Origin of the sequence: Paludisphaera rhizosphaerae, from assembly GCF_011065895.1 — a bacterium.
GTDB lineage: Bacteria > Planctomycetota > Planctomycetia > Isosphaerales > Isosphaeraceae > Paludisphaera > Paludisphaera rhizosphaerae.
On sequence record NZ_JAALCR010000041.1, the window covers coordinates 1 to 43,926 of the forward strand.

The window sequence follows — 43,926 nt, forward strand, 5'->3', positions numbered from 1 at the left end:
TTTACCGCTCCCAGCGACTCCAGAGAGCAGCCGAACGCCCGGACCCGACGTCAGCCATCGGACGACCTCTTTCTGCTCAGGGTCGAGCGTCCTGGGCGTTTCTCGAAGGGCTCTCTCGACTCGCTCGGAGGAAACCGAGCTGTCGGGGCCTTGGACGATTCGCTCGACGTCCTGGAGCATCGCCTCCTCGAGCCGCAGGATTTCCGGCGTCGTGTACCGCATCTCCGTCCGGTCGATGTACCGCGTCCCGCCCTTGGCGTCGGTCACGAGCGTCCCGATGGCGACGAGCTCGTCGCTCCCGAGCTTCTCCTTGACGAGGCCGAGGGCCTCGTCGGCGGCGATGAGGCCCACCGCACGCTCGACGACCGCCTTCGTGAGCTCGGCCTCGTTCCAGTGCGAGAGCTGCTCGGAGAGGGTCTTGACGGCGTCCTGGAAAATCACCTCCTTGCGTTCGGCGACCTGCTCGGGCGTCAGCCGCTCGACCGGTACTCGCAGGTCGTAGAACGCCTCGAGGTCGAAGCCGAACTCACGCCCGACAGCCTGCCACTCCCTGAGGAGCTCGGCCCGCGGCACCTCGGTGTCCTTGGTCCTCCGGGTCTCCAACGCGATGAGGGCCGCGTATTTGGCCGATGCGGCGTCGAGGCTGCCGGCTCGAAGGGTGATGAGCTCGTCCATCTCCGCCTTGCGTTTGCTGAACTCCTCGATGAGCGGCTGAGGGACGCCTTTGATTTCAAACCCGATGCTCGAACCGATTCGCCGCTGCACGACCTCGAAGCCGAGCTCCTGAATCAAGGGGGCGAACACGGCCCGGTAGACGGCACCGCCCGCCATCTTCCAGTGGTAGAGGTGCGTCGAGTCGATGGCGGTGGTCCTCCCGTCCTCGTGCACGGTGAGGTTCACGCACAGGGCGTGCGTATGGAGTTGCGGGTCTTTGGCTCGGCTCGTGCCGTGTTCGAACAAGCAGAAGAGAAGGGGGGCCTTGACGAGCGTCTCGCCGTCCTTGCCGACGCGAGCAAACCCGGCCCTCTGCTCGATGAAGTCCAGGGCCGCTTTGACGGCCTGCTCGTGCTTGATTTCGATGGCCTTCCTCAACGCCGGGTCGGCCATCGCCCAGAGCACGGAGACCGATTTAGGGGCCGAGAACGTCAGGTCGTGGCCGGGGTTCCGGGTGTCCTTCCCGGCGTTCCTGACGAGGGATTTGTTCGTCTCGTGATGGAACCCGGCACACAGGCGTTCGACGTGCTCACGCTGGGCTAGGCCGGAAAGGCCGAGCTCCTTGGCCGCGGTGCCGTACCACGTCGGAGGCGGCTCGCCGCCCGCGGCGTAGTAGTTGATGTTTGCGAGGTCCAGGTAGTAGCCGGGTCCCTGGGCCAGAGGTGCGGCGGACAGCACGTGAGGGCCCCCAAGATTCAAACAAGGTTGAACAATCTGGTATAACCGGACCTCATGGGACGCGAAAGGCCACAAACTGTCGATTATAGACGAACGCCGGATAAGCTCGCTTGCATCATAGTAGATTAGTACTATGGTATTTTGATATGACAAAATCGTGGAAAGACGACTGACCCCGGAACAGGCCGCACATCTGAGCACGACCGTGCGGAGCATCATGGGCTACCTTCGCCGATTCGAAGAGCGGCTCAGATACAAGCAGCACGACACGAGCAGTCGGCTGTACGAGCTTGTCGTGGACGCCCACAAGGCGGTTTACTCGCTGAGCGTGGAGCTCTACTGCCAGATTCACCGACGGGACGCGAGGAAGCCGCGGAAGGACGAATGAACAGACCGGACGACCTAGTCTCAGCATCCGAAATCGCTTCATGGGCCTGGTGCCCCGAGTCGTGGCGACTCGGGAAGCTCGGGGCCGAGCCCTCGAATCGGGCCGAGATGGTCCGCGGCGAGACGCTCCACGCGGATAAGGCCGACGTCGAGCAGAGCTCACGCTCCGCCCTGGCGTTCGGACGGCTCCTCCTCTTCTGGGCGGTGCTGCTCGCCGCCGCGGCGTTCGGCCTGGCGGTGCTCCAGTGACTGAGAAGCTCTTCCTCGTCGCCGCCCTCCTCGGGCTCCTGGGCCTCGTCGTGGTCGTCATCGCGTGGGCGAGGCGACGCGTCCAGGGCTTCGGGTCCGGCCGAACCGTCGCTCTCGACGACGTGACGCTCTACTCGAAGCGTTACGGCCTGGTGGGGCGTCCCGACCGAATCGTGAAGGAAGGGGACGACGTCGTCCCAGAAGAGTGGAAGTCGTCGAGGCAGGTGAGCCACGGGCATCGGCTCCAGCTCGCGACCTATTTCATCCTCATCGAGGAGAACTACGGCCGCAGGCCGCCCTACGGCTTCGTGGTGCTCGGCGACGGCTCGCGTGTGCGTGTCGAGAACACGGAAGAGCTTTGCTCGGAGGTGGTCGAGATAGCGGAGCGGATTCGCGAGCACCGGGCCAGGATGGCTGAAGAGATTCCGGTGCAGCAGCCGGCGTGGAAGTGTGAGCGGTGCGGGCAGCGGGAGAACTGCGGGCAGGCGTCGGGGTAACGGGAAACTCCAAACAAAAACCCCCAGCGGATGCCGGGGGTCCTTCAAGGAGTCGTCAAGAGCATCGATAGTATGCCCTTAATGGCAGCAATGAGGTCGGTTGACGGGAGGGCCGCACAGCGGCGGGAGCGGATGATTCAGGTCGTACGTGCATCCGCTGGTCTGCTCCCCGAACCAAACACCACACCGCCGGCATCGATGGCACCAGCTACCCTTGGAAGGCGTGTAACTCATGTGAAGCTCCCGTTGGTTCGATTCGCCTTGGAAGAACTGGGCGAGCCACGGACATGTCCGTGGCTCGCCCAAGGGGCCATCGGGGTCACTTCGCGTTCGAGTTGGCCTGGCTCACGTGCTGGCCGTTCTGCGAGCCACCCACGATGAACCCGTTGGCGGTCACGTAGTTAGAGGCACCGCCGAATCCGTTTGCGTTTTGAACATGGCCGTAGGTCATCGAAAGCTCCAGTTGGGAGGGACTTGAAAACCCCCCGGCACAGCGGTCTCCCAAACCACTGGCCGGCAATCGGTAAGGAAAGCCTCACCGATGCCCTATAGTATTGGAAGCGGCTTCCAATTTCAAGACTCAAATGGGAAGCCGCTTCCAATATTCGGGTTGTGTCCCTAACCGATTTGTTGGTTGGCAGTTATGTCTGTCAGAAACTCTTTGACGTCTTTCTTGGATATCACTTGGAAACGAGGCCAAGATGGAAGTGAAGCGATATACACAGCCGCTTTGTCAGCGGTTCGCAGTTTGAAGCTACTCACGCCTTCATGCTCACAACGTATGGTGCATGGCTGATTGGAGTAGTGTCTTCCTTTTCGTCCTTCGCCGGTGAACAGAAGGACGGCCTCGGCTTCCTCGACTAGACTAGTGATTTGAACGGCATCGACTCTGTTCCCGGTGTAATTTCCCTTGGAGGTCCCTTCCAAGGCGATTAGCAGCTGTTCCAATTCTTCGAGCTGGAGCCGTCGAATCTCAGCGAAACGCTGCTCGGCCTGTTTGATTCGAACGTCTACCTCTTCAGGCGTGAGCTTCGGCCTATCCGGTAAGCTTGGGAAACCATCGTCAATCGCTTTTCGCAAATCCTTCTCGACTCTCTCTCGCATACCATCGTTAATATCATAGTCCGTACATATAATGAATTGTCGAACTGAGTAAGGTGCGATGTCGATGGGAACCAGGTAGGCGGAAGCGACATCGTTCGACCGGAAGGTGATAGCTCGCTGTTCACGTTCTGGAGCTTTACCGGCGAACGATGCGGCGCCGCTCAAGACTTCTTCTAGGTCGCCCGCCCAGGAGGCTGCCTTCGTTGGGTCGACCGCCACGACCAGGATTCGAGCCCCCGGACCGAAAGAATTCGACAATCCAAGTTTATATTGAATTATTAAATCATTGATTATTTCGTCCGCACTGATGCGGTATTTGGCCGTGCCGCGAGGAACTAGCTTGGAAAAAGCATCGCTCGCGGGAACATCGGAACCACCACGACCCGGAAGTCGTACAAGCCACATCAAAGGGTTCACGATGCCAAAGCTCCGTTGACCGCTTTCTCGACAGCACAGCGAAGCACCTGGTTCAACTCCAAGTACGTGGGCACGTAACGTTCGGTGGCGTCGATGTCGAGGAGCGTGCCTTCGGGACTCAACGCCATGTGGAGGTGGTACCCCCAGACACGCCTGAGCTGGGTATCGTACGCCGTAAAGAGCCAGGCATCGATGGCCGCGTTCTTCGTGTAGAGCGTCGAACCCGTGGGGCTCAACACGGTCCAATCAGCCTGTTTCCCATGTTGACCGTACTTGTGCCAGTGACCATTTCTCAGGATTTCCCGCTCGTCGGGAGCAAACCCCAACGCATCAGTCTCGAGGCCGTGTCGGAGATTGAAGGGCCGGGGCACGGAGAGCGTCCGCTTGACGCGGAACAACGGAGCGTGACCGTCCAACCCCAGGGGCTCGAATCTGTCGAGGACGCTGGGGTTCTTGCGGTCGCCCAGCGAAATCGGCAGGTTCATCTCGATGCTCGGGAACCGAAGGCTCAACTGCTTGGGAGAAGGGTTCATTTTAAGGGCTTCGGCACGCTGAAGCCCTATTGTCCGCTCGACCCCTTCGAGTTCTGGCGATGAGTCGATGGAAACGTGTCCTGAGGTGGTCATAATCAACGCGGGGCAGTCCTGGATGTTAAGCGGCTTCCGAACCGCATCGGCAAGTTCGAGGAAGTTGCTCAGGTCCATGACCGAGGCGTAGTGTTGAGCCGGGAACTTCTTCCTCCAGAATTCGCCTCGCATCCGCTCGGTCAACGTCGCGACCACGCTTCCGAGTGCCCGGTAAAGCTCTTTCGACATCCCCAGGGCGACGACCCCGTGAATATCTGCTTCGGAGTGCGGGCCAAGTGCGGGAACCCTGGTTGCGATTTCATCCGGCTCGATGGATTTGACCACGTAGCCCGCTGCTTGCGTCTTCGCGAAGAGCTTTGGAAGCAGGATATGCACGGGGTCGCCCTTGCCGAACCAGGGACCGGCGTTTTCGCTGAAGGCGAATGACGAGGCGGCTGAACTCACGGCAAGCCTCATGAAATCGCGTCTACGCACGGAATGGCTACCCCTTCAGGCTCCCCGACTTCGGCTGGGATTCCTTCGCTTTGGCATTGTATCCCTTGTCATCCCGACCGCCATCGTGAGCACCGACAGGAACTCGCACGACCTCGTCGAGAAGCGGGCGAATCCGCCTCAGGCGTCGGTTCCGCGAGGCTGCAACCCGTGCAAGAGGTCCGCCGCCTTCTCGGCCAGGGCGGCGGCGACGAATATCGCCCGCTTGTCGTCCTGGAGCACCTTGAGCCAGTGGGCGACGTAGGCCGCGTGGTCCTCGCGGACGACCGGCTCCAGGTCGAGTTCCGCACACAGGAAGGAGGCCCCGATTTCGGCCACGAGCTCCTCGCGGGCGTACCCCTCGTCGCCGAACCGCTTGCGGCCGAAGTCCCGGTCGAGGCGGGCCTCGTGCTTCGTCCAGTGCGTCAGCTCGTGGAGCAGGGTGGCATAGTAGCTCTCGGCGTCCTGGAACGCCTCAAACGGCGGCATCTGGATGCGGTCCTCGTGCTGGTTGTAGTGGGCCGAGGTGCCGCCGTGTCGAACCTCGGCCCTCGTGTTCCGGCAGAACGCCTCGGCGTGCTCGATTCGCTGCACGGGGTCGAGGCGGGGGGCGGCCAGGGCGTAGAACCGCTCGGGGAGCCCCGCCACCTGCTCGGCGTTGAAGACGGTGTACTGCTTCATGAAGAAGACATCTCGCTCCTCCTCCGTGCCGTCGTCGTGCTTCTCGGTCTTCGTGAACCGGTCGGCGTAGACGACGGGCGTCCCCTTCGAGCCCGCCTTGACGTGCCCGCCCATGTCCCTGGCCTGGTTGAAGGTCATCCAGAGCGGGGCCGCGTACCCGTTCGCCACGGCCGACGACCAGAGCAGGAGCACGTTCATGCCGCGGTAGGGCTGGCCGTTGGCCCGCAGCGGCCGGGTGATGCGGCCGGCGGCGTGCTCGGCGTCCCAGGGCTTCGTCCAGGGCCGGACGCCCTTCTCGAGGTCGGCGAGTATCTGATTCGTGACCCGGGCGTAGAGGTCCTCGCGACCGGTCGTCGGCCTCTGGGGCGGGGTCAGGTCGCGGAACGGGTCTGCGTCCTCTCGTGGGGGCTGCAAGCCCTCCGGATTGGGTTCGGGTCGTCGACTCGGCATAGGGCCGAACCCATGCCACGACCGGCCGCGGATTTCAAGCGGGGCAGGGGCCTTCAGGGGCCGGTCACGGGAGCAGGTCGCCGAAGCTCAAGAGCTTCGGCTTCTTGAACTGGTGGTTGTCGTGCCAATCCAGCTTGATGGCGTCCGCTTCCGCGACGGTCAGGAGCCCCGCACGTATCGCCTCGACCACGAGGCCGACGGTGTCGAGGAGCTTGATTGTGGGATATTGGGCGGCCGTCTTCTTCCGTGCCGTGCCGTCGTCCATCGCGAGGGGGAGCCCGCGAGCCTGGGCGGCGGCGATGGCCGAGCATTCGCCGTCGCCGAGCACGCGAAGGGCCTGCATCGCGGCGAAGGCCGCGAGCTCGGCCGGGTCGACGAGCGAGACGACGTGCAATTGGCCGGCCTTCAATGCCAGGTCGAGATTGGCGTACTGGACCGGGTACGAGGAGAGAATCTCGGCCCGCACGTCGTCGGTGACGACGAACCGATACGCGGCGAGCCCCGCGAGCAGGTCGACCCGGCCGATGCGGAGGAAGTTAATCAGCGTGGACGTGTCGATGACGACTTCGTCGGCCATCCGTGGCCACCCCCCTCAGGAATCCTTTCGGGCCCTCTCGGGCTGGTTAATCGTAGGCCGCCGTCTGGGCCAGCTCGACGAGTTTTGCACCGGAGATGCCGAGCTTCTCGCCGAGGTCGCGGAGGTAGCCGGCCGAGACTTCCTCGCGTTGGAACGCCTCGATGGCCAGGTTCGCCACCTCCATGACGAGCTCCCGGTCGGGCTCCGATTTCTTCGGCGGATAGAACAGCTCGATGAACTCTCTGGCCGCCGCCCTCTGGGCCTCGTCGAGGAGGGACTCACGCTCCGCGGGCCGGATGACCCGCAGGTCCCGAAGCCGGTAGACGGCCGACTCGTAGCTGGTCCCGAAATGATGGGCCAGCATGGCGGCGTCCTTGAACGAGATGCGTTGCGACTTCGGGGCCGCCCGACGCTCGGCGTCCACCTCCTCCTCTCGGGCCACGTCGTAGACGTGCTGGTGACGCCGGCTCGCCCCCCCCTTGTCGAGGAGGCTCAGGAGCCAGTGCACGCCCGCCTGCGGCATGAGGAACGCCGCGGCGAAGGCGTTCGCCCGCTTCTCGACGAGGTCGTGCGAGTTCCTGTCGGTGCTCACGATGGCGGTCATGCCCCGGTCGAGGATGGCGTGGCCGTACTCGTGGGCGTAGGAGAACCGCTTGCGGGTCCTCGGGTGGTCCAGCTTGACGATGATGATGGACCGCACGGAGGAGTAGCGGAGGAAGAGCCCGGACATCTCGGGCGGCAGGTCGAAGCCCGAGGCCCAAATCCCCTGGGTGTTGATGAGGTCGGACACGTCGGCGATGGGGGCGAACCCGAGCCCGAGCCTGCGACGTTCCTCCTCGGCGACGAGGATGCCCTGCTCGATGGCCTCCTCGGCCCGCTTGGGGGCGGGGAGGTTGTAGGTCGGCATGGCGATTCGCGGACGCCTGTCGAGCAGGGTCTCGAGCTCGATGGCGATTTGGCAAATCTCCGAGCACCGGGCGACGGCGTCCTTGACGAGCTGGTTGTCCTCGTAGCCCGGGAGCTGGCGGGCCAGGATGAGGTCGGCCGGCTCGACGACGCTGGCGGGCTCCTCCTCGAAGAAGTGGGCCACGGGGCGATGGTAGAGCTTCGCGAACTGCGAGAGCTCGAGGGTCGAGAGCGAGCGTTTGCCCGCCTCGACGGCGACGACGGCGGTCCGAGGGATGCCGACCGCCTCCGCGGCGGCTTCCTGGGTCAATCCGCAGTTGGTGCGAGCCTCCTTGAGTCGCCTCCCGATGGTGGTTTGGTCGAAGGCCATGTCATCCTCGCGTCTTCGTAGTCCCGGTGGGGCTCGGGGCGGTCCCTCGTCATCCGCCTCGCACGCACGGTGCGAGCCTGAAGCGTCGAGCTTGCCGGGAAGGTGGCGGAACGCCTTATGGTGCGTGGCTTTATGTCCATATAAAGCCCGCAGGGGAGGAGTCTGTCAGGGTATGCGGACCCGACATCTCCGTCAAGGCGTCCCAATTTTGTCGCATTACTGGACAAGAGTATTCTGGGTCAATCGGACGTCGGAGTCAAAGAATTTGTCAAAAATCGGACATAGAGTCCGAAAATCGAACTTTCACGTCTGGTCAGGTCGTCCGAGTCTTTGGAAGGGGTATAATAGATTGGGTGGAGCCTCTACGCGTCCTCGGCGGGTTGCCCGGGGAGCGGAAGATGCGGCCCGAACGGAGTAAAGCCCGATGCAGTTCCTCCATGCTGATTCCTTCCTCGCCCAGGGCGAGGCCGCCGTCGTCTCGCTCGACAGCCAGGCCAACGTGATGTTGATGGACGACTTCAACTACTCGGCCTATCGCTCGGGCCGCTCGTTCAGCTGCTTCGGCGGCCTCGCCGAGCGGTCGCCGGTGCGGCTGTTCGCACCGCACTTCGGGCATTGGAACGTGGTCGTCGACCTCGGCGGATACGCGGGGAGCGTCCGAGCGGGCGTCGCCTTCGAACGCAACTGACGGCGATTCCGGGTTCACACGGCGTGGCCCGGGGGGAATTCTCCGGGCCACGACCCTTCAAGCGATTCCAAGCCTTGCGAGGTGTCACGTGAGCGACCAGACGACGATATCGATTCCGACCGACGACGACGGCTTCATCAGCCAGAAGTGCCCGACGTGTTCGGGGCTCTTCAAGGTCAAGCACGGGGAGGGGAGCGACAAGCCGCTGGCCCACTGCCCCTACTGCGGTGCCGCAGGCGACGACTGGTTCACCGACGAGCAGAGGGCCTACATCGAGGCGGCGGGCAGGAACTTCGCCCTCGACCTCGTGAGCAGCGAGCTCGAGGAGATGACCCGAGACTTCAACCGGGAGATGCCCCGCGGAGGCTTCATCACGGCCGAGATGAGCTTCACCCCGTCGCCCGAGGAGCCGCTGCCCCCGGTGCCGGCCGAATCGAACGAGCCGATGCCGGTCGCCTTGTTCGAGTGCTGCAACGAGCGAATCAAGCACGACGGCTCGAGCGAAGTTCTGCACTGCGTCATCTGCGGCACGGCATCGAAGGCGTGAGGCGTGGCAGCGAATTCAACTCAGGGTCGGGCCGCCGCTGAGGGTCGGTCTGTGTTGTGCTAATGGGGTAGAGAATGGAGAGGTCGAACGGCGATTGCAACGGGCCGCCTGAAGAGCAAATCCGGCTCGAAGAGGAGCCCCGGGGCGGGGGGACGATATACTGTACGTCGGTTCCCAGATTAAGCATCCGATGACTCCTGCGACCGAGAGGAGGTGCTGCGTGGCCTTCCGTTTCCATAACCTCGACGGGACGACGCGGGCTTTCATGGTGTCGGAGGTCGATAGGGACGCCTCGCAAGGCGTCCTCTACCTAAGCCCCCGGCTGACGGAGCGAGGCCGCATCGATTGGCCGAACCTGCTGCGAGCCGCGGTCCAAAGGGGCGACGAGGCACGGCTCGCCGAGTCCCTCCGCGGGACCGGGCGGCTCCGCGAGCTCGAACCTCGTCGAAATCCACGGGGCAGGGGGCGGCCGCTCATGGTCCGGGTCCCGGTAACGGCCCCCACGACCCTCGCCGACGGGGAGTTCAACCGGTTCTACATCCGCGGCCTCTGCCTCCGGGCCCTGGACGAAGGCGTCGCCGAGCTGGAAGTCTATCGGGCGAAGGAAGTCGGTATGCCACGGCCCGAGTCGATTGATTTGGTCGGGCGGAGGGTCCCGGTCGGGCGGCTGCTCGACGATTTGAGGTTCCACTCGGGCGAGGAGGAGCCGGAGATGAGGGTCCCCGGGGGGCCCAATTCGGGACTGAGCGTCAGGCTGGCGTAGCAGTCGGCGGGCACATACTGAATGACCGGCCGCCGTGTCGGGACGGCGTCTCACGATTGCCATGAACCCAAGTCTTTGTGCCGCGGATGACAACGATGTCGGAAGAACCAAAGAAGCCAAAGCCTGTAGAACCACCTTTTAGAATCTCACCGCCTTTGGCTGCGGCTAGTTCGCCGTCTCTTACTCGCCTCCTCACGGACCTGGAGAAGGCGTCGCGACTTCGCGAGGAGCTGGAACGTTCGACGTACGTATTCAGAGCGATGCAGACACCATCGTTCTTTACGGACCTGGAGAAGGCGTCGCGACTTCGCGAGGAGCTGGAGCGTTCGGCTAACGTATTCAAGGCGATGCACGCTTCAACGGCCTTGCCGAGGAGCTTGAACTCGGTTTCCGACCTCGCAAAATCCATCGGAGCAGTCGCGGGTCCGGGGAAGCTTAGGTGGTTCGACTCGACGGTCTTCAAGTCGCTCGAAGCCGAGTCGACGACGCTGCGAGCGTTGGAAGCCCAGGCGGCTCAGTGGAGGTCGCTGACGGGGAACATCGGGAGCGTTGCTCCAAGACTCACGCCACCTGCATCTTTAACCGACCAAGTGAACCGGTCAGCGTTGGCTTGGCGGACGGGCGTGTCCGAGTCACTCAAGTTCATCGGCGAAATCGGCAATCTGAGGTCCAGCGTCGAACTCTCGAATTCCCTCCTGAGGCCCTCATTGCTCCATGGGAAATTCGCCGAACAGACCCTGTCGCTTATCAAAGAGGCCTCGGACCCCAAGGCCATTAAGGCCCTGAACGCATCCTTAAAACTCGTCGACGCTCAGCACGTCGCCAACATGGAGCTGCTCACGACCCTGGTGCCATCGGTGGACGATGTCGGCTTAGGCTCACCGTCATGGGGATTGAACGCTCCGTTCGTTCAGCGAGAAGAGCTGCTGTCCGAGTCGGAGCTCGAGAACGACGAAGACCTCGGGCTCGTCGTCGCACTCTCGCCCGCCGCACAGCGGGTGGAGCAGACGAGGTTGGTTCTCCAGTTGACGACGGATTGCAACAAAGCGAGTCGCACCAAGGGAGGGGTGGAAATCTTCACTCCCACGACTCGGGTCCTCGAGACGTTCGCGAACCTTCCTTGGATTACGCCTCGCGACGAGAAATCATTCGGCGATTTCGTCGACGGGTTGTATTTCATCGCGTATGAAGGTGCGGGCAAGGACAAGCTCCGCTTCCTTCGGGAGTACGGCGGCCCACTCCTGAAGGAGGATTGCGACGTCATCTGGAGCGTCAAGACGCTTCGGAACAAATGGCTGAGGCATGACCCCGACCACGGAAAAGAATCCGACATCAAAAAGTCCTGGAGTTCGCTCGAGGAGTGTCTCCGTCGACTTGGCATCCAAGGATACCCGCGGGCGGAAGCCGATTATCAGCTTCTGCATGGTCGAATCCTCACCGACATGGCGGACTTCCTCGGCAGGCTGCTCAGGGCCATCTAACTCAGAGACGAAGGCGGTACGGTTGTAGATGGTCAAGCCCTCTGAACGGCGAAGGCACGCACGCCGTTCATGCAAAATCCTATATTGAATCGAACGCGACAGTCCTTCGCGACGCTGTCCCACTCCGCCCGGCTCAAATCGTCCCGGCTGCAATAAATCCTGGCGGAATCGCCAGAACGCGAAATAATGAAGTAATGAGAATCCATATATATGACTTGGCCGATGAATGACTCCGAGGTTTTGAATCGGAGCCTCGTGCGACTCTCCGGGGACATCCGGTGATTCCTCAAGTCATGAAACACTTCATCGCTCTCTTCAAGCTTGCCCATCAGGAAAAGCTGTCGGCCGTAAAGGAGTCGCGGTTCTAGCTTCCGGTCGCCAGGACCGAAGCTCTTTTTGAGATAGTGGCTTATCTCCTCGGGTTGCCCCAAACCGTGGTCGCTCAGTAGCTTCGCGTAGAGGTAGTGCAGACGTTGGTCGCTTGCTTTCGCGGCGATGCCCTTCCGGAAAATGTCCACGGCCTTGTCGAGATTCTGCAGCGATTCATAGTGGGCGGCCAATCTAACCGCGATGTGTGATGCACGATTATTGATTTCAAAAGAACGTTCCATCGCCCCGATAGCTCGAGAATGCTCCGACAATACAGTGGCGAGGTCAGCCTCTGCCTTCAAGAGGAAGGCATTGTCCGAATGCCGTGACATCCCTTCGCGAAGGGTTTTCTCGGCCGCTCTCACGAGATGGTCGACCGATTCGTCGTTCGCGTCGTCCGAGTTGAGTTCATCCCTGATTTGGACGGTCTTGATTTTGAGGAGCGTGTAGTAGGGGAAGGGGTCGTCTCTCCGGGACTTGAGCTGTTCGCAAATCTTGATGGCTTCTTCCAGATGATATCGCTTGTCGAGCGGCTGGGTCGCCGCCTCTGCCCGACGTACGTGCAGTTCGGCGTGCGTGTGGTGTAGGGCGTTCGACGGTCTCGGCGAGCTCAGAGCTTTCTGGATATACGAATCGGCGAGAGACAGGTTGCCATTCTGCCGCTTCATTTCATAAATACATTTTTGTTGGAGCAGGTGGGCATTTTCCCCGGTCACCTCCTCTGCGGCTTCGAAGAGTTGGGAAACCATCTGATGGTCCGGGAAGGTCGTCACGAGCGTCGTGCCGTTCAGGAGCCGCCTGAAGGCCGCATTATCGCTGTTATAGCTCGGGTTGAGGAACCTGATTGCCTTGAGAACTTCGTGGAAGAGGTCTTCTTTATTCTGAAGCACGGTGCTGACGACCAGTTCGGCGATGTGAGGATGGCGGGCCTTATAGACCATGTCGCCAGAGCCGGTGTCCTTGGTGGCCGAGATGATTTGTTCCAAGGGCTTGAAAAACGATTTCTCGAACTCCGAGAACGGAAGATTGTAGAGGCGAGAGATGAGTCCCGCCCTCACCGGAGAGCCGAACTGGTAGAGGAGGCACACGGTCAGGTACATCAACTGGGCCCGATGCGGCGAAATCTGATTGTATTCATCAAGTATGATGTCCTCAAACGGCTTGCCGAGTGTAGCCTCGTGGAGAGCGACGAGCAGCTGCCGGTCTGCAAGCTCGAGGAAAGCCGCCTGCCTCGCGGAATGCGGGAGCTTTTCGAGCGTACCTAGCGATTTGTGCGTCTCAAGCTTGGCGAGTAGCCCATCAATCTCGTCCCTTGACAGGTACTTGAGGTCGTAGACGTTGGTAGCCAGGGTAGTCAGCGAGTCTGGGGCGAGGTTCCATTCGTTCGTTCTGGCCGCTCCCACGACCGTGATTCGGCCTGCCAGCGTGCCGCGTTCATCAAACAGCGAGACGATGTCGCGTCGGTACTCGACGATGTTGTCGACGAACAAGAAAATGCGTTCGTTGACCTGGTCGGCCAAATTGGAAAGGGCGGCCAGGTTGATGTTGCCGCCGGGTCGTATTTTGAGGCAAAGCTTGTCGTACTCTCGTGACGCATCCCATGCGAGACGCTGGAGGAAGACCGACTTGCCCGAGCCGGCGTGAGACTTGACCACGATGAAACACGAGGCCGACTTCGAGCTGGCCGAACCAGGCAAGATATGTTCAAGCAAAATTGAATCGGTCAAATGCCGTCGGACGTCGAGCTCCTGTTCGACGGCTGACCATTCGGAGCTCGTCCCCATGTAGAACTGCTTGGGCTCGATTTTCGCGGCGGGGACGACGGATTTCACATAATCGGCGTCCCTTTCGAGGAACTGGGTCGTGGCGAAGGGAAGTGTGACGTCCCGCTTGATGAACCGGTCGCTGATAGCCAAATTTCCGATTTCCGACGTCTGTCTGAGACCTCGGAATAATCCGCTAATCTGCGTGTCCAGCGTGTCTGCCAGGTCCTCGAACGTGCCGTTGAACGCAGATATGCGAAAGTGCTCCCAATGGGTTTTCTGAATCTCATCGATTCCAAGCGTCACGAGGAAGGAGCGAGGCGGCGAGGGGATGGCCGCGTGTATTCGCTGAATGAGGCCGAGTAGGTTCGCATCTTGAAGGCTGTATCCAGCGTAGAGGACGGGGCGAGTGGCGGCCCAGTTGAATAGGCGGTCGAAGATGAGCTTCCGCCCCTTCTCGTGGGTGTTGTACTGCTCGGTCGTAAGGATGAGCGGGACGGCCGTATTCGCAACGCGGGTTACACAGCCATGCAGCTTCAGGCATAAGACCGAATTCACGGTCTTCAACTGGTCGTCTGGTCGGTCCGAATCATCTATGGCAGTGACCAGCTTTTGGGCTGCCGGTTTGTTCTCGTCGTCGTAGGCATCCTCAAGGAGCGTGTCGTAGTTGGTGGTCGCGATTCCGCTCCAACGGAATGCCTTGAGCCTGTGGTGCGAGGGGCCCGGCTTGAAACCTACTACCGTCTCGGCGACAAATTTTTGAAATGTATATATATCTGATTGGCTAATTGCGTATGCGGATACGAGATTTAGCGGAGATTTATAGTATTTGGATGTGAGAAATTGTTTGGCAATCCTCTCGGCCAGTTCTCCGGCGAGCGGGGGATGTTCGCCCTTTTCGTTGGTCGCTTCCCTACTGGCCCCGGCTCCCAGCATCAGGACGACGTTGCCGGCCTCAATCTCATTCAGAAGATGCGTTGGAAGTTCGAGCTTCGGCTTCTTTTTGCCCACCGGACACTTCCTCTCGGGAGTCGGCGACTTTCGGCGTTGGTTCAGATGGCGATTCGCTCAATCTCATCGAGCGTGATTTCGTCCGACGTCCGGTTGTAGAGCTGCGTCGTCTTCGAGCTCGCGTGCCCGGCGATTTGCTGGGCCTTCTCGATGGTCCCCCCCGCCGCGATGAACGCGGTGATTCCCGTGGCCCGGAACGAGTGATTGCAGAGCTTGTGCGTGAGCCCGACCTCGGCGGCCCTCCGCTTCACCATCTCCCACGCGTTGTTCCGCCGGAGCGGTTTCGCGTTGAGTTCTCCGCTCCTCCGGTTGCCTGAGCGGAAGAGGGGGCCTCGCTTATCCCCTTCGATTTTAGCAGCGTGGATGTATGCGTCCAGGTACTCTTCAGCCTTGTGATGCACCGGGACTTCGAGGAACTTGCCGCCCTTCTCGTGGAGCCTGAGCCGCCACTTCTTCCCGTTCGCGTAGTAGTCGTCGACGGTCATCGACAGCACCGCCGTGATGCGGGCGAAGGAATACGTCATCACGGCGATGAGGGCCCTGTCCCTCAAGCCCAAGAGCGTCGAAGGTTCGATGCTGCTCAAGAGCGTGCGGGCGTCTTCGGCCGACAGGTACGGCGTCTTGCCCTTGGTGACGACGTGCTTCGGGCCTCGAACCGAGGCGGCGGGGTTCACCGGGATGATTTGCCCGATGACCATCCAGTCGAGGAGCATCTTGACGGCCGCGAGGTGCTGCTTGACCGTCGGCACGGACTTCGACCTGCCCAGCTCCTCGACGTAGGCGGCCACCGTCACGGGCTCGAGCGTCTGGAGCGTGAGCCGTCGCTCCTCGCACCAGTTGAGGAACTGGCCAACGGCCTGGGCGTAGGCCTTTCGCGTGTTGGGGTTCCGAATCTGGGCGGTGAAGAACTCGACGAAGCGTCGCCCGGCCCGGTCGCCCTCCTGGGCGATGAGGGCGGGCAGGATGATTCCGCCGCCCCGACGTTGAACCAACCCACGGCCCGCTTCGTTCATCGCTCATGCTCCTTGTCGGGGAGATTCCAACCCTCGACGAATCGCTCGACCGCATCGGGCCTGGGCGTGACGCCGAGCCGAAGGCCTTGCTCCAAGAGTTCGTCGCACCGGTCGACGTCGACCTTCGGGCCGCCTTTGACGAGGCCGTACGAACGAGCCGCGTGAAGGACGCTCAACGCCTTCGCCGCATCAACGGCGTTCTGCCACTCGTCGGGAGTCGTCGGGTTCCGCGGCGGCTCGATTGTCAGTGTCACGGTTTTCTTGTCGGTCATGGTCCTCCGGGGGTTTTGAATGCACGCATGTTTTAGCACGAGTTTTACAGGACATAAAGGGCGTTATGTCCTGTAATCGGTCGCCGGGGCAGGGGCCTTCAACTCCCCGGCGAAGTCGCGAACGAGCAGGTCGTTTACCGTCGGTGTTACGATTGCTAGATTTGTATTACTCAAAACCGACCGCTCCGCCCCAACCTCACCCCGAAGGGGGGAGACATGCGACTTCGCCGCGGCTTCACGCTCATCGAACTTCTGGTGGTCATCGCCATCATCGCGGTCCTCATCGCCCTGCTGCTGCCGGCCGTCCAGGCCGCCCGCGAGGCGTCCCGCCGCATCCAATGCACCAACAACCTCAAGCAGCTCGGCCTCTCGCTGCACAACTACCATTCGGCCATCGGGTCCTTCCCCTCGGCCGGCTGGGTCGCCCCGATGAACAACTGGTGGGTGGCCCAGAACCTGACCGCCCCGGGCCACTTCCGCTACTCGTCGCTGCTCCAAATCCTGCCCTACATGGAGCTGGGGGCGGCCTCGAACGCGATGAACTTCATGCTCCCGCTCTACGACATCAACGGCGTCGACATGCCCCAGAACACGACCGTCTACCAGATGCAGGTGACGTCGTTCCTCTGCCCGAGCGACATTCGCAGCTCGAGGAACGGCAACGAGGCCCCGTGCAACTACGCCTCGTGCTCGGGCGACGGCCAGCCGGGCGGCGACGGGCTCGCCTGGACGGGGGGCCGGCCGAACGGCGTGCTCTACCTGAACTCGACGACCAGCATGGCGACCGTGACCGACGGCACGAGCAACACGGCCATGATGAGCGAGGGCACCGTCGGCCCGAACACGACCGTCTCGCCGAATCCCCAGGACGTCATGGTCCAGCTCACGCTCACGCTCAGCCAGCCCTCGGACATCTTCCTCTATCAGCCGCTGGTCCCGGCCGACTGCCAGGCGTCGACGAACTACCGCTACGACCGCCACACCAACTGGATCGACGGCGACTATCGCCACACCATGTACGACCACTACATGGGGCCGAACAGCAAGATTTACGACTGCCTCCGCGGCCCCCAGCACGGCTGGCGGACCGCCCGCAGCCGGCACTCCGGCGGGGTCAACGTGCTGATGTCCGACGGCAGCGTCCGGTTCTTCAAGGACTCGGTCAACCTCACGGCGTGGCAGGCCGTGGCCACGGTCGGCGGCGGCGAGGTCGTCAGCAGCGACGCATATTGAGCGGCGAGGAATCCGGAGAGGAACAATCCCATGCGTAGACACCCCATCGCCCTCGCGACGGCCTTCGTGGTCCTCGCGGCCTCGTCGTCCCGGGCCCACGAGCTTTGGTTCCACCTCGGCGGGGCCGACCAGGCGTCGGCCCGGCTCACCTTCGGCGACACGCCCGCCCCGGGCGAGGCCGAGCGGGTCGCCGAAATCGCCCACACCAAGGTCTGGGCCGGGGGCGAGCTGCTGAACGTCGTCCGCCTGCCCGACGGCCTGGAGGCCAGGCTGCCCGAGCCGCGGCCGGCCCTGCTCACCGCCTACGCCGACCGCGGCGTGGTCGACTACCAAGGGCAGACCTTCGTCATCCAGCTCGCCGCCTACGCCCAGACCCAAGCGGTCGACGCCTCCCGCGTCGGGGCCCTCGGCCTGGGCGACGACCAGGCCCGGCTGCTGCTGGTCTCGAAGGAGGGCGGACCGCCGGTGTTGCGGGCGACCTGGAAGGGCAAGCCCGTGGCCGACGCCGTCGTGAAGGTGTTCCACGGCTCGGACGCCCCGAAAGAGGTTCGCACCGACTCGCAGGGCGAGGCCCCCTGCCCCGACCTGATGGAGGGCCCCTGGACCCTGTACACGCAGCTCGTCGACAAGACGCCGGGCAAGCGTGACGGCCGGGACTACTCCGAGACCCGCTACAAGGCGACGCTCGCCATCAGCCCGGAAGCCGCCCTCGGCCCTGCGGTGGCGGCCTGCCTGGCCCGGGTGCGGGAGACGCACGGCGGGACCGGCCCGTGGGCGGTTGCGGGATATCGGATGGGCGATCGGGCCCTGAAGGAGCTGGGCCTCCCCCGGCACAGCTTCAACCTGCTGGCCGTGCATCGCAGCCCCGCCGAGGTCCAATACACCTGCATCGCCGACGGCCTCCAGGCCGCAACCGGGGTGAGCCCCGGCAAGCTGAACCTCCGGCTGGAGGAGGCGGCGGCGAGCGAGCTGAAGACCGTCGTGACCGACCGCAAGTCGGAGAGGTCGGTCACGTTCACGCTCAAGCCCGAGTTCGTCCGCTCGGTGCTCGACCTGCCGCCCGAGCGGCTGGAGGCGGAAGGCCGACGCGTCGCCTCGCTGCCCGACGAGGCCATCTTCGCGACGCAGGTTAAGTGAGGTCCCCGCCATGCACATCCCGGACGGCTTGATGGACGGCCGGGTCGCGGCCGCGACGACGCTCGTCGCGGCCTGCGGGCTGGCCTACGGGCTGCGGGCCGTGGAACGTCGCCACGGCCTCCGCACGACTTCGCTTATGGGGATGACGGCGGCCTTCGTCTTTGCGGCCCAGATGGTCAACTTCCCCGTCGGGCCGGGCGTCTCGGGGCACCTCCTGGGAGGCGTGCTCGCGGCGGTCCTGCTCGGCCCTTGGGCCGGGGCGGTCGTCATCGCGGCCGTCCTGCTCGTCCAGTGCCTGCTGTTCCAGGACGGCGGCGTGACCGCCCTCGGGGCGAACTTCGTCAACATGGGCCTCGTCGGGGCGGTCGGCGGCTACGCGGTCTACGACGCGATACGCAGGGCGGTCGGAGCACGCCGCGGCGTGCTCATCGGGTCGATGGCCGCGGCCTGGTTCTCGGTGCTGCTCGCCGCCGGGGCGTTCACGGTCGAGCTCGCCGCCGGTGGGGGAAAATCCCAGTTCCTTAGCGTGCTGAGCTGGATGGCCCTGGTCCACGCCGTCATCGGCGTGGGCGAGGCCCTCATCACGGGCCTCGTCGTGCGATTCGTCCTGCTGACGCGGCCCGAAATCGTCGCCGACCTCGTGGGCGGCGAGGGGTCCGACGGGTCGTCGCCGTCCAAGACGCCGCGGTGGCTCTCCACGACGGCGGCGGGCCTGGCCGCCGCGTTGGCGGTCTCCGTCTTCCTCGCCCCGTTCGCGAGCGAGTTCCCCGACGGCCTCGAATACGTCGGCGGCAAGCTGGGCTTCCTGCCCCAGGGCGACGCCCCGCCCCTGCTCGCCGCCCCCATGCCCGACTACCAGGCCCCGCTGCCGGGGCTCGACTACGCGAAGGCCGCGACGGCCCTCGCGGGGGCCGCGGGGACCTTGGTCGTGTTCGCGTTCGCCTGGACCCTGGCCAAGGTCTTCCCACGGGCCCAGGCGTAGCCGAGGGCCTCGACCGAGGCGAGGCGGCGTCCCGACGGCTACGCGTTCCGCTTCCCCGGCGAGATGTTCGAGCAGCTCGCCCGCATCGTCGCCATGGAACGCCGCTGCTGCTCCTTTCTCCGCTTCACCCTCACCTCCGAACCCGGCGACGGCCCGGTCTGGCTGGAGCTGAACGGCCCGCCCGAATCGAAGAGCTTCCTGGCCGCCTTCTGGGAATAAGGACGTCGCAGCACGAGGAATCGCCATCGGCGGACGCTGGGTTGACATCGCAAGGTCCGGCCGGGAGCATGGAGGCTTCTCCGAAGCCTCCCGACTTCTTCCTCGGCCCCGATGCCCACGCCTCCGCCCGTCACCTTCCTGAGTCGGTCACGCCACCGGATGAGAATCCTGGCCGTGGTCGTGCTCGGCCTCGCCGTCTCGGGCGGGCCCGCGGCGGGCGCCTCGCTGCACGCGACCGCGGCGGAGTCGGACGGGGAAGACGGCGGGCCGCATTCCTGCTGCTGCGGCACCCGCTGCCGGGGGGCCTCCTGCTGCTGCGGGCCGAAGAAGTCGAAGAAGCCTTCCCATCGCGAGTCGGCCCCGGCCTCCCCGCCAAGCTCGGGCGACACCGGCCCCTGCATGGGGGCCGCACCGTGCGGGGACCCCGCCGTACCGACGGCGACGTTCGCGGGGCCCGCGGCGAAGGCCGCCGTCCTGCTCAGGCATCCGGGCCTGCGTGACCATCGGACCGGCGGCCGCCTCCGCTCGGCCCCCCCTTCCTTGAGCCTCCCAGCCCGCCTCGCCTCCCGCCTCGAGAGGCCCCCGCGAGGGCTTGCTCCGGCCTGAACCCGTCAGGCCCACATCACCGACGCTTCATCGCCGTCGCCCTCTCGCGGGACGTCGGCTCGAACTACGTCCGTCGTGTGAACGCGATAGAGCCCCGTTCAGGCCGGGACCGTTGAAGGTCCGGCCCGAAGCGGCTCCACGCATCGAGCATCCCCTTTCGGAACTCCACTCTCATGAGAATTCGTCGAGGCTTCACGCTGATTGAATTGCTGGTTGTCATCGCCATCATCGCGGTGCTCATCGCTCTCCTCTTGCCGGCCGTCCAGGCGGCCCGCGAGGCCGCACGCCGGATGCAGTGCACGAACAACCTGAAGCAGCTGGGCATCGCCCTGCACAACTATCACTCCACGGTCGACTCGTTCCCCGTGGGCTTCCTCTATCCGAGGGACGGCCAGGTCTATCCCGGGGTCCCGGTCCTTCACTACCGCTGGTCCGTGCTCGCCCAACTCTCGCCCTACCTGGAGCAGTCGAACGTCTACAACGCCCTGAACATGAGCTGGCCCATCGCGGCCGGCCCCTCGAACGTGCTGGGCACGCCGCCCTGGACCCCCTTCCCGTCGAACCTCACCGTGATGGCGGCCAAGGTGGGCTTCTTCCTCTGCCCCAGCGACGCGGCCCAGCCCCCGTCGCCGCTCGCGGGCGGCCTGACCTCGGGCCCGAGCAACTACCAGTTCTGCACCGGCGACGGCTCGCCCGGGAGCGTCAACCCGGGCGACGCGGGCCTGACCGTCAAGCCGAACGGGGCCTTCGTCCTGGGCCCCGCCCAGTCGATTGCGACCGTCGTCGACGGCTCGAGCAACACCGCGGCCGCCTCCGAGCAGCTCATCGGGCCCGCCGCGGGCGGTGCGGCCACCCAGACCGGGGCGACGCCGCTCCCCCAGGACGTGCGGCGTGCGGCGGCCGTCGGCTCGACCCCGCTCTCCGACGCGGGGTGTGCGAGCCCCAGCGGATGGCGGCTCGACAAGGGCTTCGGCTGGTGGGACGGCGATTACCGCACGACTCTCTACAACCATTACCTGACGCCGAACTCGAAGCTCTACGACTGCTGGCAATCGAGCCCGCCGCACAACCCGGCGTGGAAGGCGGCCCGCAGCAACCACCCCGGAGGCGTGAACGTCCTCTTCTGCGACGGCCACGTGCAGTTCGCCAAGGACTCCATCGCCGTCTCGACCTGGCGGGGGCTCTCGACCCGGAACGGCGGCGAGGTCCTCTCGTCCGACTCCTTCTAAATAAGAGGAAGCGAATCACGATGCGACTCACTTCCTCGGCCCGCACCCAAGCCCCGGGGCTCGTCTCGGGGCTTGGGCGGGCGTTCACGCTCATCGAGCTGCTGGTGGTCATCGCCATCATCGCGGTGCTCATCGCTCTCCTCTTGCCGGCCGTGCAGGCCGCTCGCGAGGCGGCGAGGCGGATTCAGTGCTCGAACAACCTGAAGCAGCTCGGCCTCGCCATGCACAACTACGAGAACTCGAACCAATGCTTCCCGAGTGCCGGGAGCACCGCGGCCAACAGCGTCTACGCCTTCTCGATGCAGGCGAGGCTCCTGCCCCACCTCGAGCAGGCGGCCCTCCAGGGGCTCGTCGACTTCAACCAGCCTGTGCTCTTCGTCGGCTCGCCGCTCTCGATTCACCCCGCCTCGATGACGGCGGCCCGCACCGTCGTGGGCACGTTCCTCTGCCCGAGCGACGGCCAGAACCCCCGGTACGGCGGCTACGTCGGCTCGGACGTGGTGGGCACGAGCTACGTGGCCAACTTCGGCACCGGCCTCCAGACCTACTACGACCCGGCGTTCGTCTCCGACGGCGTCTTCTGGATGCCGGCCCAGACCCGAATCGCCGAGCTCACCGACGGGACGTCGAGCACGCTGGCGATGTCCGAATGCCTGCTCGGGCCTGGCACCGAACTGACAGGTCCGATGGCGACCATACCGAAACCCCTCCGGCTCATGGCCAATGTGACGGCCGGGAAGACTCGCGTGCTTGTCTCGCCGGGCGGGGTTTCCCCCACGTTCGTCGATGGCGAGGCCGCGGCGGCGACGAGCTGGCGGGGCGACCGAGGCTCGCCGTGGATTTGGGGCCAGGCGAGTGCCACCCTCTTCAACACCTACCTCGCCCCGAACAGCCCGACGCCCGACTCGTTCGCCCACAACCGCGGCTGGTTCGCGGCCCGGAGCAACCACCCCGGGGGGGTCAACGCACTCTTCTGCGACGGGCACGTGCAGTTCATCAAGAATTCGGTGAACCTCGCGACATGGCGGGGCATGTCGACCCGAAGCGGCGGCGAGGTCCTCTCCGCGGACTCCTTCTGAGAGGCCATCGATGAAACGTCTCCCTCTGACCCCGCTCATCATCGCTTCGGCGATGGTGGGCGGGCTCTACGCCTGGGCCCGAATCCGCTCAGAGTTACCGACGGAAAAGCCGCAACTGCTCGTCATCGAGGGGCCGTCGAAGCACCTCGTGACCCCGGAAATGGCGAAGGCGAGTCAGGCGATGCTCGACCGCACTGCTCCGGGGTTCTCGAAGCCTGGCACCGACGGCCAGACGCATCGGCTGGGCGAGATGCTCCGGGGCGGTCCCGTGCTCCTCACGTTCATCAAGCAAGGCTGCCCGTGCAGCGAGGCGGCCCAATCCTTCTTCAACGACCTGCACGCCGCCTATCCGAAGCTGTCGATGTGGGGCGTCATCGACCGGGAGCACGGTAAGGCGAAGGAGTGGGCGGAGCGATTCCACGTGGCCTACCCGCTCCTCATCGACCCCGATGGCGAACTGGTACGGAGTTATGAGGTCGAGAACTCCGCGTACGTCGTGCTCATCGGACGGCAGGGCGGCATCGAGAAACATTGGCCCGGCTACTCAGAGTCGATGCTCCGCGAACTCGGTTCACTCATGGCGAAGATGACAGGGTCTTCGGAGAAGCCGCTCGACTTGGCGGAAGCCCCCGAAGAACTCTACACGGGATGTCCCTATGAACTCTGAGCTGGTGCCCCAATGAAGCGTCGATTGAACCCCCTGACCGTGCGACGGGCCCACCGCTGGCTCGGCCTCTTCTTCAGCGTCACCGTGTTCATGTCTGCCGCGAGCGGCGTCCTGCACACGGTGATGAGTCGCACCCAATCGGCCCCCCCGCCCGTGCGTCCAACGGGCTCGGGACTCGATGCCTCCAAGGCCGTCGTAACGCTCGCCACGGCAGTGGCGAGCCTTCCTCAACCTGGCGTCGTCGAAGCGGCCAATCTCCGTCAAATCAACGGAGAACCCTGGTATCAGATTTACGTCCGGGGCGTGCCGGAGGCGACTTACGTGAACGCCGCAACCGGACGCCTCGATTCCGAGCGTGATGAAGCCTACGCGTCCCAAATCGCCTCGGAATTCCTGGGAGGCGGCTCGCCTTCCCCCGTAAAGACGAACTACCTGACGAGGTTCGATTCCGAGTACGTCAACATCTTCCGCGTGCTGCCCGTCTATCGGTTCGACCTCGCAGATGGCAAGGGGACCCGGGTCTACGTCTCGACGACGACTGGGAGCGTCACGCGGCACACCGACGACTCGAAGCAGTTCGAGGCGTCGATATTCAGCAATCTCCACAAGTGGATGTTCGTGCCGAACAAAGATGCGAGGGACTTCCTGATGGTGGCCGTGACGTCGGGCATCATCCTCGTCTCGGTCTTAGGCGTCGTGCTCTTCTTCATGACGCGACCCCGCCGCAGAGCCTCCCAAACCGTTCAAGGAGTTACTGCAAGCCATGCCTAGGTTCATTCCATTCGCCAGCGTCCTCGCGACCCTCGTTCTCGTGCAGCCGGGGCACGCATTCGGCGACGACGCCCGAATCGTACTCAAGGGGCTCGACCCCGTCTCGCTCCTCGAAGGCCGTGAGCAGAAGGGTGAGGAACGATTCGCTTCGACCAAGGGCCCCTTTCGGTACCTGTTCGCCGATGCTGAACACAAGGCCCGCTTCGACAAAGAGCCCGGGCGATTCGCCGCCCAGGGCGACAAGTGCACGGTGATGCCGAAGGTGCCGGCCAACCCCGATTTGTTCCTCGTCCACGAGGGCAAGCTCTTCCTGTTCGGCTCGCCGCGGTGCGTTGCGAGCTTCAAGGCCGACCCTGCGGCCTACTTCAAGCCGAAGAAGAACGTCGTCATTTTGGTCTACGAGGGGATGGAGCTGCTCGACTTCGCCGGGCCCGCCGAAGTCTTCTCCGTGGCGGGCGGCGGCAGGGCGTTCGAGGTCTTCACGGCGGCCGCGTCCCCTGAGCCGGTCAAGAGCCTCGGCTTCGCGTTCACACCGCACTACACGCTCGAAAGTTGCCCGAAGGTCGACGTGTTGGTGGTGCCGGGCGGTTCGACCCGCATCCCGCAAGCCGACCCTGCCGTGGTCGAGTGGGTGAAGAAGAAATCGGGCGAGGCCGAGGTTACCGTTTCCGTCTGCACGGGGGCTTTGCTGCTCGCCAGGGCGGGCCTCCTCGACGGGTTGGAGGCGACCACCCACCGGGCGTCGCTCGATGCGTTACGGGAGGCGGCCCCGAGGACGAAGGTGAAGGAGGGAATTCGGTACGTAGACAACGGCAAGGTCGTCACCTCCGCCGGGGTCTCGGCTGGCATCGACGCCTCTCTACACGTAGTCGAACGTTTGGTCGGCCTCGAGGGGGCAATTCAGACGGCGGAGTACATGGAATATCGCAGCGGTCCTGATTCGGGGTCCAAATGACCGTTGCGTACGCCTACCGGGACTCCCCCGCACAGAGGCAGCCGCAGAAGAGGAGCAGCCTGCCGCACCGCGGGCACGGCTCCTCTTCGCATCCGACGTGATGAAGCCCGCCGGCCGCCACGCCGCATCCCGGGCAGCGGCCGTCTTCCTCGTGCGGCCTCGCGGCGAGCGTCACGCCGTCTGCGTATTCGACTTCGGAATTGGCGTGGCACGAGTCGGAAGCTTCGTCGCCGCAATACAAGCATTCTTTCATATCAAAGCCTAATCGAGACTCGCGTAAATCCGTGCCGCGGCGGCCGCGACGCCGACGGCGAGGAGGACCAGGAACCACGTTCGGCAGCGTCGCTGCTGCTGCTCGTAGTAGTTCCGGGGCGGGTTGCCGGGGGGCGGGAAGCACATCCTCCAGAACGACGCGAGCTGGTGGAGCGGCCCCGAGGGCTTCTTGTACGGCGTCGACGGCTTGTAGGGTCCGTAGCTTCGAGCCCCCTGCTCTTTCTCTCGTGGTTTCCTTTGGGCTTGGCTCACGCTCCTCCTCTACGGCCACCATGGGTCGGCGGCCCACCGAAGGAAGGCGATGCGGTGCTCGTCGGGCCAGACGTGCAACGCTTCCATCAGCTCGAAGCGTCCGCACTCCCAATCGGTCGAGGAATCCCAGACCGCGAGCACGAAGCTCGCGGTGACGCGTTCGCCGTGCGACACGCCGGAAGCCGCCCACCGGTTCAGCTCCTCGGGCGTGAACGGTTCGACCCCCCATGCGTGTCGCAGGCATGGGAAGCCTTGGGCGAGCTTAGTCATCTCCATTCGCGACGCTTCGTCATTCATGCTCCTCCTAGGGCATCTGCTCGGACATTCGTCGCGGCCTCTCCACCTCGGGGTTCAGAGCGTCAATCGCGAGCCCGATTTGAAGTCGAGCTTCTTCGTTGGGCTCCTTCGATTCGGCGTCTCGGAGTCGTTCGAGAACTTCAAAATGGTCTGGGCCTTCGTTCCTCCACTCCAAGCCGGAGAGGCAGAGCAAGGAAGCTGCCGCACTTCGAACCTCCGGGCTCTGCGAGTCTTCGAGGCTCTGGAGAAGCCATCCGTGCCAGATGGCTCGGTCGGCTTGCGATGGGTCTTGGGTCATGCTCATCCGACACCACATAATAAAAGCATGCTAGTAATATTAAATTATAAATCCAAAGTATCAATCGCGGCTTTGTATTCTCGGTCGAGCTTGATGAAAGCCTCGTGGCTGCCGCCCCGGTCGGGGTGATATCGCATCGCGAGCGTCCGATACGCTCGCTTGGCCTCAAGGGCGTTCTCCTGATTCGGCCGCTGTGCGAGCCGCCGAATCGCGTCCCAGAGGGGCTGGTCTTCGGGAGCTGGACTCCAAGGACCCGTCGTGCGTTCCGTGCGAGGGCCGACTTTAATGAATCGCTTGAGAAGCTCGACCTTCTCGGCTGCTTTCGCTCGCTCGTGCCTGAGCGTCCACAAGTCGTCCCTGACCCGCTCCCAATGCCGGACGGCTCGTTCGATGGTGTCGGTGCCGTCTTGCTCGCGTCCCAGATAGCAGAGCGTACGCTTCCGCGAGCGACCAAACTCGTCGCGGTAGCTCTCGACGAGGTAATAGCTTCGCGTGTTCCTGGAGCGGCGTAGGACGATGAAGGCCATGCGGGCAACTTAGCACGTCTCTACAGATACCACAGCCGGCCGCCCCGGGTCTCCCGACAGATACCACAGGGAGGCGGGCCGGGGCGGCCGGGGCGATTTACAGATACCACGAGGAGCGTCGGGCCGTGCCCAGCCTCCGAGTCGCGTCAAATATGGAAATTATGAAGACAAGTTATCAATAGCGTCCTCGTAAGCCGAATCCGCCCGCTGAACGCACCGGTCGACGCGTCGCATTATCATAATAGGTAATTATATTATATTCATTATCGTCCAAGTCGGATTCGCTCTACCAAATTCCTCGTGACGCCTCGTCGATTCCGCTTGTAGAGGTTCGTCGTGCGAACGTCGCTGTGCCCGAGGAGGGTTTGAATCTCGTCGGTGGGAACGCCCTGGTCGTGCAAGTCGGTGGCGATGGCGACGCGGAACGAGTGCGGCGAGACGCGGACGCCGATTCCGGCCTTCTCCGCGTGGCGTCGCATCATCTTGTAGACGTCGTTGCCGCTCATCGGCGTCTTCTTGAGCTGGCCCGTCCTGCCTGCTGCGGTGCGGAAGAGAAAGAGCGGATCCCATTCGCCGGTCTTCGGGTCTCTGGTCCGCTTCTCCTCCTTGACGCCGCTCCGCTCGAGGTACTCGTCGAAGAGGACCTTCAGGTCGTGGGCGACAGGGATTTCGCGGGATTTCCCGCGTTTCTCGTCGAAGTGGAGCATCCACTGACCGGGGGCCTCGTAGTAGTGCTGCCGCTGGAGGGCGGCGACGGCCCCGACGCGAGTCCCCGTGTAGGCGAGCGTTTGCAGGATGAGCCGGTCCCTCAAGCCCACGAGGTTCGTCGCGTCTATGCTCGCGAGAATCGCTCGAAACTGAGCGTCGGTGATTTCGGGCGTCTTACCCTCCACCATGTCGTAACGGACGGTCTCGGCCTCGGCCGCCGGGTTGATGAGGCAGATATGCCGCTCGACCAGAACACGGAAGAAACGCCTGAGAGCCGCGAGCGTCCGCTTCTTCTTCGACGGCCCGCCGGAGAGCTGCGAGAGGTAGCGGCCGACGTCGCCGGCCATGATGCGAGGAAGTTCTAGCTGCTCGCCCTCGCTCCACGCGAGGAAGTGCCGCACTGATTGCTGATAGGCTTTCCGCGTGTGGCGGTTCCTCACCTTCCCGTCGAAGAAGTCGGTCCACGCCTGGGCGGCCGGGCCTCCTGCTCTCGCGACCAACGCGGGAAGCCCTTCGCCTCCACGACCTGGTGGCGGTGCTTGTTCGGCGACGACGAGTTCGTGGGACACCGGTTCGTACCTCATGCTCTCTGTGACCAATAACGCTTCGCTTCTTCTAGAGCGGCGTCGCTACCACCTTCAAAGAGGCGTTCGATGCAGCGTCGATAGAAGCCACCCATAACGCGGTAGTTGAGCGGAGTCGGTTGGGCGTCTCCTCCGGTGGCGAGGATGACCTGAATGCTTTTGCGGCAGATGACTCGGCAATCGAGAATCCTCTCCGCCGAAATCGAAGGCGTGCACGCGACACCGTTCCTCGTGAGGCTCTCCTGCCAAAGCGGTTGATGGTCTGCCGGGTCAACGCTCGCTTGTCCGCAGCTCATCGCGTAAGCGATGAAGTCCTCATCTGGGTAGAGGTGGGTTTCGTCTACCTCCACCTTCGCTATCAAGAGGTCGTCGCGGCCTTTCGCAGCGGCAAGGGCGAAATAGACGGGGTAGGCATCGGTCAGATAAACGAATCCTCGCTTTGACCGGATAGCCCCTTTCCAGTTGCTTCGCCGCTTCGTCACCGCTCGCGGTTGAAGGCCCTCACGCTCGATGGCCTCGCGGTGGCTGCTCATGGTTCCGTGGTAGAGAATCACGCTCCTCCCACGTCCTTGGAATCGGTGCTTGGTCCGAATTGCGTTGGCTCCTTCTCCTCATTCATGTTCCTGCCCGTCCGTCCGTCCCGGTCCGGAAGCGAGTCATGTACGGCTCGGATGTTCCCCGCAAGCTCACGGACCCGACGCATCATCTCGGCGAGAGCTTTGCTCTTGAGCGAGTCGGCAGCTCCGTCGGCGAAATGAGCAGCGAGTTTGAGGAACTCCTTGGCCTGGGCGAGTTGATGGATTTGTCCCATCTCTGGGTCGTCGCTGGCGACGGCGGCACTCGGGTATTCGAGGTTCGTCGCCTTCTTACCCTCATCGTGTTCGATTATTTGCCGGACTCTCTGAGCTGAAGCCCCGACCTGATGAGCTATCGCGACCACGCTCACCCCCTCTCCCCTCAGCCGAAGTACTTCTTCACGTCGGAACGCGATGACCGCTGCCCGCTCGTCCCTCTGCCGCATCCATTCCTGGTGCTTGATTCGCCGCTCGAATTTCCGCCGTTGTAAAGCCTCGTCCACATCCCTCCTTTGACGGGTTTGGTTGCATGCGTGTTCTACCACGAAGTTTGTGCAGGATAAAGGGGGTTATCCTGCACAAAGGCAGGACGAGCAATTGCGTGGTTGGATTTAGCCCGATTGGACGTTATGACTCGGAAGCTCGGCGGGGTCAGAAGGAAATGAGCCTCGAAGGGGATGGGTCGAGGTCAGCTGCTCGAGGTGTCTTCAACCTGAGTCAGCCACTCCTTAAGCTGTGCTTCCAGCTGACCAACATAAAAATCCAGCTTCATTTTTACGGGCGACGAATTCAGGCCGTCTATCTTTTCCGGAAACGTCTCCCCGAAGTCTTCTGCGGAGTGGCTCAGTTGAAAGTCTGTCGCCTCATCGTCATAAAACTTTGGATTCTGTGAATATATATACGAATTAACTTGTGCTAGCACGCTGATTGCTTGGAGATACGCGAGCGTTCCCTGTCTGGCTGCTTCTCTGGCCCGGTCCTTATCAGCCTCCTCAAGCTCTTGGGTCTGGATGGAGAGCGTATGGATGGCCATCAAGAGGGCGGCCCCAGAGAACAGGGAGTTCACGACCCCAAACATGTCGCCGTACGTGCCCAACTGCGAGAGCACGCCCTTGATTCTCTCGAGGTCATCAGCTTTCTCAACCGTGAAAATCGACCACTTGAGGGCTATCAGCGGCAGGAAAGCGATTACGAACCACACCACTAGAAGGGCCAAGAGTGGAAAACCAAACCTGCGTGGCCTGTGTGCTCGCGGACGGGACATTGGTGTTTCCTCACGATGCCAGGAGGCGTCGATGCCGATTCGATTCCTAGGCGGCCAAGTTCATTAACGTGACCTTTGGGTCGACCGAACAGGAAAGAGAGACGGCCCCGTAGCCACAAGGGCCCGGGGCCGAAATCTCTTCATCGCTCCGGACGACAGGGACTCAGTTCGCAACCTCGTCCAGGTCGGAGAATCCGAGGTCCTGGTCGGTGGCCTTGGGTCGCAGCGTAGCCAACGCACCCGCCTTGCGACGGGTAATCATCGCGGCTGCCAGAACCATGGAGGGGAGGATGCGGCTGGTGCGGCGGGCGAACTCGTCCTGAAGCTTCTTGCCCAGCTCCGAGTTCAGGGCGTAGTTGTCGGAGGCGATTTGGAACTCCTCATGGATGGCGTCCAGATGAGCCAACTCCTCCTCATTCAAGTCGACCTGCGGCGTCCTGAATCCGCCCCCGGCATCACGGCCGAGCTTTTCCCAGCCCTTCCTCGCCCCCTTGTTGTCCTTTCGCCGCGAAATCATGTAGTGCAGCAGGTCGGGCCCCGTGTCGTCGCGGCCCGAGAGATTGTTCCACGTACTGACGAACCTCGCAAAGTCGTCAGGGCGTTGGGGATACTGGTCGATTGTGATGTCGAACTCACGATAGAGCGTCCTCAGCAGGGCGTCCTCGTGGTCCTGGAGTCGGAGAGAGAAGCGACGCTTACTCATCATGTCCCTCACGGACGAGCGTCCCCGGGGCGATGGTCCGTCAGCCCGGGAACTGGACCGTAACCGTCCCTTCATCCTCAGGGACATCCTGGTTCGCGATACCCATGGCGAAGTTGAGGCGGGCCCGAACCGCTTCGGGGCGGACCCCCGAGAGGTCGGCGATTTCTTTGAGGGACAGCTTGTTGGCGAGCACGGCTTCGTCAATCAACTGTTCGAAGCGGGTCGCCCGGTCGGGACGCACAACGCCGGGCTCGGCTGTCTTCCAGCCGCGGCGGGAGAACTCGACCCAGAGCATCTTCGCGTCCTGCTTCGAGATGAACGCCAGCTTCTCAGCCCGGTAGACCATCGCGGCCAACGAGATGCCGAACCGTTCCTTGAACTGCACCAGGCGAACCATCGAACGGCCCTCGAAGGCACGCTTGAGCTGGCTGCTCGGAAGCAGGAAGTGGGAGGCGAAGTCGAAGGCCCTAGACTCAAGTGCTTTGCTCTCCTGCTCGTCGCTGTCGCAATCGCCGAAGAGCACGTGGCCGAGCTCATGGGCCGCGTTGAGCCGGGACCGGTCGTTCGAGACGCTGGGGTTGAGGACCACGATGTACTCGTCGCCGTACTTCGCCGCGAGGCCGTCGATGCGAAGGTCGGTCGGGTTTTCGATGGTGCGGATGCCGAAGCTTTCAAGCACCTCGACGACGCTGGCGATGGGCTCGTCCTCGCGGTCGATGCCGAGCTTGCGTCGCGTCTCTCGGGCCAGTTCGTCGGGTTTGACCCCGTCCTTGGCCCGAAAGTCTTTGATGGTCGGCTTGAGGGGCCGCTTGAGCCGTTGTTCGAGGGTGACGTAAGCGTCCACCCAGCGTTGTACGTCGGCTTCGAAGCGGTGCATATCCGCCATGCGGACCTTGGATTTCAAGTTCCTATAGCGAACGCCCGTCAGGCATTTGCCGTGCTCCAGGAACCAGTTGAGAGGCCGGTCGTAAAGCTCGGCTAGGGCGGCGATGACGTCGAGCGGAGGGGTACTCCGACCGCTCTCGTAGTTAGCAATGGTCGCGTGGGAGATAGGGAATCGACGCGAGAGCCTCGTCGCGACGGCACGGGTAGACATCCCGGTCAAGGTTCGTGCCGCCTTCAGCTTGTTTGACAAGCTCGCCCGCACATCGTGCCCCTCGCTGATGCGTAGAGGTTGGCTGGCCATGGTGTCCGTCGTCTAAGAAATTTTACAAGCCGACTACGCCTTCAATTAAGTTTTACATCGGCATCGCTGGTGGTCAAGCCCGGTTCCCTCAGAAGTTTCCAGGAGAGCCAGAGCCGCAACCGCCATCTGGTTAGAACGGTATGTCGACCTTCTCGCTCGGCCGCGTCGGGTGGACGATGGTCAATCTAGGCATAACTTCGAGCAGGCCTTTCGCTCCGGCCAGGGTGACGGCCGTGCCGTGGAAGTTGAGTCGCTCGAGCCCGGAATCCGTGACTTTCGGGCCGCAAAGGGTAAAGGAGACGAACTTGGCGAGGCCCGCGAATCCGCTGGCGGGCGGCCGTCGCCCCTGAGCCGTAAAGCACGCACCAACTCGAGGCGATTTCGAGTCGGTCGAAATTCGTTCGAAATCCTTGCCTTACGGAAAACGGTAGATAGCTTGGAGGCACGTTCTTTCGCCCCATGCCTGGGCGAAGAGCTCGAGCGGGTCCGGTGCAGGTGAACGCGATGGCCACGACTTGGTGACGACGTTCCTCCGACGTGCTTCTGCGACGAGGCCGACTCATGTTCTGTCCGGGATGCGGCAACGAGATTTACGGGGACGCCCCCAACTTCTGCCCCCACTGCGGCAGGCCTCAGCCTGGGGCCGCCGTGGCTGCTGCTCAACCGCAGCAGGTCCTAGCACCGACCGGCCCTGTGGTGCCGAAGAAGACGAAGAAGCGGTTCCTCTGGAACTACCACACCTTCGATTGGGTCGGGCACTGCCCTACGTGCCACCTCGCCCATAGGTGGGAACACGTTCGATGCCCGAACGACGACGCCCCGATGGTGATGGCCTTCAACTGCTCGCGGTGGAACCCGTTCAAGTTCCCGATGCAGACGGCTCACCTGAGGTGCCTGAACAACTGCGGATACACGCTGTCGGGCTTCAACTGCACGCACGACAAAACTTTGGTGGCGGGCCAATCGGTCGAGTTCAGGCCGTCGATTCTCAGGGTATTTCTGTGGAATATTGGAAACACGCTGATGTGTATTATTGCATTAGCGTTCATGATTCCATTTTTGCTGTGGCTGGCCTTCATCCCGTACGCCGTCGTCACCGGGGGCTTGGCTAAGCTCGAGGCTTTCACTCGGTCGACGGGAGTATTCGCTCTCGGCATGTTCGGCTTCTGCAGTATCGCAGGTAAATTCCTGTGGGATTGGTGGCTTGAGACTTGGTGGTGGAAGTTCGTCCGGAATTTCGACTTAGAGCGGGTTCAACGCCGCTGAATCCCCTAGAGAGACGAGAAGGGGTCGCTTAAATCGAGGCCGGTCGCGTCGTAGAGCACCAGGTCCTTCACATCGACGAAGCCATCTGGATTTGAGTATATTGTAATTTCAAGTTTCTTTGGTGTTTTGCGTTGCTTGGGATTTAGAATCACCCAGGCCCAGCACTCGAGCCACTGCCCCGCCTGCGACTCGTCGCGGAACGTAGAGAAGCGGGAACTTGTGGTCGGAAAATTGAAGGTGACGAACAATCCCGGCGGGAGTTCGGCATCCATGCAAAGCGTCACCTGCCGTGGAACGCTCTCGACGCTCACGAGGCACCGGCAGGCGACTTGCTTAAGCGAGTGGTCGCCGTACGGCATTTTGAAAAGCGTGACTATCGGAGACCCTTTGATGGGCCAGCCCTTCCCCACCGCTTCCACCCGCCACCCGTCGCCGCGGCTATGACTCCTCTTCCTATCTACGACCGCGTCGGTCGGGTTGAACCGGCGGATGATTCTCGATAGGTCGGCGGTCGCCGCGAGCATACGCAGGTTCTGGTAAGCGACGTCGCCTTGGTAATCGCTCATCGACACGCGACACCTCGAATCTTAGGTTGCGAATATTTATATTAGTCTCATAATCGGGGCATGCGAGACGGGGAAGAGAAACGGTCGATACTCGAAGCTGTTCACGAGGGCTCGCTCGTCGAGCTCCCAGACTTTGCGAAGACTTTCGGCGTCCCGGGGCGTCTGTTCGTCACGCCGTTCATGATGAAGAAGCTCGGCGAGGATGGGGCCTACGAGCTCGAGGGCCGCATAGGCCTCGTCATCAACGGCCGGTTGAATTGGACGGGCTATCAGAAGTACGGGGCCGAGGACTGCGGCGACTCCTTCGCGGTGTTCGAGCCTCACGAACGATTCGGCCACGTCTTCGTGGTGGCCGAGAAGGGGAAGCTCGAGGAGCTGAACGTCGACGTGCCGGTCGTCAGCCCCATGCGGCCGGCCGCTTGAAGCCTTCACGGCGTGTAGCCCTGCGAGTGCTGGCTTCGGTCCATCTTGAACGACTGCTGCTCCCAGTCCCGGGTTATCGCCTTCTGCACCTCCTGGTCGTGCCGGTTCTGCTGCTGCCGCTCTTGTGAGAGCTCCCTCTGGGCCGCGTGCTGGGCGACCATCTCTTCTCGGAAGGGCGACACGGCCGCTATTCTCCCGCGGCTCCAACGTCCCTCCCCCCGCTCTATGAGGACGTACATCTCGTCGTCTTGCCGTCCTCGGTCCCTTCCCGCGGTGGGGCCGGCTTTGAAGTCCTGCGGCTCTCCGTCGTACGTGTGCGACGCACCTTCCCATTGGGCTCGCATGCCCACTTCGGGTTCCGTGGCTACGTCGTTCCAGCGGGCGACGACGTAGTTCTCGCTCATTCGCCCGCGATGGAACTCGACTCGCTCGAGGTGCTTGTCCACGCTGCGGGACTCGTGCTTTCGACTCTCCCGCAGGCTCGCGTGGTCCCACAATTCGACGGACTCGCCTCGCCGGCCCTCGCGTGCTTGAGGCACGGAATAGAGGGCGAGGCCCGACGACTTCCCGAGGTGCTCGTACGCCTTTTCTTCGTCGTCGAAAGACTTGATGACCGTGCCGACGATGCGGCCGTCTTTCTTCTCGACCGAGAGCGAGTCGACGAGTACGAACCACCGCTTATCGAGCCCCAGCTCACGCTCGAGCTCCTTCCCCTGGTGCAGGGTCGAGGCCAGGTGGTCCCCCTGGATTCGTGCCGTCTGCCATTCGCCGGAGCCGTCCCGGGCCTTCTGGGCGAGGTCAATCACCACCTCGCCGAACTCGCGGGACATCCGAATCAGGACGTCCCCCACCCCGCCGAATCGCTGCCCCTGTTCCTGACTCTCGACGTACTCCTTCGCTTGCCGAGCTGCCTCCTCCAGCTTGGCGAGGTCGGTCCGGAATTCCTGCTGCGAGCCGTTCGGCAGCACGCTGTCGAGCTTCACGCCCAGGTAGGAATGCTGGTCTTTCGTGGTCACGTCGAAGAGCTCGACGCGACTCGACGGGTTGAACTCGACCGTGAGGCGTTTGCTCAGGAGTTGAACTTGTGCCATGGGGCCGCCTCGTCTTCTTCCGGGTCCGCGTCGGTGAGGTTCGTGGAAAGGCCTTCCAAAGCTTTCCGCTCTCCAGCCGTGAGCGGTGGGAGCCTCTGCGTGTCGTCGCTACGCTCTTCGTACTCGATGATGTCCCGGTGCCGCTTCGGAATTCCCTCGACCATGTCGGGCGGATACCAGAACGCCCAGGGTCTCGAGCCGACGAGCGGGCTCTTCGCCCTCCCGTGGAGACCGCGAGTTTTGTTCGGAGGTTGAATTCCGTTCAGGAGCTCCGTCGGCGAATGAATCGGCCGGTCGTACCACTGCTGGCTCTTCTGGACGTTCCACGTCGTGTGCGGCATCTCCGGGCTGCGACCGCCGTAAGAGCCGACGCCGCCGAGCGAGACGCTTTTGACGGTCTCGAAGCCGCGTTCGCAGCCGAGGTCCTTGGAGGCGTACTCGGCGGATTCGACGTCGGTCTGCTGGAGGTACATGACGTTCGAGCACTGGCCGATGAATTCGGTGACCGTGTCGCCGTAGATTCGCCTGAGAGACGTTTGAGCCTGGTAAGTCAGGAGGACGACCACGCCGCGTGAGCGGAGTCGAAGGAACATGTCGGCCATGCGGGGCGCCGGATTGTCGCCGGCGAGCGTCTGGAACTCGTCGATGACGATGAACACCTTCCGCCTCGGGTCCTGCTGCTTCGAGTCGAGGAGCTCCGTCAACCGCATGAAGAGCACGCCGTTCATCGGGTCCTGGACGTAGCCGAATCTCGTATCCTTCGACACCACGAGGATTCCTTGATTCGTCCCGTCTATGAACTCCCGCAACGAGAGCGAACCGTTCTCGCGTCGTGCAGCCTCGAGATGGCAGGCGAGCACCTTCATCTGGGCGATTCGCGTATCGATGGTCGCTATGATGCTCGCCTTGGTCTCGCCGACCTTCCCGCCGTTCTCCTCGACGAGTCGCCTCGCCTGGACGAGGTACTCGTCCCGACCGAGCACTCTCTTCGTGAGCTCCGAGTCCTCGAGCACCAGACACACGAGCCGCAAATCGGCACGACCGTGCTTCACTCGCAACGCTTCGTAGACGCCCGCGAAGATGGTCCGCAGGGCGTCGCCGAAGAAGCGTTGCCGCTCGTTCGGGTCGTGCGGATGGAACGCATACGCGAGCGTGTTGCTGTCATTGACGGAGCTGTAGTCCCTCTCGAAGTCGACGGCCTTGCTTCGCTCGTCGCTCGTGCAGAAGTAGCGGATGGGGGACGAGAGGCCGATTGACGACAGCCAGGCGAAGAACTCCCGCTTCGGCTCGTACACGACGAGCTTCGCGTGCGGGTTCGCCTCGACCTCACGCAGGACGTCGAGCAGGAAGAGCTTCACGAGGTGGCTCTTGCCGCTGCCGCTCTTCCCGCAGATTCGATAGAAGCCCTCGTCGGCCTCGTCGGCCGGTAGATGCTTCTCGGCCCAGACGGTCGTGACACGCTTGCCGCCGAGGTTCCGCTTCGGGATGACCGGCATCCGTCGCTCGACGACTCCGCTCGGCGGCGACGGCAGCTTCAGGATTCTTTCCGAGGCCGGCCCGGTCCCCGCTTTTTGGGGGGCTCGGAGTTCTTTGGCAACGCCTTTCGAGCCGGCGATTTGAGCGAGCCTCGCGTTGAGCTCGCCGAGCTGTCTGAGAAAGGGCTCGCCTCCGGGGCTTCCTCCCTTCCGGCGGCTCGCTGCCGCCCCCCGGTGATGGCTTCGGCGGCACCTTCTCTTACGGCCTGCTCGACGTCCAACGCCAGTTGCCGGAGCTGCGGGTTCTCGGCGGCGAGCTCGTTCGCCCTGGTGATGGTCTCGGCCGCGGCCTCGAGCACCACCTTCGCGTGCCCCTGCTGCTCGGCGAATTCGACGGCGGCCACTTCCTTGGCCGCCGTCTCTTGGCCCCTGACGAACATCTTCCGGTGGAGGTCTTTCAAGCGTTCGTAGGTCGACATGGCTTCGGCTCCGGGCGGGACGTGGGGGAGTCACCATGTGGAGCGATTGTACCAACAATGTTGGATTTTCGGCATGAACGTTTTGGAATGCGATGAAGCCCCCGTCGGCCTTGCGATTTTCCCTGTTGCCAGCTCGGACGGCCTTCGCTAGAAACTGCGTACGCGGAAACGCAGAGTGTTGCGTACGCGAAATTTCAAAAGGCCGATAATCGATGATAATCACAGTGGCCAGCTTCAAGGGGGGGGTCGGGAAGACGACTACCGCCGTCCACTTGGCCGCCGTCCTCCAGGAGCACAAGCCGACGCTCCTGATTGACGGGGACCCGAACCGGAGCGTCACCGGCTGGAGCAAGCGAGGCTCCCTCCCCTACAAGGTCGTGGACGAACGCTTGGCCGCTCGCCATGCGGGCGATTACGAGCACCTCATCTTCGACACGAAGGCCCGCCCGGAGCGGGACGACCTCGTCGCCCTGGCCGAAGGATGCGACCTGCTCATCATCCCGACGACGCCCGACGCGATGGCCCTCGAGGCCCTGGACCTCATGCTGAGGATGCTCTCGGAGACGAAGGTCAAACACTACCGCGTCTTGATAACGAAGTTCCCTCCCCCGCCGAGGACGGTAGGCCAGCAAGCCAGGCAGGCCCTCTTCGAGGCTGACATCCCGGTCTTCGATTCGCACATCCGGCTCTACGCCGCTTTCGAGAAGGCGGCCGAGCAAGGTTTTCTCGTGAGCGACGTCAAAGACGCGAAGGCCAAGGAGTGTTGGGCCGATTACGTCGCGGTCGGGAAGGAGGTCCTACGATGAGCAACTTCAAGGCTATCTTGAGCCGCCACAAAGGCGAGGACGTCGCGGCGGATGAAGAACTCGCTCCCGATGAGAAGGCTGCCGCCCCCTCCCCTGCCCCGCTCGCTCCTCCGACGCCTGAGCCGGTCGTCGAGCCTCAGCCCAGAACGAAGTCGAAGCCTCGGGTTCAAGCTGCGGAGGCCCCGCGGCGGGTCGGACGTCCGCCCGGCAAGCGTTCCGACGAGAATCACGTGCAGGTGACGGCCTACATCCGACGAGACACCCACTTCGGCGTGAAGCAGGTACTCCTGGCAGAGCAGAAAGGCCGCGATTTCAGCGTCCTCGTCGAAGAGCTTCTGGCCAAATGGCTTAAGTCGCGTACGTGAAATTTCAGATACGCAAAATTTCGCGTACCCAGACTTTCGCGTACCCGGGTTTTTGACTACTCGCCGGTTTGCGTACGCAGTCGCCTTCCCTCCTTGCCGTCTCTCCGGTTCCGGCCCGAGGCGATTTCCCGTCAAGTCTCGCCAATCCATCGAAGCCGACGCCGGGGTCACGGCAAGACGGCAATTCCTTTCGGCCGAGCTCCATCGACGTCCGACCTCTAGAGCAGGGGAGGGGTCACCCTCGAAACCCGCACCAGTCAGCCCCGCCGACGGGGCTCGTTCCCTGGAGCTCCTAGCGATGAGCGGCGAGGCCACATCTTCGAAGCCGAAAAGGCGAAATGCCAGCAAGACGGCCCCCCGGCAAGACGACCAGAAGGTAAAGGTGACGCTCTACGTCGCCGCCGACCTGGCCAAGCGGTTCGCGACGCATGCCGTCTACACCGACATGGACAAGTCCGCCTTGTTCGCCGAGATGATTCGCGAGCACTGCAAGCGGTTCGTGGTGAGCGACCGGGCCAGGGTCACCGAGGACCAATCCGAGGGTGCCGAGTGAAGGGCGGGGGGACGTTTCGCGTACGCGAATTGTTGACAACTCGCGTACGCGGAATTTCGACGATTCGCGTACGCAGAATTCTCTCTGCCGGCCGGCCGCGTACGCGGAATTTCAACCTGCCACGTACCCGAGTACGCGAAACGCCTCTCATTTGCGTACGCAGATACTCGCGTACGCGAAAGTCCGGATGTTCGGACCTCCAGCCTTACGCTCGCGGCCACCTGGCATTTCGCGTACGCGGCTATTTGCGTAGTCGACATTCCGCGTACGCGGCCACGCGATTGGGCTCCCGCGAGCGGGGACCCGACGATTCGTCCCGAGTGCTGAAGCAGGCCCCGCGGGGAGGCGACCCGCCTAGGGGTGCTCGACACCTCGGCGGTATCGCGGCCGTCGTTTCGGCGACGGGGCGGGTCGGCGAGCCCCGGCTGCCGCCGGGGTCGTCGGCCCCCTGTTGACCGGCTCGAGCGGCGAATCCGCTTCCCGCAGCCCCGCCCACCCCGTCGCCAAACCCCTCAGAATCGACGCCACCGCATTTTCGCGGGCCGAGCCATGGGAGAGGTAGGGCAGGGGGCGATTCGAGCCCTGTCAGCCGTCCTGGGACGTTTGGCGGACCTGCCGGTTCGTCGAAGCTTCTTCCCGCTCGATGAGCCGCCTCAGGTAGTCCTTGCGAATCGGGGTCATCAGCATCGACCGAAACTTCGGCGTCGCCTCCAGCTGCTGACGAGCCTCCTCGCCCGCCTCGGCCAGGGCCTTGGCCTCGAGCGACGCCCGCTCGTCGGGAGTCATCGCCTCCCATCGCTGGGACAGCCGCCTCTCGAGGTCGTCCTCTCGACGCTTCGCCTCCATTCGGAGTCGAGCTCCCTCGTGCTCCTGCTCCCGCTTCAGCCGCTCGGCCGCCAGCCGCTTCTCCCGCTCGGCCTTGGACTCGAAGCCCTTCGGGACGGCGAGGTATCGGTCCCTGATGGATGAGACGAGATACCCGGTCGGGCTCTCCTTGATGATTTTCTGGTTCTTCTGCGACAGCACCCACTCGAGCACCTCGAGTCGGAGCGTGATGAGCTCCGGGGGCCGGGTCCGCACGAGCTCTTCAGCCACCTCGGCCGCCACGCCACGCGAGACCAGCTCGGCGACGAGGCCCCGGGGCTCCTGGGGATTTTCGAGCGGCACGTCGGCGGGGAGGGAGGCTCCAACCTTCCGCTCGAATCGGATGAGCCACTGCCCCTTGCCGACCTTCGCGTATCGCTCCTCGAGGCCCATCGGCTCGATGAACGCGGCCCGCTCCTTGGTCGCGTGCGAGAGCTCCTCAATCGCCGGCAGGAGCTTGTTCTTGATTTGACCCACGTTGTACTTCCGGCTCAGCCCGATGTGCTCGAACGCGAAGTCCTTGAGGTCGAACTCCCAGCACGGCTTGACCCAGAAGCGTTTGTCGAGGAAGCGATACATCCGCTTCGCTATGGACGTCGAAAACGAGAAATATGCGTCGATGTCAAGCCGCTTGAGCGACCCGGCCTGGAAGCTCCGGAAGACCACCTCGTTCCAGCTGAACGACGAGAGGGCGAGCTCGGGTTGTCCCATGGACCTCCGGACTCGCTTGGTCGCCTCGTCGACGAACGTCGCCCGCTCGATGATGTGGAACGTCTCGCTCACCATCGTGCCGGTTTCTTTGTTGTACCAGGCGTTGTCGTAGTAGAGCGTCACGCCCGCCCAACGATTGATGGCCTCCTGAATCCGACGGTAGCTCTTCCCGTCGTCGGGCCAGCCGAGGATTCGGACGAGCTCGTAACGCGAGAACGAGACTTTGGGGCTCGTGAAATCGTTCCTGAGCTTCGTGAGCTGGATGAGGGCCACGAGCACTTCGTCGTCAATCGCGGTGGGAAGGCCGTAGGCGTCGCCGCCGGTGATGGTGACCTTGCGTCTGGCCGGCTGCGAATCGCTGTCGCGGGCCCCAATTTCGAAGACGAGCGTCTTGCATCCCTTGGGGACCCGGTCGCTCAGGAGCGTGATGGGGAACTCGGCGAGGTTCAGTTCGTCACGCCCGAAGGACGCTCGGATGGCCTCTCGGGGGTCGTGTTGGTCGTGTTCGGGAGGGGTTTCCATCCTGCAGCCTTCGAAAAAAGAGCAGCAACCGCTCCTGTTGCTGTCTTAGTTAATAGTTTAGATACAATAAGTTTAGGGGTCGAAAACCCCTTTGATATCAATGACTTACGGCGAAAAATGTTCCCCGAATCCCGGTGTTTTCGAGGAAAAGGTTCCCCGGTTCCCGGTAAAAGGTTCCCCGGTTCCCGGTAAAAATGTTCCCCGAATCCCGGTGTCAGGTGACGATAATGTTCCCGAAATCCCGGTAAGTCAAGAGTCTTCGACACGCTCCCGAGCGAACGAACCTGCCTGCTTTGCCGGTTCTGCCGATTGGGCCTTCCGGGCATGCAGCCCAGAACCTCACTGGGAGCCTCGGAAATGTTCCCCGGTTCCGCCGAGGGCGGCGTCCGGGGGATAAAAAGGTTCCCCGAATCTGGAGGCCGCCCGCGAGCCGGGATGAAAACCCGCATCCGACTCCAGGTGGGAGCGGGGGAGGGGATAAAAATGTTCCCCGGTTCTGGGAGCCCATGACGCTTCGGTCTCAGACCGGGAACCTGAAAGCGTGAGCTTCCTGGCTTTGCCCTGTCCCGTCCCCTTCATCCTCGCCCCTCGCTCTTGAAGGGGGCGGGGATGAAGGGGATGGGGCTGGGCACCCGGTCCGGCCGTCGGCAGCACCACAGCCGCTGTCCTGTTTAGCTGACTCCGAGCCCCCTCGACCTTCGGCGGCAGGAGCCGCCGAAACCGTCCCGGAGGGACACCCTCTGAGGCGACGGGGTCCAGTCAAGGAACATGACGAGCAGGATGCTCGGCGTGTTCCTTGCCCCGGCGCCGGTCTGGTTGTCCGGCAGGGCAGGAGGCCGACAGCCCCCCGGTTTGGGGTTCAGAAAGTGTTCCACGCGTTCCACGGCCGAAAGTCGGAGTCGATTTTTGCTGTCCCACCGGCAGGCTAACCCATTGAATCTCCTGGGCACAACCCAGTGGGACACCTGACGTTGGACGCTCGAACAAAGCGACTGTTCCAAGGTGCCCGAATCGAATTGACACACATTATAAAATAAATATATGATGAATTGACTAAACTAGACTAAGCCAGGTATGGTCCTATGGACGTCACGAACATCCACGAGGCTAAGACGCACCTCTCAAAGCTCCTCGAACGAGTTGAGCAGGGAGAGGAAATCGTCATCGCTCGTGCTGGTCGTCCGGTCGCGAAGCTCGTGCCTTACGAAGCGGCTCATGAACGACGGAAAGGGGGTCAGCTTCGGGGCCGGATTTGGATGGCTCCGGATTTCGACGAGCTGCCGGAGGGGTTCGCTGAAGCTTTTGGAATAACCTCAGTCAAAGACGATGTACTCGCTTGATACCCATACCTTCCTTTGGTGGCTCGATACTCCTGAACAACTGAAGCCGGCGACCCGAGAAATCATCGAGGACCCAACAAATTTAATTTATGTGAGTGCCGCCGTTAGCTGGGAAATCACGGTCAAGAGAGCCCTCAAAAAGCTTTCGTTCGAGCACGACTTTGAAGCCGTGATTGCCCTGAACAACTTCCTGCCTCTCCCGATTACGGTCCATCACACGCTCGCTCTCGACAAATTGCCAAACCACCATCGGGACCCGTTCGACCGAATCCTTGTGGCTCAAGCCTTGTCCGGCGGCTTCACGCTCGTCACGCGGGATCCAGATATTCCGAAATACGGCGTGCCTGTCCTGGCCGCGTGAGCGGGCCGGAAAACCCGAGTCATCAATAAAACTGCATTTGAAACCGGCTGGTAATTCTGCTTCGGATATTGGGATTTCCTGGGGGCGGAAACCCGGAAAACCACCCCCAAAACCCCAATTCCGTAAGTCCTTGTCATCATTACGCTTCGGCGTAATGGACAGGTGTGCGGTTTAGGTGATGGGAGTATGTAAGAGGCGTGCGTGCTGAGGGTGGCAGAGGTGGCGTCCGTGCGTGTGAGGAGTCGTTGGGAGTGAGGTGTCGGGGGTGGTCGTGAGTGAGTGAGGAGCGAGGTGCGGGGGGCGTCGCGGGGCGTGAGGTGAGAGGCGAGGTGCGTCGGGGGAGCGTGAGAGAGGGTAGAGGGTGTTAGAGAGAGAGCGAGGGGCCGTGGTCGTGTCGGTGGCCTTGGTCTTGGGACTGCTCCCTTTTTACCCCGTGCCGCGGGTCGTCGGAAATCGAGTGCTCGACCTGGCCCGCGGGCCTGTCGACGATGGCGTGGGCCATCGTCTTGGGCCGCTCGCGTGCGGCGGCACGCACGAGGTCGGCGAGCTCCTTCCCGGCGGTGTCCTTGTCGCAGAAAAGGTGCGTCGAAAATACCGAGCGGCTCGCCTGGACGTAGGTCATGTGTCGGTCGGTGAACATGCCGCCGAGCAGGACGTGGACGTGGTCCAAGGTAGCACCCTGGGCTTTGAAGGTGGTCGAGGCGTAGCCGAGCCGCAGCTTCTCGGGCTGGTACCGGTTGAAGGCCACGTCGATTTCTCGGTCGTCGTCCTCGAGCCGCACGCGGATTTTCTTTCGGTCCGGGTCGACGTCGACGACGGTTCCGCCGTCGCCGTTCGAGACGCCGAGCGGCTTCGAGTTTAGGAGGAATTGGAGCCTGTCGCCGGGGTGGAAATTGACCCCGTTCGCATGAATTTTCTTTTCTCCGTCCACCTCGCCGGCCCGAATCCGCTCGGCCTGGGCCAGCACGTTGAGCTGCTTCACCTCGCAATTGAGCGACGCGAGCATCAGGACCGAATCGGGTTTGAAGATGCCCCCGTCCGCCTTCCACTGCTCGACGAGCTCGGCCATCGCCTGCGTCCGCGTCTTCGCGATGTGGACGAGCCCCCGTTGCCTGAAGGCGTCTATCGCTTCCTGCGAGTTCCCAGCCCGGAAGTCGGTCACGGCCTGCCTCTGCCACGGCTCGTTCTGCCGCCGCACCGTCGTGAGCTCCGCCTCTTTCAGGGCGTCGCCCATGTACCGGAAAGGTCCTCCGGCCATGATGGGCTGAATCTGCACCCTGTCGCCCGCGAGGACGAGCCGGGACCCTTCGGCGTCCGCGAGGTATTTGCTGAGTCGGGCCATGTGCTTCGTGCCGACCATGCCGGCCTCGTCGACGACGACGACGGAGCGGCCGTCGAGCGAGACCTCGCCGCGGTCGAGTCGGTTCAGCAACCCGTCGAGGGTGCCGGACTTGATGCCGGTCCCGCGTTCGAGCCGCTTCGCGGTCTTCGCCGCGACCGTGGCGCCGATGACTTCGCGTCCCTCTGATTCCCAAATCTCGCGACACGTCTCGAGGGTCCACGT

Annotated in this window: 49 protein-coding genes; 24 read left to right on the plus strand and 25 right to left on the minus strand. The window is 63.0% G+C overall.

The window, feature by feature from the left end:
• Positions 1-1,611: MobF family relaxase (gene mobF, locus G5C50_RS29055; RefSeq protein ID WP_165074777.1), on the minus strand; the 1,611-nt coding region annotated here is incomplete at its 3' end.
• Between mobF and G5C50_RS29060 the strand changes: the two genes are divergently transcribed.
• Genes G5C50_RS29060 through cas4 form a run of 3 tightly spaced genes read left to right on the plus strand, consistent with a single transcriptional unit; the run spans position 1,598 to position 2,525 of the window.
• Positions 1,598-1,780: a hypothetical protein gene (locus G5C50_RS29060; protein WP_206107906.1), complete on the plus strand. Its 183-nt coding sequence runs from the start codon at positions 1,598-1,600 to the stop codon at positions 1,778-1,780. The two genes, mobF and G5C50_RS29060, sit on opposite strands and share 14 nt — an antisense overlap.
• Positions 1,777-2,028 carry a hypothetical protein gene (locus tag G5C50_RS29065; protein ID WP_165074781.1) on the plus strand — a complete coding sequence of 84 codons (252 nt, stop codon included), beginning with the start codon at positions 1,777-1,779 and terminating at the stop codon, positions 2,026-2,028. Before G5C50_RS29060 ends, G5C50_RS29065 begins: the two co-directional genes overlap by 4 nt.
• Positions 2,025-2,525 (plus strand): CRISPR-associated protein Cas4, encoded by a 501-nt coding sequence (gene cas4 / locus G5C50_RS29070; protein ID WP_165074783.1) that lies wholly within the window; start codon positions 2,025-2,027, stop codon positions 2,523-2,525. The genes G5C50_RS29065 and cas4 overlap by 4 nt, the downstream gene beginning before the upstream one ends.
• Positions 2,526-2,844: 319 nt before the next feature.
• On the opposite strand, the gene G5C50_RS33000 is transcribed toward cas4, so the two are convergent.
• The 6 genes from G5C50_RS33000 to G5C50_RS29095 form a co-directional block, all read right to left on the minus strand.
• Positions 2,845-2,976 carry a hypothetical protein gene (locus G5C50_RS33000; RefSeq protein ID WP_255487578.1) on the minus strand — a complete coding sequence of 44 codons (132 nt, stop codon included), beginning with the start codon at positions 2,974-2,976 and terminating at the stop codon, positions 2,845-2,847.
• A gap of 167 nt (positions 2,977-3,143) precedes the next feature.
• Positions 3,144-4,046 (minus strand): hypothetical protein, encoded by a 903-nt coding sequence (locus tag G5C50_RS29075; protein WP_165074785.1) that lies wholly within the window; start codon positions 4,044-4,046, stop codon positions 3,144-3,146.
• On the minus strand, positions 4,043-5,089 hold the full coding sequence (locus G5C50_RS29080) for a hypothetical protein (RefSeq protein WP_165074787.1): 1,047 nt from the start codon (positions 5,087-5,089) through the stop codon (positions 4,043-4,045). The genes G5C50_RS29075 and G5C50_RS29080 overlap by 4 nt, the downstream gene beginning before the upstream one ends.
• A gap of 156 nt (positions 5,090-5,245) precedes the next feature.
• Positions 5,246-6,160 (minus strand): ArdC family protein, encoded by a 915-nt coding sequence (locus tag G5C50_RS29085; RefSeq protein WP_407673619.1) that lies wholly within the window; start codon positions 6,158-6,160, stop codon positions 5,246-5,248.
• A gap of 139 nt (positions 6,161-6,299) precedes the next feature.
• Complete coding sequence (locus G5C50_RS29090) at positions 6,300-6,812, minus strand: hypothetical protein (protein ID WP_165074790.1); 513 nt, start codon at positions 6,810-6,812, stop codon at positions 6,300-6,302.
• A gap of 46 nt (positions 6,813-6,858) precedes the next feature.
• Complete coding sequence (locus tag G5C50_RS29095; RefSeq protein WP_165074792.1) at positions 6,859-8,088, minus strand: helix-turn-helix domain-containing protein; 1,230 nt, start codon at positions 8,086-8,088, stop codon at positions 6,859-6,861.
• Positions 8,089-8,512: 424 nt separating this feature from the next.
• Between G5C50_RS29095 and G5C50_RS29100 the strand changes: the two genes are divergently transcribed.
• From G5C50_RS29100 to G5C50_RS29115, 4 genes are all read left to right on the plus strand, one after another.
• Positions 8,513-8,776 (plus strand): DUF1883 domain-containing protein, encoded by a 264-nt coding sequence (locus G5C50_RS29100; RefSeq protein ID WP_165074794.1) that lies wholly within the window; start codon positions 8,513-8,515, stop codon positions 8,774-8,776.
• 88 nt (positions 8,777-8,864) lie between these two features.
• Positions 8,865-9,323, plus strand: a complete 459-nt coding sequence (locus G5C50_RS29105) for a hypothetical protein (protein WP_165074796.1) — start codon at positions 8,865-8,867, stop codon at positions 9,321-9,323.
• A 220-nt stretch (positions 9,324-9,543) separates the two neighbouring features.
• The gene (locus tag G5C50_RS29110) at positions 9,544-10,086 is read left to right on the plus strand and encodes a hypothetical protein (protein ID WP_165074798.1); all 543 of its coding nucleotides are present in this window, start codon (positions 9,544-9,546) and stop codon (positions 10,084-10,086) included.
• 95 nt (positions 10,087-10,181) lie between these two features.
• A complete protein-coding gene (locus tag G5C50_RS29115; RefSeq protein WP_165074800.1) occupies positions 10,182-11,567 on the plus strand; it encodes a hypothetical protein in 1,386 nt (461 codons plus the stop codon).
• Between the two features lie 32 nt (positions 11,568-11,599).
• Here G5C50_RS29115 and G5C50_RS29120 read toward each other — a convergent pair whose 3' ends face one another.
• Genes G5C50_RS29120 through G5C50_RS29130 form a run of 3 tightly spaced genes read right to left on the minus strand, consistent with a single transcriptional unit; the run spans position 11,600 to position 15,995 of the window.
• Complete coding sequence (locus G5C50_RS29120) at positions 11,600-14,710, minus strand: SIR2 family protein (protein WP_165074802.1); 3,111 nt, start codon at positions 14,708-14,710, stop codon at positions 11,600-11,602.
• A 41-nt stretch (positions 14,711-14,751) separates the two neighbouring features.
• A complete protein-coding gene (locus G5C50_RS29125) occupies positions 14,752-15,723 on the minus strand; it encodes a tyrosine-type recombinase/integrase (protein WP_165074804.1) in 972 nt (323 codons plus the stop codon).
• The gene (locus G5C50_RS29130; RefSeq protein WP_165074806.1) at positions 15,720-15,995 is read right to left on the minus strand and encodes a hypothetical protein; all 276 of its coding nucleotides are present in this window, start codon (positions 15,993-15,995) and stop codon (positions 15,720-15,722) included. The genes G5C50_RS29125 and G5C50_RS29130 overlap by 4 nt, the downstream gene beginning before the upstream one ends.
• A gap of 216 nt (positions 15,996-16,211) precedes the next feature.
• On the opposite strand from G5C50_RS29130, the gene G5C50_RS29135 reads away from it, so the two are divergent.
• The 10 genes from G5C50_RS29135 (at position 16,212) to G5C50_RS29180 (ending at position 24,873) form a co-directional block, all read left to right on the plus strand.
• Positions 16,212-17,228, plus strand: coding sequence for a DUF1559 domain-containing protein (locus G5C50_RS29135; RefSeq protein WP_165074808.1), 1,017 nt, complete (start codon positions 16,212-16,214; stop codon positions 17,226-17,228).
• Between the two features lie 30 nt (positions 17,229-17,258).
• Positions 17,259-18,365, plus strand: a complete 1,107-nt coding sequence (locus tag G5C50_RS29140; RefSeq protein ID WP_165074810.1) for a formylmethanofuran dehydrogenase subunit E family protein — start codon at positions 17,259-17,261, stop codon at positions 18,363-18,365.
• Between the two features lie 10 nt (positions 18,366-18,375).
• Positions 18,376-19,347 carry an energy-coupling factor ABC transporter permease gene (locus tag G5C50_RS29145; RefSeq protein ID WP_165074812.1) on the plus strand — a complete coding sequence of 324 codons (972 nt, stop codon included), beginning with the start codon at positions 18,376-18,378 and terminating at the stop codon, positions 19,345-19,347.
• A 63-nt stretch (positions 19,348-19,410) separates the two neighbouring features.
• Complete coding sequence (locus tag G5C50_RS29150) at positions 19,411-19,566, plus strand: hypothetical protein (protein WP_165074814.1); 156 nt, start codon at positions 19,411-19,413, stop codon at positions 19,564-19,566.
• 159 nt (positions 19,567-19,725) lie between these two features.
• Positions 19,726-20,172, plus strand: a complete 447-nt coding sequence (locus tag G5C50_RS29155; protein WP_165074816.1) for a hypothetical protein — start codon at positions 19,726-19,728, stop codon at positions 20,170-20,172.
• A gap of 173 nt (positions 20,173-20,345) precedes the next feature.
• Complete coding sequence (locus G5C50_RS29160; protein ID WP_165074818.1) at positions 20,346-21,401, plus strand: DUF1559 domain-containing protein; 1,056 nt, start codon at positions 20,346-20,348, stop codon at positions 21,399-21,401.
• A gap of 20 nt (positions 21,402-21,421) precedes the next feature.
• Positions 21,422-22,480, plus strand: a complete 1,059-nt coding sequence (locus G5C50_RS29165) for a DUF1559 domain-containing protein (RefSeq protein WP_165074820.1) — start codon at positions 21,422-21,424, stop codon at positions 22,478-22,480.
• Positions 22,481-22,490: 10 nt separating this feature from the next.
• A complete protein-coding gene (locus G5C50_RS29170; RefSeq protein WP_165074822.1) occupies positions 22,491-23,147 on the plus strand; it encodes a peroxiredoxin family protein in 657 nt (218 codons plus the stop codon).
• Positions 23,148-23,159: 12 nt separating this feature from the next.
• Complete coding sequence (locus G5C50_RS29175; protein WP_165074824.1) at positions 23,160-23,918, plus strand: PepSY domain-containing protein; 759 nt, start codon at positions 23,160-23,162, stop codon at positions 23,916-23,918.
• Positions 23,911-24,873, plus strand: a complete 963-nt coding sequence (locus G5C50_RS29180) for a DJ-1/PfpI family protein (protein WP_206107908.1) — start codon at positions 23,911-23,913, stop codon at positions 24,871-24,873. Before G5C50_RS29175 ends, G5C50_RS29180 begins: the two co-directional genes overlap by 8 nt.
• A 261-nt stretch (positions 24,874-25,134) precedes the next feature.
• Here the strand turns inward: G5C50_RS29180 and G5C50_RS29185 are convergent, their stop codons facing one another.
• From G5C50_RS29185 to G5C50_RS29225, 9 genes are all read right to left on the minus strand, one after another.
• Complete coding sequence (locus G5C50_RS29185; RefSeq protein WP_165074826.1) at positions 25,135-25,398, minus strand: hypothetical protein; 264 nt, start codon at positions 25,396-25,398, stop codon at positions 25,135-25,137.
• Positions 25,399-25,407: 9 nt separating this feature from the next.
• Positions 25,408-25,695 (minus strand): hypothetical protein, encoded by a 288-nt coding sequence (locus G5C50_RS29190; protein ID WP_165074828.1) that lies wholly within the window; start codon positions 25,693-25,695, stop codon positions 25,408-25,410.
• Positions 25,696-26,037: 342 nt separating this feature from the next.
• Complete coding sequence (locus G5C50_RS29195; RefSeq protein ID WP_165074830.1) at positions 26,038-26,520, minus strand: hypothetical protein; 483 nt, start codon at positions 26,518-26,520, stop codon at positions 26,038-26,040.
• A 263-nt stretch (positions 26,521-26,783) separates the two neighbouring features.
• Positions 26,784-27,797: a tyrosine-type recombinase/integrase gene (locus G5C50_RS29200; RefSeq protein WP_165074832.1), complete on the minus strand. Its 1,014-nt coding sequence runs from the start codon at positions 27,795-27,797 to the stop codon at positions 26,784-26,786.
• 11 nt (positions 27,798-27,808) lie between these two features.
• Positions 27,809-28,366 (minus strand): hypothetical protein, encoded by a 558-nt coding sequence (locus G5C50_RS29205; protein ID WP_165074834.1) that lies wholly within the window; start codon positions 28,364-28,366, stop codon positions 27,809-27,811.
• On the minus strand, positions 28,363-28,890 hold the full coding sequence (locus G5C50_RS29210) for a hypothetical protein (protein WP_165074836.1): 528 nt from the start codon (positions 28,888-28,890) through the stop codon (positions 28,363-28,365). The genes G5C50_RS29205 and G5C50_RS29210 overlap by 4 nt, the downstream gene beginning before the upstream one ends.
• Before the next feature lie 185 nt (positions 28,891-29,075).
• Positions 29,076-29,651, minus strand: a complete 576-nt coding sequence (locus tag G5C50_RS29215) for a hypothetical protein (RefSeq protein ID WP_165074838.1) — start codon at positions 29,649-29,651, stop codon at positions 29,076-29,078.
• 163 nt (positions 29,652-29,814) lie between these two features.
• On the minus strand, positions 29,815-30,354 hold the full coding sequence (locus G5C50_RS29220; protein WP_165074840.1) for a hypothetical protein: 540 nt from the start codon (positions 30,352-30,354) through the stop codon (positions 29,815-29,817).
• A gap of 40 nt (positions 30,355-30,394) precedes the next feature.
• Positions 30,395-31,540, minus strand: coding sequence for a helix-turn-helix domain-containing protein (locus G5C50_RS29225; RefSeq protein WP_255487579.1), 1,146 nt, complete (start codon positions 31,538-31,540; stop codon positions 30,395-30,397).
• Between the two features lie 561 nt (positions 31,541-32,101).
• Here G5C50_RS29225 and G5C50_RS29230 point away from each other — a divergent pair.
• Complete coding sequence (locus G5C50_RS29230; RefSeq protein WP_165074844.1) at positions 32,102-32,806, plus strand: hypothetical protein; 705 nt, start codon at positions 32,102-32,104, stop codon at positions 32,804-32,806.
• A 5-nt stretch (positions 32,807-32,811) separates the two neighbouring features.
• Here G5C50_RS29230 and G5C50_RS29235 read toward each other — a convergent pair whose 3' ends face one another.
• Positions 32,812-33,372 (minus strand): hypothetical protein, encoded by a 561-nt coding sequence (locus tag G5C50_RS29235; RefSeq protein WP_165074846.1) that lies wholly within the window; start codon positions 33,370-33,372, stop codon positions 32,812-32,814.
• Positions 33,373-33,432: 60 nt separating this feature from the next.
• Between G5C50_RS29235 and G5C50_RS29240 the strand changes: the two genes are divergently transcribed.
• Entirely contained in the window at positions 33,433-33,795 is a 363-nt protein-coding gene (locus tag G5C50_RS29240) for a hypothetical protein (RefSeq protein ID WP_165074848.1), read from the plus strand.
• A gap of 5 nt (positions 33,796-33,800) precedes the next feature.
• Here the strand turns inward: G5C50_RS29240 and G5C50_RS29245 are convergent, their stop codons facing one another.
• From G5C50_RS29245 to G5C50_RS29255, 3 genes are read right to left on the minus strand one after another with little or no spacing between them, the layout of a single operon-like run.
• A complete protein-coding gene (locus G5C50_RS29245; protein ID WP_165074850.1) occupies positions 33,801-34,886 on the minus strand; it encodes a hypothetical protein in 1,086 nt (361 codons plus the stop codon).
• Entirely contained in the window at positions 34,865-36,382 is a 1,518-nt protein-coding gene (locus G5C50_RS29250; RefSeq protein WP_165074852.1) for a type IV secretory system conjugative DNA transfer family protein, read from the minus strand. Before G5C50_RS29250 ends, G5C50_RS29245 begins: the two co-directional genes overlap by 22 nt.
• Positions 36,383-36,420: 38 nt before the next feature.
• Positions 36,421-36,840 (minus strand): hypothetical protein, encoded by a 420-nt coding sequence (locus tag G5C50_RS29255; protein ID WP_165074854.1) that lies wholly within the window; start codon positions 36,838-36,840, stop codon positions 36,421-36,423.
• Positions 36,841-37,052: 212 nt separating this feature from the next.
• Between G5C50_RS29255 and G5C50_RS29260 the strand changes: the two genes are divergently transcribed.
• The 3 genes from G5C50_RS29260 (at position 37,053) to G5C50_RS29270 (ending at position 38,564) form a co-directional block, all read left to right on the plus strand.
• Positions 37,053-37,646, plus strand: coding sequence for a ParA family protein (locus G5C50_RS29260; RefSeq protein ID WP_165074856.1), 594 nt, complete (start codon positions 37,053-37,055; stop codon positions 37,644-37,646).
• Entirely contained in the window at positions 37,643-38,011 is a 369-nt protein-coding gene (locus G5C50_RS29265) for a hypothetical protein (RefSeq protein ID WP_206107909.1), read from the plus strand. Before G5C50_RS29260 ends, G5C50_RS29265 begins: the two co-directional genes overlap by 4 nt.
• A 382-nt stretch (positions 38,012-38,393) precedes the next feature.
• The gene (locus G5C50_RS29270) at positions 38,394-38,564 is read left to right on the plus strand and encodes a hypothetical protein (RefSeq protein ID WP_165074858.1); all 171 of its coding nucleotides are present in this window, start codon (positions 38,394-38,396) and stop codon (positions 38,562-38,564) included.
• Positions 38,565-39,149: 585 nt separating this feature from the next.
• Here G5C50_RS29270 and G5C50_RS29275 read toward each other — a convergent pair.
• Positions 39,150-40,661 carry a replication initiator protein A gene (locus tag G5C50_RS29275; protein WP_165074860.1) on the minus strand — a complete coding sequence of 504 codons (1,512 nt, stop codon included), beginning with the start codon at positions 40,659-40,661 and terminating at the stop codon, positions 39,150-39,152.
• A 1,082-nt stretch (positions 40,662-41,743) separates the two neighbouring features.
• On the opposite strand from G5C50_RS29275, the gene G5C50_RS29280 reads away from it, so the two are divergent.
• Together G5C50_RS29280 and G5C50_RS29285 are read left to right on the plus strand one after the other, a co-directional pair.
• Complete coding sequence (locus G5C50_RS29280) at positions 41,744-42,001, plus strand: type II toxin-antitoxin system Phd/YefM family antitoxin (protein ID WP_165074862.1); 258 nt, start codon at positions 41,744-41,746, stop codon at positions 41,999-42,001.
• Entirely contained in the window at positions 41,988-42,362 is a 375-nt protein-coding gene (locus tag G5C50_RS29285) for a type II toxin-antitoxin system VapC family toxin (protein ID WP_165074864.1), read from the plus strand. The genes G5C50_RS29280 and G5C50_RS29285 overlap by 14 nt, the downstream gene beginning before the upstream one ends.
• Before the next feature lie 364 nt (positions 42,363-42,726).
• Here the strand turns inward: G5C50_RS29285 and G5C50_RS29290 are convergent.
• Positions 42,727-43,926 (minus strand): AAA family ATPase (locus tag G5C50_RS29290; RefSeq protein WP_165074866.1); only part of this gene is annotated, 1,200 nt, incomplete at its 5' end.

What these genes read in the sequence shown, in the direction of transcription:
- G5C50_RS29065 (WP_165074781.1), top strand. Translation starts at nt 1,777, where the DNA reads ATGAACAGACCGGACGACCTAGTCTCAGCATCCGAAATCGCTTCATGG.
- G5C50_RS33000 (WP_255487578.1), bottom strand. Translation starts at nt 2,976, where the DNA reads ATGACCTACGGCCATGTTCAAAACGCAAACGGATTCGGCGGTGCCTCT.
- G5C50_RS29080 (WP_165074787.1), bottom strand. Translation starts at nt 5,089, where the DNA reads ATGAGGCTTGCCGTGAGTTCAGCCGCCTCGTCATTCGCCTTCAGCGAA.
- G5C50_RS29090 (WP_165074790.1), bottom strand. Translation starts at nt 6,812, where the DNA reads ATGGCCGACGAAGTCGTCATCGACACGTCCACGCTGATTAACTTCCTC.
- G5C50_RS29095 (WP_165074792.1), bottom strand. Translation starts at nt 8,088, where the DNA reads ATGGCCTTCGACCAAACCACCATCGGGAGGCGACTCAAGGAGGCTCGC.
- G5C50_RS29100 (WP_165074794.1), top strand. Translation starts at nt 8,513, where the DNA reads ATGCAGTTCCTCCATGCTGATTCCTTCCTCGCCCAGGGCGAGGCCGCC.
- G5C50_RS29115 (WP_165074800.1), top strand. Translation starts at nt 10,182, where the DNA reads ATGTCGGAAGAACCAAAGAAGCCAAAGCCTGTAGAACCACCTTTTAGA.
- G5C50_RS29125 (WP_165074804.1), bottom strand. Translation starts at nt 15,723, where the DNA reads ATGAACGAAGCGGGCCGTGGGTTGGTTCAACGTCGGGGCGGCGGAATC.
- G5C50_RS29130 (WP_165074806.1), bottom strand. Translation starts at nt 15,995, where the DNA reads ATGACCGACAAGAAAACCGTGACACTGACAATCGAGCCGCCGCGGAAC.
- G5C50_RS29135 (WP_165074808.1), top strand. Translation starts at nt 16,212, where the DNA reads ATGCGACTTCGCCGCGGCTTCACGCTCATCGAACTTCTGGTGGTCATC.
- G5C50_RS29140 (WP_165074810.1), top strand. Translation starts at nt 17,259, where the DNA reads ATGCGTAGACACCCCATCGCCCTCGCGACGGCCTTCGTGGTCCTCGCG.
- G5C50_RS29145 (WP_165074812.1), top strand. Translation starts at nt 18,376, where the DNA reads ATGCACATCCCGGACGGCTTGATGGACGGCCGGGTCGCGGCCGCGACG.
- G5C50_RS29150 (WP_165074814.1), top strand. Translation starts at nt 19,411, where the DNA reads ATGTTCGAGCAGCTCGCCCGCATCGTCGCCATGGAACGCCGCTGCTGC.
- G5C50_RS29155 (WP_165074816.1), top strand. Translation starts at nt 19,726, where the DNA reads ATGAGAATCCTGGCCGTGGTCGTGCTCGGCCTCGCCGTCTCGGGCGGG.
- G5C50_RS29160 (WP_165074818.1), top strand. Translation starts at nt 20,346, where the DNA reads ATGAGAATTCGTCGAGGCTTCACGCTGATTGAATTGCTGGTTGTCATC.
- G5C50_RS29165 (WP_165074820.1), top strand. Translation starts at nt 21,422, where the DNA reads ATGCGACTCACTTCCTCGGCCCGCACCCAAGCCCCGGGGCTCGTCTCG.
- G5C50_RS29170 (WP_165074822.1), top strand. Translation starts at nt 22,491, where the DNA reads ATGAAACGTCTCCCTCTGACCCCGCTCATCATCGCTTCGGCGATGGTG.
- G5C50_RS29175 (WP_165074824.1), top strand. Translation starts at nt 23,160, where the DNA reads ATGAAGCGTCGATTGAACCCCCTGACCGTGCGACGGGCCCACCGCTGG.
- G5C50_RS29180 (WP_206107908.1), top strand. Translation starts at nt 23,911, where the DNA reads ATGCCTAGGTTCATTCCATTCGCCAGCGTCCTCGCGACCCTCGTTCTC.
- G5C50_RS29190 (WP_165074828.1), bottom strand. Translation starts at nt 25,695, where the DNA reads ATGAATGACGAAGCGTCGCGAATGGAGATGACTAAGCTCGCCCAAGGC.
- G5C50_RS29195 (WP_165074830.1), bottom strand. Translation starts at nt 26,520, where the DNA reads ATGGCCTTCATCGTCCTACGCCGCTCCAGGAACACGCGAAGCTATTAC.
- G5C50_RS29215 (WP_165074838.1), bottom strand. Translation starts at nt 29,651, where the DNA reads ATGTCCCGTCCGCGAGCACACAGGCCACGCAGGTTTGGTTTTCCACTC.
- G5C50_RS29220 (WP_165074840.1), bottom strand. Translation starts at nt 30,354, where the DNA reads ATGAGTAAGCGTCGCTTCTCTCTCCGACTCCAGGACCACGAGGACGCC.
- G5C50_RS29225 (WP_255487579.1), bottom strand. Translation starts at nt 31,540, where the DNA reads ATGGCCAGCCAACCTCTACGCATCAGCGAGGGGCACGATGTGCGGGCG.
- G5C50_RS29230 (WP_165074844.1), top strand. Translation starts at nt 32,102, where the DNA reads ATGTTCTGTCCGGGATGCGGCAACGAGATTTACGGGGACGCCCCCAAC.
- G5C50_RS29235 (WP_165074846.1), bottom strand. Translation starts at nt 33,372, where the DNA reads ATGAGCGATTACCAAGGCGACGTCGCTTACCAGAACCTGCGTATGCTC.
- G5C50_RS29240 (WP_165074848.1), top strand. Translation starts at nt 33,433, where the DNA reads ATGCGAGACGGGGAAGAGAAACGGTCGATACTCGAAGCTGTTCACGAG.
- G5C50_RS29245 (WP_165074850.1), bottom strand. Translation starts at nt 34,886, where the DNA reads ATGGCACAAGTTCAACTCCTGAGCAAACGCCTCACGGTCGAGTTCAAC.
- G5C50_RS29250 (WP_165074852.1), bottom strand. Translation starts at nt 36,382, where the DNA reads ATGCCGGTCATCCCGAAGCGGAACCTCGGCGGCAAGCGTGTCACGACC.
- G5C50_RS29255 (WP_165074854.1), bottom strand. Translation starts at nt 36,840, where the DNA reads ATGTCGACCTACGAACGCTTGAAAGACCTCCACCGGAAGATGTTCGTC.
- G5C50_RS29260 (WP_165074856.1), top strand. Translation starts at nt 37,053, where the DNA reads ATGATAATCACAGTGGCCAGCTTCAAGGGGGGGGTCGGGAAGACGACT.
- G5C50_RS29265 (WP_206107909.1), top strand. Translation starts at nt 37,643, where the DNA reads ATGAGCAACTTCAAGGCTATCTTGAGCCGCCACAAAGGCGAGGACGTC.
- G5C50_RS29275 (WP_165074860.1), bottom strand. Translation starts at nt 40,661, where the DNA reads ATGGAAACCCCTCCCGAACACGACCAACACGACCCCCGAGAGGCCATC.
- G5C50_RS29280 (WP_165074862.1), top strand. Translation starts at nt 41,744, where the DNA reads ATGGACGTCACGAACATCCACGAGGCTAAGACGCACCTCTCAAAGCTC.
- G5C50_RS29285 (WP_165074864.1), top strand. Translation starts at nt 41,988, where the DNA reads ATGTACTCGCTTGATACCCATACCTTCCTTTGGTGGCTCGATACTCCT.